This window comes from Promicromonospora sp. NPDC060271 (assembly GCF_042726755.1).
Taxonomy (GTDB): domain Bacteria; phylum Actinomycetota; class Actinomycetes; order Actinomycetales; family Cellulomonadaceae; genus Promicromonospora.
Map to the genome: position 1 here is coordinate 1 of NZ_JBHXBG010000017.1, position 50,325 is coordinate 50,325.

Below are 50,325 nucleotides of genomic sequence, written 5' to 3' on the forward strand. Positions count from 1 at the left end.
CACCCCGTTTGGGCCCCCCTGGGGCGGGGGGGGGCCCCCCCCCCCCCCATCCCCTTCTGTTTTTTGGTGGTTTTTTGGCCCGCTCAAGGCTTCAGGCGGCGCAAATAGCCAGCACTCAACGAGGCTGGTGGTCGGGTCTGGACTGTGGGCTGAACGCGTGGTTAGCATATTGAACATGCGTTCAGCCGAGGCTGGGGAAGCAAGCGGCGGAGAGGCGAGCACGAGCGACCTCACCGCGCGTGCCCGGATCCGTGACGCCGCGATCAACCGGTTCGCGGTGGAGGGTTTCGGCGCCTCGGTGCGCGCCATCGCATCCGACGCCGGCGTGAGCGCCGGCCTCGTGATGCACCACTTCGGCTCGAAGGACAAGCTGCGCGCCGAGTGCGACGCGCACCTGCTGGCCACCATCGGCAGGCTCAAGCGCGAGAACGTCGCCGAGGCCGCCGCGGGCCACAGCCTCTTCCACAAGTTCGCGGCCGTCGAGGAGAACGCGCCCATCGTCGGGTACGTCCTGCGGTCCATGCAGGACGGCAGTGCCCTCGCGCAGGAGTTCATCGGCCACATGGTCGACGACGCCGTTGGCTACACCAAGGACGGCGTAGCGGCGGGCGTGATCGTGCCCAGCCGGGACGAGGTGGCGCGGGCCCGCTACCTCACCCTCTCGTCGCTGGGTGCGCTGCTGCTCGAGGTGACGCTCAGCCCGCCGTCGGACCCGAGCGACCTCGCGGGGATCGTCCGCGGCTACTTCACGAACAGCTACCTGCCGATGCTGGAGCTGTTCACCGAGGGTTTCCTCACGTCTCGCCGCATGCTCGACGAATACCTGATGTACGTGCCCGACCCGCCGTCGGGGGAGGAGTAGCGCCTGCCACAACCCCTCTTCCGACGTCCGAGAGCGAGCGAACCATGACCGCGACCCCAGCGATAGAGATCCACGACCTACGCAAGACCTTCGGCACCGTCCAGGCCCTCGACGGCCTGAACCTGACCGTCCAGCCCGGCGAGATCCGCGGCTTCCTGGGCCCCAACGGGGCGGGCAAGTCCACCACCATCCGCGTCCTGCTGGGCCTCCTGCGCGCCGACTCCGGCTCCGCCCGCCTGTTCGGCGGGGACGTGTGGCGCGACGCCGTCGAGGTGCACGAGCGCATCACGTACGTGCCCGGCGACGTGAGCCTGTGGCCCAACCTGACCGGCGGCGAGTGCATCGACTACCTCGCCCGGCTCAGCGGCCGCCACGACAAAAAGCGGCTCGCGGCGCGCAAGGCCGAGCTGCTGGAACGCTTCGAGCTCGACCCGCGCAAGAAGTCGCGCACCTACTCCAAGGGAAACCGGCAGAAGGTCGCCCTGGTCGCGGCGTTCCTGACCGACGCGGAGCTGTACGTGCTGGACGAGCCGACGTCCGGCCTGGACCCCCTCATGGAGGCCGTGTTCACCGAGTACGTCCACGAGGCCAAGGACGCCGGCCGGTCCGTGCTGCTCAGCAGCCACATCCTGTCCGAGGTCGAGAAGGTGTGCGACACCGTCACGATCATCCGCAACGGGACCGACGTCGAGTCGGGCACGCTCGACGAGCTGCGGCACCTCACGCGCACGAGCGTGACCGCGGTGGTCGCGGGCGACCCGTCGGCGGTCGCGGGGCTGCCCGGCGTGCACGACCTGGTCACCACCGCCTCCGACGGCGGGACCCGGGCCACGTTCGACGTCGACAACGCGCAGATCGGCGCCGTCCTGTCCGCCGTCGCCGCGCTGGACGTGCACAGCCTCACCGCGACCCCGCCGTCGCTGGAGGAGCTGTTCATGCGCCACTACGGCGACGTGCTGGAGGACGCACGATGACCGCCCTCGCTGCCGCGCCGGCCGGCGTGCGCGGACCGGCCTTCGGCGCCACGCTCGCCGGCACCGGCCGCCTGCTGCGCTTCATGCTGCGCCGGGACCGGCTGCGGCTGCTCGTCTGGCCGCTCGGTGTCGCGCTGCTCTACGCGGGTGCACTCGGCGAGTACGTGATCCTCGGCGACGATCCGGAGGCGATGTCGGTCCGGGCCGCCCTCATGCGGACCCCCGCCATGATCTCGATGGCCGGGCCCGGCTACGGCGTTGACGACTACACACCGGGTGCGGCCGTGGCGAACGAGCTGATCCTGTGGCTGGTGCTCACGCTCGCCGTGATGAGCATCCTCCAGGTCGTGCGCCACACGCGTGCCGAGGAGGAGAGCAGCCGGTCGGAGCTGGTGCGGGCCGGTGCGGTGGGCAGGCACGCGTCGTCCGTCGCGGCGCTGCTGCAGGTGCTGATCGCCAACGTGCTCGTCGCCGTCGTCTCGGGCCTGGTGCTGGTGGCCTTCGACTTCGACGCGACCGAGTCGTTCACCATGACGTTCTCGATAGCGCTGGGTGCGCTCGTGTTCGGCGCGGTCGCCCTGGTGGCCGCGCAGGCCATGGAGCACGGGCGTGGGGCGACGGGAGTCTCGCTCGCCGTGCTCGGCGGGGCGTACTCGCTGCGGGCCATCGGCGACATCCAGGAGGAGCACGGGAGCTGGCTGTCCTGGCTGTCCCCGATCGGCTGGGTCCAGCAGACCCGGGTGTTCGTGGACATGCGCTGGTGGCCGCTCGGGCTGTGCGCGGCCGCGATCGTCCTCCTCATCGCACTGGCCGCCCTGCTGGGCTCGCGCCGTGACTTCGGCGCTGGGATGGTCGCCGTCCGAGCGGGCCGGTCCGACGCCGCCCCCGCACTGACCGGGCCCTTCGCCCTGGCCTGGATCCAGCAGCGGATGGCCCTGCTCTGGACCAGCCTCGGGCTCGGCCTCATGTGGTTCGCCTCGGGCGGTGTGGTCGAGGCGGTGCCCGACCTCGTCGAGTCCGTGGCCGACAACCCCGTGTACTCCGCCATCCTGGGCGAGGGCGACGACCTGATCCGGACGTTCCTCGGGGTGTTCGGCCTGTATGCCGGCTCCGGCGCGGCGGCGTTCGGAGTGGCCATGGCGCTCCGGGCCAAGGGCGAGGAGGAGAGCGGACGCGCCGAGCTCGTCCTCACCAAGCCGGTGAGCCGCGCGCGGTGGTTCGCCTCCGGCCTGGTCCTCGCACTGGTCGGTGCCGCCGTCGTGCAGGTGACCGGCGTGCTCGCGCTGTGGGCGGGCGCCGCGTCGTCGGGCGTCGACGAGCCCGGCTTCGGCGCCTACCTGGAGCTCGCCCTCGGCTACCTGCCCGGTCTCGCGGTCGTCGTCGCGTTCGCGGCGGCGCTCTACGCCTGGGTGCCGAAGGCCACCGGGCTCGCCTGGGTGCTGTTCGGCTACATGTTCGTGGTGGGCATGTTCGCCGACCTGTTCGGCCTGCCGGACTGGGCGCGGGGGATCTCGCCCTTCTGGTGGGTGGGCAACCCGATGGTCGACGGCGTCGACGCGGCTCACCTGTGGGGGCTGTGCGGTGCCGCCGCCGTGCTGTTCCTGCTGGCCTTCATCGGTTTCCGGCGGCGTGACCTGCAGAACGGCTGAGCCACCGGGCGGGGTGTGCGGCTGTCTTCCGTATGCTCCGTCCGGTAAGGTTCGAGGCGCCGTTCGGCGTCAGCAGGCAGGTTCTCACCGCCGCTCCCGGACCGTGCCCCACCGAGTCCAGTGAGGATGGGCCGATGATCTTCAAGGCCGTAGGTGACGGCCGCCCGTACCCCGAGCACGGGCGCTCGCGCACACGCGACTGGGTGGACGTGCCGCCACGCCAGGTGCGGCTCGACGAGCTCGTGACCACGAAGCGCACGCTCGACCTCGATACGCTGCTCGCCGAGGACTCCACGTTCTACGGCGACCTGTTCGCGCACGTCGTCGAGTACGAGGGCACCCTGTATCTCGAGGACGGCCTGCACCGCGCGGTGCGCGCCGCCCTGCAACAACGTCCCGTCCTGCACGCTCGCGTGCTCACCATCCGCTGACCTCAGGTAGGTTCGAAGAGTGACATCCCCCGGACTGGACCAGGCGCGAGTGGAGCGCCGTCGCCGAGAGCACGAGCGCCAGGCAGTGGTCTTCGGCGTGCTCATCGCGTTCCTGGCGGTCTGCGGCATCTTTGCGCTCGCGGTCTACTCGGGCGCCATCGCCGCGCCGTTCAACCGTCCGTTCAACACGGTGGGCGTCGCGGAGCAGGAGACCTTCCCGGTGCCGTGCCTGCCCGCTGTGGAGGGCCAGCCGGACGGCGCCCTCCCGGTCGCGTACTCGGACGTCCGGATCCGGGTGCTGAACGCCTCGGGCGAGGGCCCCGACGGCATCGGCCAGACCGGCCTCGGGGGCGCTTACGAGAACGCGCTCAGGGACCGGGGTTTCAAGGTCGACGAGGCGACCAACGCCGCCAAGAACCTCACGTACTCCGAGCTGCGGTTCGGCAAGGGCGGAATCGTCGCCGCGTACACCGTCGCGGCCCACTTCCCGGACATCCGGCTCGTCCTCGACGACCGGAAGAGCAAGGACCGTAGCGTCGACCTGCTGATCGGGTCCGAGTTCGAGCCCCCTCTGGACATCGCTGATGTCGGCATCTCGGCAGATACCCCGCTGACCAACGCCGAGGGCTGTGTACCGACGGCGGAGATCGAACCGCAGCCCAGGATCGGCGTGCGGGAGTCCACCGACGAAGAGTCGGCCACGCCTGCTCGCTGACCGAGCTCTTCGTCAGATGGTCTGTGTTCGGTGCGCCGTCAGAGCTTCAGCAGCGCCTGGACCGGGGTGTGGTCGCTCGGGTAGCGGCCGCCGCTGGTCCACGTGTTGATCGCGGCCGCACGAACCTCGACGCCGGGTGACGCGAGGATCCAGTCGATGCGCGCGCCGTCGGGGTTCGGCGTCCCGTAGTTGGGGAACGTGCCCGCGTACGGGGTGAGCTGCCGGTCGGCGGCGAGCCAGGTGTCCTGGAGGCCGCCCTCGGTGACCAGGACGTCGTACGCCGCCGAGCCCTCCGCCGCCGCGTTGCAGTCGGCGGTGAAGACGACGGGGAGGTCGATCTCCGCGATCTGGTCGCGGACGACCTGGGCGCTGCGCACGCGTGCGTTCTCCGCCTGATGGTCGAAGTGCGAGTTGATGTGCAGGAAGTCGCGGCCGGTCACGCTGTCGTGCAGCTCGGCCCAGGTGACGATCCGGGTGACGGTGTTGCCCCAGGTGGCGGAGCCGATGACCTTCGGGGTGTCGGACAGCCAGAACTGGTCCCACCACTTCACGGTCAGGCGCCGCGCGTCGTAGAAGACCGCCGAGTACTCGCCGGCCGCGCCGCCGTCGCGCCCGAAGCCCACCATCTTGTAGCCGCGCCCGAGCCCGGCCTCGACGGCGGAGAGCTGGTTGAACTCCACCTCCTGGACCCCGAGGATCGTCGGCTGCTCCAGCCGCAGGAACTCCGAGGTGAGCGGTGCGCGCTCCGGCCAGTAGTCGGGTTCGCCGGGCCGGGTCTGGCCCTCGCGGTCGTAGCGGACGTTGAAGCTCATGGCGTGCAGGAGCTCGCCCCGTGCGCGGCCGATGACCGGCCGACCCGCCCCCGAGGTCCGGGCCGAGGCCGGGCCGGCCAGCGCGGTCGAGGCGCCGAGGGCGCCCGCTGCCGCTGCGCCTGCGGCCGTCAGTATCGTGCGGCGTGAGACTCCGGCTGTGCCAGGAGTGGTGGACATGGGCTCTCCTCCAGGTCAGGGAACTGGTGCCCGCTCACCCGACCAGACGGAGGTGAGCACGTCCACAACACCGTGTGACGGGCCGGCGAAATGCCGGGCTCATCGTCCTGAGACGACGATGACGCGGGACATCTGCACGATGTCCCGCGTCATCACACTGCGGAGGATGGGGGATTCGAACCCCCGAGGGCGTTAACCCAACACGCTTTCCAAGCGTGCGCCATAGGCCACTAGGCGAATCCTCCTCGCGCTCGCCAAGGCGGCGCGCGGCCACAGGACCGAAGTCTGGCGCGGCCTGTCGAGGATACCGGACGCCGTGCTCGGACAACGAATCGGAGCACGCGACGCGGCTGTGAGGTCGCGTACAGCGGGTTCGACCTGGTTGGGCCGGGGTGTTCGGATCGGTTAGGCTGGGGGCAGACCCCTCGTACGGCATCACCTCGCCGAACTCCCCCAGGGCCGGAAGGCAGCAAGGGTAAGTGAGCTCTGGTGGGTGTGCGAGGGGTCCTTCAATGCCCGGGATTCGGCGGCTCATCCAGCATGTGGACGTAATTCGTTCCGCATCGTGGGATTTACCCCGAGGCGATTCGCCTCGACGTCGTGCAGTGCCGCACGATGTCCGTATGACCCGCACCTGGACCGCAGCAACGACGTCGCGCACCTGTCGCGACGCGATGTGTCGCGCTCACGTGCGCGGCGAGCGAATGTGCGAGCGCTGAGCGCGCCTCGCTGTACCGCGGCCCGCTGAGGGCCGTTCGAACTTCTCCGAGCTCGCCACGTTGCTGATGGCCGTGGCCCGCCGTCTCACCTCGGCCTGCGTCAGACGCAGACCCCACGCATCCTGAGCACAGGCATACCCGCGCCAGTGCGCCCCTGAGAGGACCACCCATGTCTCGCTTCACCTCTGTCCTGGCCACCGGTCTCGCCGCCGTCACCGCCCTCGCGCTGAGCGCCTGCGGTGCCGGGGGCGACGCCACGGCGGCCGCAGGCACCGCCGAGGACCCGGTACGCATCGGCGTCGTCAACTCCGGCGACGACTACTGGACCACCTTCACCGACCTGGCCGAGAAGGAGGGCATCACGGTCGAGCTGGTGAACTTCAGCGACTACCAGCTCCCCAACCAGGGCCTGACCGACGGCGACCTCGACCTCAACCAGTTCCAGCACCTGCAGTTCCTCGCGGGCTACAACACTGCCTCTGGGCAGGACCTCACGCCGATCGGCGCGACCGCCGTCTACCCGCTTGGCCTGTACTCCCAGAAGCACGACAGCGTCGAGGCCATCCCCGACGGCGGCGAGATCGCCATCCCCAACGACGACACCAACCAGGCGCGGGCGCTGCTCGTGCTCCAGGAGGCCGGGCTCGTCACCCTGCGTGACGGCGGCAGCGCGTTCTCCACGCCGGCCGACATCGTCGAGGACGAGTCGCGCGTGACCGTCACCCCGGTCGACGCCGCCCAGACGGCGCTCGCGCTGCAGGACGTCGACGCCTCGATCATCAACAACGACTTCGTGGGTGACGCCGACCTGACCGCCGAGGACGCCATCTTCTCGGACGACCCGGACTCGTCCGCGGCCGAGCCGTACATCAACGTGTGGGTGGCGCGGGCTGCCGACGCCGACAACGAGGTGTTCCAGCAGCTCGTCGAGATCTACCACTCCCCGGAGGTCGAGGAGGGCGTGCTCGAGGCCTCGGGCGGCACCGGTGTCATCAAGGACAACTCTGCGGCCGAGCTGCAGGAGATCCTGGCCGGCATCGAGGCGGACGCGTCCTGATGCCTTCCGTGACCGACGCTGCGACCAGCAGCATCGTGCGGTTCGAGGGCGCCTCCAAGGTGTTCCCGGGCCGGGGGCGAGGTGCGGAGGTGCGCGCCGTCGACGATGTCACCCTCGAGATCCGCGAGGGCGAGATCTTCGGCGTCATCGGTCAGTCGGGTGCAGGCAAGTCGACCCTGGTCCGGTTGATCAACGCGCTGGAGCGCACCACAGGGGGCGACGTCGTGGTCGACGGCGTCGCGCTCGGCGCTCTCAACGAGGCCCGGCTGCGCCCGGTGCGCGCCGGGATCGGGATGGTGTTCCAGCAGTTCAACCTGCTCGCCTCCCGGACCGTCGCGGGCAACGTCGCGTACCCGCTCGAGGTGGCCGGCTGGCCGCGTTCGCGGCGGGAGGCTCGGGTCGCCGAGCTGCTCGACTTCGTCGGCCTGGCGGAGAAGGCGGGCGTGCACCCGTCCGCCCTCTCGGGCGGGCAGAAGCAGCGCGTCGGCATCGCCCGGGCGCTGGCCACGAACCCGCGCATCCTGCTGGCGGACGAGGCGACGTCGGCCCTCGACCCCGAGACCACGCGCGACGTGCTGGACCTGCTCCAGCGCGTCAACCGGGAGCTCGGTGTCACCGTCGTCGTGATCACGCACGAGATGGACGTCGTGCGCTCGATCTGTCACCGCGTCGCCGTGATGGACCGCGGCCGGGTCGTCGAGGTGGGCGAGGCGTACCAGGTGTTCAGCGCGCCCGCGCACGACGTGACCCGGCGGTTCGTCGCCACCGCGCTGCGTGACCGGCCGTCGCCCGAGGTGCTGGAGCGGCTGCGCGCGCGGCACACCGGGCACATCGTGACGGTGGGTGTGGACGAGGTGGCCGGCTCGTCGGCGGTGCTCACGCGCACCCTGCGCGAGCACGGCGTCGACGGGACGGTCGTCTTCGGCGGCATCACCGAGGTCGCGGAGCGGCCCTACGGCTCGCTGACCGTCGAGCTCGTCGGCGACACGGCCGCGGTGGAGGCCGCCGTGGCGGCGCTGCGCGACGTGACCTGGGTGGACGACCACGGGAGGGCCGCCGCATGAGCTGGGAGACACTGACGCCGCTGCTCTGGGAGGCGGCCGGCCAGACGGCGTACATGGTGCTGATCACCTTGCTCGTGGGCGGTTTTCTCGGGCTTGCCCTCGGACTCGGGCTGTACCTGACGCGGCCGGGGAACCTGCTCGGCAACCGGGTCGTGTTCGCGGTGCTGAACCTCGCCGTCAACGTGGTGCGGCCCATCCCGTTCATCATCTTCCTGGTGGCGCTCGGGCCGCTGACCCGCGCCGTCATCGGCTCGACGATCGGCATCGAGGCGTTCACCTTCGCGATGTGCTTCATGGCGACGTTCGTCTTCGCGCGGCTCGTCGAGCAGAACCTCGTCTCGATCGACCCCGGAGTGGTCGAGGCCGCCCGGGCCATGGGCGCCTCGCCGTTCCGGATCGTGCGGACGGTCCTGGTCCCCGAAGCGCTGGCACCGCTGATCCTCGGCTACACGTTCCTGTTCGTCGGCGTGCTCGACATGTCCGCGATCGGCGGCTACCTGGGTGCCGGAGGCCTTGGCGACTTCGCGATCGTGCACGGCTACCGCCAGTACGACTGGGCGGTGACCGCCGTCGTCGTGCTGATCATCGTGGTGATCGTCCAGGCAGTGCAGTGGCTGGGGAACGGGCTGGCGCGGCGGGCGCTCAGGCGATGAGGCGCCGGCTGCTGGTCCGCGGGGTGGTAGAAGTGCACCCATGACGGATCAGCAGCCAGGCCCTGACACACCACCACCACCGGCCCGCGAGATCAGCGTCGCCTACCGCCGATGGGCGAACGTCCTCGTCTGGGCCGCGGCAGCCATCGGGCTGTTCGTGGTGGTCGCGTCCGTGACAAGTGTCGTGTTCCTTGCCCAGGCGGACGCCGACTCGTCCAAGTCGGCACTCGGCTACCTCGCCATCGTCCTCTGGGTCGGCATCTTCGCGGCCGTCCCGGTCCTGCTCGGAGTCGGTATCCCCGGCCTGGTCATGAAGCTGCGCGTGCGGCAGCAGGACCGGGCGTCGGCCGGCCGGTGACGGCCCCCGCTCGTACCTGTGGAGGGCTGTCCTCCGCGTGTCGGTGAGGCCGTCTATCGTTGCGGGGGTGAGCACCGCCCTATACCGCCGCTACAGGCCCGAGACGTTCGCCGAGGTGATCGGCCAGGACCACGTCACGGGCCCCCTCATGCAGGCCCTGCGCAGCGGGCGGGTGAACCACGCCTACCTCTTCAGCGGTCCACGAGGCTGTGGAAAGACGACGTCGGCGCGCATCCTCGCCCGCACGCTCAACTGTGCGAAGAACACGCCCGAGTCGCCGATCGACACCCCGTGCGGCGAGTGCCCCTCGTGCGTTGAGCTGGCGCGCGGCGGCAGCGGTTCGCTCGACGTGGTGGAGATCGACGCGGCGTCGCACAACGGTGTGGACGACGCGCGCGACCTGCGCGAACGCGCCACGTTCGCGCCGGCTCGCGACCGGTACAAGATCTTCATCCTCGACGAGGCGCACATGGTGACGCCGCAGGGCTTCAACGCGCTGCTGAAGATCGTCGAGGAGCCGCCGCCGCACATCAAGTTCATCTTCGCGACCACGGAGCCGGACAAGGTGATCGGCACCATCCGGTCGCGGACGCACCACTACCCGTTCCGGCTCGTGCCGCCGGACGTGCTGTCGCCGTACCTCGAGCAGCTCTGCGCCGCCGAGGGCGTCGAGGTGACCAGCGGAGTGCTCCCGCTGGTCACGCGCGCGGGCGGCGGTTCGGTACGCGACTCCCTTTCCGTGATGGACCAGCTCATCGCCGGCGCCCCGGACTCGGTCGTCGACTACGACCTCGCGGTCGGCCTGCTCGGCTTCACGCACGCGACCCTGCTGGACGACGTGGTGGACGCGCTCGCGGCACGCGACGGGGGGTCGATCTTCCGGGTGGTCGACCAGATCATCGTGACGGGGCACGAACCGCGCCGGTTCGTCGAGGACGTGCTGGAGCGGCTGCGTGACCTCATCGTCATCGGGGTCTCGGGTGACGCTGCCAGCGCTGTGCTGCGGGGTATCCCGACTGATCAGCTCGACCGCATGCGAACCCAGGCCGGTCGCCTCGGGGTCGCCGAGCTCTCCCGGGCCGCCGACCTCGTGAACGCGGCCCTCACCGAGATGACTGGCGCCACATCGCCGCGCCTGCACCTGGAGCTGCTGTGCGCTCGCCTGCTCCTGCCCGGAGCCGACGACGGGGCCGCGGGCTTCGCCGCGCGTATCGACCGGCTCGAGCGTGGCGGGATCGTCGCTTCCGGCGCCTCGGCCGCACCCGGTCCTGGGCACGGCACGGCGTCGGGGGGCGGTACGGCACCTGTCGGTGCACCGCCGCAGGAGCCGACGGCGGGCGGGCTCGCCGGGGCGGCCGCCGCGCGTGCGGTGCTCGACGCGCGCAAGAAGCGGGGGGAGCCAGGCCGGTCCGCGACCACGGAGCCCGCTCGCCCCGCACCCGAGGCTGCTCCGGTCGCTCCTGCCGCCGCACCCGAGCCCGAGCCGACGGCCGCGGACGCACCCGCACCGGCGGCGCCCGCGGAACCCGAGCCGGCCGTCCCGGCGGCGGCTCCGGTTCAGGAGGCGCCCGTACAGCAGCCACCGGCAGAGCCTGCCGCTGTCTCGGCACCAGCCGAGTCCCAGGCAGAGCCGGCTGTCACGACGGAGACGGTCCGACGGCGCTGGCCGGAGGTGCTCGGCTCGCTCGCCGCCGCGCGCGTGACGTGGTCGCTCGTCGGCCCGAACGCGCAGGTGGCCTCGCTCGAGGGCAACACGCTAAAGCTCGGCTTCGCGGCCCCCGGCCTGGCCCGCACGTTCTCGAACGCACGGCACACCAGCGCGGTGGAAGAGGCGGTCTATCAGACGCTCGGCATCCGAGTCCGGGTCGAGGCGACCCTGGACGAGGGCCCGTCCGGCGGCGGCGCGGGGTCCGGCGGCGGAACCTTCGGCGGTGGCCCGTCGACGGGTGCGTCGCCGAGCGGCGGTCCGGCGGCGGGCGGCGTCGGACCTGTGTCGGACGAGCCCGGCAGCGGGGCCCCTGCGCCCGATACCGCTCCGGCGCCCGACTGGCCCGACGTGCCGCCCCCCGGCGGGGCGTCGGCCACGGTGTCCGCCACGTCGGCCTCGGCCGAGGCGGTGGCCGTCGTGGGTGCCACCGCGGTGGGTGCGGTGGGTGGTGGTCCCTCGGGTGGGTCGGTGGCGACCGCCCAGGGGAGCGTCGCGGTCGCCGAGCGTCCCGAGCCTTCTCGGCCCCGGCCGACCGGTCCCGAGGCGGGGCGTCCAGAGCCTTCCAGGCCTGCAGCCCGCCCCCGGGCGGCGGCGAGCGCGGCCGACGAGGCCTGGCTCTCCGGGGCCAGCGCTACCGAACCGCCTGCGGACTACGACATGCCGGAGCCCGAGCCGGTCTACGAGGACCAGGTCCCGGCAGCGGCTCCAGCGCAGGCTCCGGCCCCGGCGCGAGCCCCCATGTCCGGCGCGGGTAGCGCGCGCGAGGCCCTGCGACAGGCGAACGAGCGCCGCGCGCGGGCGGCGAGCGGTGCCGCCTCCGATCCGCGCCGCGGGACCACCGCGGACGTCGGTACGAGCGCGCCGCGAACGGCGGTCGCCCCGGCCGGCGAACCTGATCTCTACGACGAGCCGTCCGCGGACGATCCGGACATCACGTCGGCGGGCATGGTCGGCGTACCGCTCGTCGTGCAGGTGCTGGGCGGAACGGTGATCGAAGAGATCGTGGAGCAGTCATGAGCGAGGGCGGCGCCGTCGGTCCGATCACGACGCTGCGGATCGTCGCGGTCGTCGTCGAACGGTCCGACGGGCGGCACCTGCTCGTCCGCAAGCGAGGCACACAGACGTTCATGCAGGTGGGCGGCAAGATCGAGCCAGGTGAAGAGCCCCTGGCCGCGCTCGTCCGGGAGGTCGAGGAGGAGGTGGGCCTACGGCTCGATCCGGCGGACATCGAAAGCCTCGGCAGGTTCGGGGCGCCGGCCGCAAACGAACCCGACCACGTCGTCGACGCCCACGTCTACCAGGTCCGCCTGCGACCAGGTACCGAGGTCGCCGTCCGGGCAGAGATCGAGGAGCTGGTGTGGATCGATCCTGCCGATCCGGTCGCGAGCTACCCGCTCGCGCCGCTCACCCGGGACCTGCTGGTCGCCGCGGGGCACTGAGCTCAGCCCTGCGCTCGCTCGGCCCGGAGCCGCGCCACGAGTGCGGCGCGTTCACGCTCCATGCGGCGTCGAGGGTCGGTGTCGTCCGCCTGCTGGGCGGGTCCGGCCACGGTCAGGAGCAGCCAGTTGAGCCGCCACTTGAAGCGGTACCCGAGGGTCAGGCCGTCGCGGTCGCGCATTCCGTTCCTCCATTGCTTGGTGTACCAATAGTTTGCACACAAACTGTTAGTCTGGTCAATATCGAGAGGAGAGACATGACCGCCGCATCACGGCCCGACGCCGTAGCCACCGACGACCTCCTGGCTCTCGACCGTCAGGTCTGCTTCGCGCTCGCCGTCGCCTCACGCAGCGTCATCGCGCTGTACCGGCCGCTGCTCGAACCGATGGGTATCACGCACCCGCAGTACCTGGTCATGCTCGCCCTGTGGGAGCGGTCGCCGCTGTCCGTCAAACAGCTCAGCGGACTGCTGCAGCTCGACCCCGGCACCCTGTCCCCCCTGCTCAAGCGGCTCGAGGCGATCGGTTACGTGACGCGCCGCCGCGATCCTCGCGACGAGCGGGCGCTCGCCGTCGAGCTCACGGAGGAGGGTCGTGCGTTGCGCGAGCAGGCGCTGCGGGTGCCGCCGGCGATCATGGCGCGGCTGGGCATGTCCGCCGAGGAGCTCCAGGCGCTGCACAGCAGCCTCACGCGGGTCATCGCGGCGGCTGCCCCGTGAGTCGCGGCCGCCTGCATCACGTCGAGCTGTGGGTCCCGTCCCTCGTCCGCGCGGAGCGGTCCTGGGGCTGGCTCCTCACGACGCTCGGCTACTCCGAGCACCAGCGGTGGGACGCCGGCCTGAGCTGGATCCTCGACGGCACCTACGTCGTCGTCGAGCAGAGCCCTGCCCTCTCGGCCGATACCCATGACCGGCTCGCTCCAGGCCTCAACCACCTCGCGTTCCACGGCGGCACGCGCGACGAGGTGGATCGGCTGGTCGAGGCAGCACCCGAACACGGCTGGGCTCTCCTGTTCCCCGACCGGCATCCGCACGCCGGCGGACCCGACCACTACGCCGCTTACCTGGAGAACGGCGACGGCTACGAGGTCGAGGTCGTCGCGGGCTGACCGTCGATGGGGCAGGCACTGTCAGTGACCCGTGGCACAGTCGGTCCATGGCCAACCTCCAGCTCGCCGAGCTCACGACGGACAATCTCTTCGCGGCCGTCCAGCTCCCACCTCAGCCACCCGACAAGGAGCCCGTCGCACCGGTCGCCTGGTCGATCGCCGAGGCGTACGTCAACCCGACCGCATGGCCGAGGGTGGTCCTCGACGGCGACGAGGTGGTCGGCTTCGTGATGGCGAACTGGAACCCGGACGAGGAGATCCCGGAGTTCCGCGCCGGGATCTGGCGACTCAACGTGGCCCGCGAGGCGCGCAAGCGTGGGGTCGGCCGGTTCGCGGTGGAGCAGGTCGCCGAGGAGGCCAGGCGTCGCGGGCTCGACCGCATCACCGTCCTGTGGGTCCCGGGTGCGGACGGGCCCGAGGAGTTCTACCTGCGGTGTGGCTTCCGCAAGACGGGGAACATCCTGTTCGACGAGGTGGTGGGCGAGCTCCTGCTCTGAGCCGGCTACCCGTCGAGCCAGTCCTGGACTCCGTCGAGCAGCCGCCGTCGCAGACCGTCCGGCGCGTGCGAGGCCTGGATCGAGGCGGCAGCGATCGTCGCGAACTCAGAGTCAGAGCAGACCTCCCGCACGATCTCGTACTGGCCCAGTACCCCGGCCCCGAACAGCAGCGGGTCGTCGCTCGCCAGGGCTACGGGGACGCCGCCGGCCAGCAGCGCGGGCACCGCGGTCAGGGCGGGCGTGACGCCGAACGGCGGGTACGACGTCGGGCAGACCTCGAGCGTCACCTGCCGCTCCGCGAGGAGCGCGACCACCGACGGGTCCTCGAGCGCCGTCAGCCCGTGCCCGATACGGGTGGCGTCCAGCAGCTCGACGCAGTCACGCACGTGCCACGCGCCCTCGTAGAACCCGGCGTGCGGTACGCGAGCCAGCCCGGCGTCGGCCACCGCCCGGTACGCCGGGACGAAGTCGCCGACGCGTCCGCGCCGCTCGTCGTTCGAGAGCCCGAAGCCGAGCACGCCGTCCGCCGCGTACTTCACCGCGAGCCCGGCGATCCGCTCCGCGTGGGCGGGGTCCGCGCCCCAGCTCGCCGCGAGGATCACGCCGACCGGCAGGTCGCGAGCGGCGTCGAGCAGTGCCTCGACCACCGCCTCCAGCGACCCGAGCCATCCCGCGTACGACGTCGGGTCGACCTGCAGCTCGGTCCAGCCGACGCCGTCGCCGGCATCCTGTTCCACGGCTTCTCGGACCACGCGCGCGATGTCGTCGGCCGAGCGGACCGCCGCGCGGGCCGTGTCGTACCGGGCCTGGAACACCTCCCAGCCGTGCACCACACCGGGCTCGATCGCCGCGGCGGGCAGCGCCGGGAGGTCGTAGCGGGCAGCCAGCTCAGCGGCGGTCGACGGCCGCATCGATCCCGTCAGGTGCAGGTGCAGGTTCGCCTTGGGCAGCGCGCGCAGGTCGCGGGGCATGCCAGGGAGTCTGGCACGGGTGACCATGCACCTGCTGCCAGGACGGTGCTGATCCTGGCAGCAGGTGCATGGTCATCTCAGGCGCTGACGTCGGCCGCCGCGGCCTTCGGTTCGATGGCGCCCTCGGCCCTCGCCGAGAGCCCGCCCGACATCGCGTACTCCTCCTCGGGTGACAGCACCAGCCGCTTGCGGCCCACCAGCGCGAACATGACGAGCCCCACCACGAAGACGACCAGGAACGTCACGACCGCCACCTGGAACGCGCTGTTCAGCACGATGCCGAGGAACGCAGCCACCGAGATCACGCCGGCCACGGCGGCGCCCCAGATGCCGGTCGGGCTCCGGTAGGGCCGGACGGCGTCGGGGAACTTACGGCGCAGCAGCACGAACGACACCATCTGCATGACGTACGAGATCACCGCGCCGAACACCGCGATGAACAGGATCACCCCCGACGCCGCCCCCGCAGCGTCCGGGCTGATCGCCGGGACCACGAGCAGTACGAGGGTGAGGATGACGAGGCCGAGCACCGCCGTCGCGACCAGCGCCACCCACGGTGTCTTGTGCTTTGCGCCGGTCAGTGAGAGGAAGGTCGGGTAGTAGCCCGCCCGCGAGAGCGAGTACAGGTTGCGCCCGGCGGCGAACAGGATGCCCTGGAGCGACGCGAGCAGCGCCACGAGCGCGAGCAGCGCCAGCACACCCGCCGCCTCCTCGGGGAGGAACGCCCGGAAACCGGCCAGCAGCGGCTCGTCGCCGTCGCCGGGTGACACGGTGATGGCGGCAGAACCCGTCACGGCGGGGTTGAGGAACAGCACCATCAGGCCGAAGGCGGCGAGCGTGACGACGCCCCAGACCGAGGCCTTGGGGATGTCACGCGCCGGGTCGTGGGCCTCCTCGGCGGCGAGCGGCAGCTCCTCGATCCCGAGGAAGAACCAGATGGCGAACGGCAGCGCGTAGAGGATCCCGATGGTGCCGAACGGCAGCAGCTCGGTACCGCCGTCGGCGGGCACTATGTCGTTCAGGCGGGAGAAGTCGACGGCTCCGGACGCGAAGGCGGCCACGGCGAAGAACGCCAGCACCACGAGCGAGACGACGGCGACCACCACGGCCAGCCGAAAGCCCACATGCGCCCCGAGCGCGTTGATCGCGACGAAGGCCACGTACAGCACGATCCACCACACCCACTGCGGCAGCGACTGCCCGGTGAAAGCCGTGAGCGCGGAGTCCGCGTACACACCGGAGAACCAGACGACGACGGCGGTGGTCACGACGTACTCGATGGTCTCGGCGAACCCGGTGACGAACCCGCCCCACGGACCCATCGCGGCGCGCGCGAACGAGTACGCGCCGCCGGTGTGCGGCATGGCCGCGGACATCTCGCCGATCGAGAAGATCATCGTGAAGTACATGACGGTCACGAGAACCATGGCGACGAGCATCGGGACCCAGCCCGTGGTGCCGAGGCCCACGTTCCAGCCCGAGAACTGGCCGGAGATCACCGCGGCGATCCCGATGCCCCACAGGCCCCAGAACCCGGCGCTGCGCCGCAGCTCCCGCTTCTCGAAGTACTGGCCGTCGGCCTGGGTGTAGGTGACGCCCGCGGTTCCGGGCGCCGCTGAGGTCGTTGCCATGCGGTCCTCCAGTGAGTTCAGTGGTCGAGCGCGGTGAGCGCGTCGGAGAAGCCGTCGATCAGGCGGTCGAGGTCCTGGTCGTCGAACACGAGGGGCGGGCGGAGCTTGAGCACGTTGCCCGGCCCGCAGACGGACGTGAGGATCCGGCGCTCGCGCAGCGCCTCGACGACGTCGAGGGCCGCCGCGACGTCGGGCGCCTTGGTCTCTGCGTCGGCGACCATGTCGACGCCGACGTAGAAGCCTGTACCGCGGACATCGCCCACCCGCGGGTGGTCCGCGGCGGCCTCGCGCAGGGCGGCGAGCATCCGCGCGCCGACACGGGCGGCGTGCTCCTGGAGCTTGTCCTCCTGGAGCACGTCGAGCACCGCCTGCGCGGCCGCCATCGACACGGGGTTGCCGCCGAAGGTGTTGAAGTACGGGATGTGGTCGCCGAACGAGGCAAGCACTTCGCCCCGCGCTACGACCGCGCTGACCGGGATGCCGGCGGCCATCGGCTTGCCGAGGGTCACGATCTCTGGCACGACGCCGTGGCGGGCGAACCCCCACATCGCGTCCCCCGTGCGGCCGAACCCCGGCTGCACCTCGTCGGCGATGAACACACCGCCGGCGCGCCGCACCACCTCGATGGCGGGCGCCAGGAAACCGGCGTCGCCCGCCGGGTCGGGGAACACGCCGTCGGACGAGAAGATGGAGTCGGCCAGGAAGGCGGCCAGTCGTACGCCACGCCGCTCCAGGTCGGCCACCTGCCGGGCCACCTGGTCGGCGAACCACTGGCCCAGGTCCTCTGCGGCGACGGGCGCCCGGTACGGGTCGGGTGCCGGGACGGTCCGCACATCGAGCGCCAGGTCCTGCCCGGAGCCCAGGGCGGGCGACAGCGAGGACGTCAGCTCGGTGTTGCCGTGATAGGCCTCGGCGCTGACGATGACACCGGTGCCGCCGGTGTGCGCGCGGGCCACACGGACGGCCAGGTCGTTGGCCTCCGAACCCGTGCACAGGTACATGACCCGGTCCACCTCGCCCGGCATCGTGGCGAGCAGCGACTCGGAGTAGTCGACTATCCGCTCGTGCACGTACCGCGTGTGCGTGTTCAGCGCCGCGGCCTGCTTGGCGATCGCGTCCACGACCCGCGGGTGACCGTGCCCCACCGAGGCCACGTTGTTGTACACGTCGAGGTAGTCGTTGCCGTCCGTGTCGAAGACGTGGGCCCCGCTGCCCCGTACCAGGTGCACGGGCTCGCGGTAGAAGAGCCGGTAGGCGGAGCCCAGCACGTCCGACCGTCGCTCCACCAGGCGTGCGGTCCGGGGCGGCAGTCCACCGGTGGAGTCACCGGGCCGGAAGGCGTTGGTGTCCATGATCGTCGACCGAGTAGCCACGGCAGTGCTCCTCACGCTCGCGTCCCGCCGCGCATCCCACCAGGAGGGATCCACGGCCGCCCGGCCGTCCGCAGGACGGTCCTTATCGTGACGGCAGCATGTATCTCCCGGCGCAGCCTCGCGATGACGGTCGGGTAACCGTTCGGCGCGATACCCGCCCGGCTTGTTTCGTGCCGGTGACTTGCGTGAATTCCCCGTTGCGCCCCTTGTCCGGCACCGGCGGGCGGAGCACCATGGCAGCGGCCGCCCGCCTCCGCTCCCAGCCTGAGGAGCAACCACATGCCCGTCACCGCCGCAGCGCAGTCCGCATCCGGTCCGCAGCCACCCACCCCGCCCCCAACGCTCGCCGCGTTCGACGCGCTGGTGCCGGGGGACCAGGCGCCCGGCTGGCTCCGCGACGGCGTGGCCGCGTCCTGGCAGTTCGGTCCGGCCCTCGGCGGCGAGGTCGCCATGCGCCTGATCACCGTCTCGGAGAACGCGACGTTCCTCGTGACCGCCGACGACGCACCGGCCGCCGTCGTGCGGGTCGCCCGCCCCGGGTACCTGGCCGGAGCCGACGCGTTCGAGTCCGAGGTCGCCTGGGTCGCGGCGCTCGCCGCCGAGGGCGTCTGCCAGGTGCCCGCCGCGCTGCGCACCCGGTCGGGCACGTTCTGCGCGGCCCTGGCCTCCGACGACGGCACCGACTGGTGGTGCGTCGCCTACGGCTACGTCACCGGGCGCATCCTGGAGGACCTGTTCAGCGACGCCGGTTCGGGCGCGAGCGGCGCGGCAGCGGACCCGACGTCGTACTACCGCGAGATCGGCGCCATCAACGCCCGGCTGCACGAGCACGCGCTCACCTGGGCTCCACCCGCCGGCTTCGCCCGCCACTCGTGGGACGTCCCGGACATGCTCGGGCCGACGGCGCGCTGGGGACGCTGGGAGGACGCCGTCGGCGACGGCGCGGAGCGGACCCTGCTGGAGGAGGCCCAGGCCGCGGCGCTCGAGGTCGTCGGCCGGGCTCCGCGTGACACCGCCGCCTGGGGGCTGGTGCATGCGGACCTGCGGCCGTCGAACATCATGATCCAGGGGGAGTCGCTGACCGTCATCGACTTCGACGACTGCGGCCACACCTGGTTCCAGTACGACTTCGCGGCCGCGCTGAGCTTCCTGGAGCACACGCCGGAGGCGCCGACCATGGCCGTGGAATGGCTCGCCGGCTACACGTCCGTGCGGCCGCTGGTGCGGGACGCCGTCGAGCTCGGGTGTGCGCTGTCCATGGTGCGCCGCCTGCAGATGCTCGGCTGGACCACCACCCACCGCGCCGACGCCCTCCCGCCGGACCTCTGGTCCGCGCAGGTGCCAGGCACGCTCGCCGTGGCCGAGTCCTACCTCCGCAACCCGACCTGGCTGTTGGACTGAGACCTGGTCCGGGTATCGTGCCCGGCATGTCTCGGATCCTGCCCCGGTCCACCCCGCTGGCCGAGGGTGTCGAGCCCGCAGCGGTGCGGCGCCTGATCGACAGCCTCGACCGTATCGAGGACGTGCACAGCGTGCTCGTGCTGCGGCACGGCCGTGTCATCGCGGAGGGCGGGTGGCACCCGCACACCACCGACCGGCCGCACGAGATGTTCTCGGTGAGCAAGAGCTTCACGTCGACGGCGGTCGGGTTCGCGGTCCACGAGGGGCTCCTCACGCTGGACGACAGCGTGCTCGACCTCCTGCCGGACGACGCTCCCGCCGACCCGAGCGAGCACCTGCGCGCCATGCGCGTACGCGACCTGCTGACCATGACCACCGGCCACAGCGCCTCGACCATGGAAGGTATCAACCGCACGATCTCCCTCCCTGGCGCCGGCTGGGCCCGCGCGATCCTCGCCGAGCCGGTGGAGCACCAGCCGGGCACGCGGTTCGTCTACAACACGGGGGCGACGTACCTGCTCTCGGCGATCCTGCACCGGCTGACGGGTGAGCGGCTGCTCGACTACCTGACGCCGCGCCTGCTGGCGCCGCTGGGTATCACGCACGCCACGTGGGAGCAGGACCCGGACGGCATCGACACGGGCGGATTCGGCCTCTCGATCACCATCGAGGAGATGGCCGCGTTCGGCCAGCTCTACCTGCAGGGCGGTGTCTGGGAGGGAAAGCAGCTCGTCCCGGCCGAGTGGGTCGCGGCGGCGACGGCGAAGCAGGTGGAGAACGGCCCGGGCGACTCCGACTGGAGCCAGGGCTACGGCTACCAGTTCTGGCAGTGCCGGCACGGCGCCTACCGGGCCGACGGCGCCTTCGGTCAGTACATCCTGGTCTGGCCGGAGAAGGACCTGGTGATCACCACGACGTCGGGTCTGTCGGACCTGTCGTTGGTGCTGGAGGCGGTATGGGACGCGTTCCTGCGCGACGATGCCTGGGTCACGCCGACGGACGCCGAGTCCCCGACGCCGGAGACGGCGGACGAGACCGGCACCCTGGAGCTCGCGCTGCGCACACCGGCGGGAGCGGAGTCGATCCCGGTCGAGGACTCGCTGCTCGGCGTGACCTACGACCTCGATCCGAACCCGCGAGGCTTCACCGCTCTGACGCTCGGCCGCGGCGCGGACGGCCGGACCGAGGTGGTCTTCACGGTCGGCGGCGTGGACCGTGTGGTGCAGTTCGGTTACGAGGAGTGGTGCCCGGGAACCAGCGCGTTCCTCGGCGAACCGGCCGACGTGGCGACCGCAGCGGCCTGGACGGACGAGCTGACGCTGCGCGGCCGGATGATCTTCCTCGGTACACCGTTCGAGCTGCGCCTGGAGCTGCGGTTCTCCGGCGAGGACGTGGCCGTGCTGCTCGACCAGAACGTCGCCTTCGGTGAACGGGGCGTACTGGACGTGTCCGGCAAGGCCCGCCGAACCTGACACCGGGGTCATCCCCAGGGCTGACGGCCGTTGGACCTCAGCCGCGCTAGTGTCCCGGCATGACACCAGACGGTGGTATCCGTGCGCAGGGCGTGCGGCGTTCGTTCGGTCCGGTGCACGCGGTGACCGACGTCGACCTGGTCGCCGCACCGGGTCGGGTCACCGCGCTCATCGGACCCAACGGGTCGGGCAAGACGACCCTTCTGCTCATGCTCGCCGGCCTCCTGACGCCCGATGCGGGGAGCATCCGCATCGCCGGTGCGGACCCGGTCGCCGAGAACTACGTGGCCCGCTCGCGGACCGGCTGGATGCCCGACGTGTTCGGCACCTGGGACTCCCTCACGGCGCGTGAGGTGCTCACGACCGTCGCGGCCGCATATCGGCTCGACGCCGCCACGGGCCGGGACCGCGCGAGCGAGCTGCTCGCGCTGGTGCACCTCTCCGAGCTCGCCGACCAGCCCGCGCACGTCCTGTCCCGCGGCCAGAAGCAGCGGCTCGGCCTGGCCCGCGCGCTGGTGCACGACCCGGACGTCCTGCTCCTCGACGAGCCCGCCTCGGGCCTGGACCCGCGCTCCCGGGTGGACCTGCGCGTGCTGCTCCGGCAGCTCGCGGCCGAGGGCAAGACGATCCTGGTCTCCTCGCACGTGCTCACCGAGCTCGACGAGATGGCCGACGACGCGGTGTTCATCTCGCGCGGCCGTACCGTCGACACCCGGTCCGTCGCCGACGGCGACCGGCCGCGGGCGTGGCGCCTGACCGCCCTGGACCCCGTGGCCCTCGCGGCCTGGCTGGACGAGAACGGTCCCGCGTACCGCAAGGAGGCCGACGGGCCCGGCGTACTCGTCGACCTGGCCGGGGATGCCGCAGCCGCCGCGCTGCTGCGGTCCGCGGTCGAGAGCGGCGTAGCGGTGGCGAGCCTCGCCCCGGCCGGCGGCGTGCTGGAACAGGCCTACCTGGCCCTCGAGGAGGAGCGACGATGAGCGTCGATGTAGAGGTCGCCGGACCCGCACCGGCCGACGGCGGAGCGCCCCGCGGGCGCGGCACCTGGTCCCTGTCCTGGCACGGCCTGCGAACCGTGACGGTGCTGGAGCTGCGGCAGCGCGTGCGCTCGACACGGTGGAAGACCGCGCTGATCGTCTGGTTCACGGTGGTCGGCCTGATCACGCTCCTGACGACCGGCGCGTTCCGGATGCTCTCGGGCGAGGCGATGACCGGTGGCGCCTCGTACGGCGGGACGGTCTACAGCATCGTCGTCGGGTTCGTGCTGTTCCTGGGCCTGCTGGTCGCGCCGACCCTGTCGTCGGGCGCGATCAACGGCGACCGGAACGCCGGCACGCTCGCGACGCTGCAGGTCACCCTGCTGTCACCCGCCGAGATAGTGCTCGGCAAGCTCGCCGCCGCCTGGATCGCGGCGCTCGCGTTCCTCGTCGCGAGCGTCCCGTTCCTCGTCTGGGCGCTGCTCGGGGGCGGCGTGCACTGGTTCGCACTGCTGACCACGGTGCTCATGCTGGCCGTTGTGCTGGGTGTCGTCTGCGCCATCGGGCTGGGCTTCTCGGCCCTAGTGAGCAAGACGTCGGGGTCGGCGGTGCTGACGTACCTGACCATCGGCGCGATCACCGTGGCGCTGCCGATCATGTTCGGCCTGCTCGTACCCGTCACCAGCACGACGGAGGAGGTCAGGGTCTGGGACGTCGAGGCAGGCTACGACTGGGAGAAGCCCACCGCACCCGAGTGCGAGTGGCGGACGCACGAGCTGCCCGTATGGCACAGCGAGCGCACCTGGTGGCTGCTGGCCCCGAACCCCTTCGTCGTCGTCGCCGACGCGCAGCCTCTCCAGGGCGACGTCGAGACGCTGGCGAACGAGGGGAACATGCTGGCGACGCTCCAGTACGGCGTCCGGTACGCGCGGACCGGCAACACGGGCCCGCAGGACTGGTGCAGCGAGTTCGTGTACGACGAGAGCGGCCGGGAGACCCGGCCCGACTCCCCGGTGGAGCCGGTCCAGGTCACCGACCAGCTCGTGTGGCCATGGGGCCTCGGGTTCGACCTGCTGCTCGGCGCGGCGGGCGTCCTCGTGGCGGTCAACCGCCTGCGTATCCCGACGGCCGAGCTGCCGCAGGGCACCCGGGTCGCCTGACCTCCCCGGTCAGGAGTGGAGGGCGTCGTACTCCGCCTCGGCGGCTACGTCGTCCTCCACGTCGAGGCGCACGTGCGCCAGTAGCCCCTGCAGCACGCGCAGGGCGGACGCCGCGCGCTCGCCCCACAGGGAGAAGTAGGAGAACTGCCACCACCACAGGGCTTCGAGCTCGTGGCCGCTGTCGAAGTGCTGCAGACCCTTGGCCAGCGCCTCGGCGACGCACGCGAGGTCGCCGGACAGCGACGCCGACCCGGTGTCCTCGCTGAGTACCGGGTCCACGACCTCGGTGTAGTCGTCGAACCCGTCGAACATCTTGGACAGGGCCTCGCGCAGCGGGTCGAGGTCGGTGTCGGGGCCGGCGTCGGGCTCGTAACGTTCCTTGGGCACCACGTCCACGATCGCGGCGAGCCGCGCCCCCGCGGCCAACAGGTCGGACGACGCGAGCACGAGCAGCGAGAGCTCCGCCCCCGGCATCCCTCCGGACGCCACCTGGGTCACCGTCGAGAGGAACGTCCGTGCCTGTGCGGACACCTGGTCCGCGACCTCGCTGAGGTCTGATCCAGGGGTTATCTCACTCATCGTGATCCCACCTACTTGTCGTTGCCGATGACGCGGCGGCCTTCGAACGCGCGACCGAGCGTCACCTCGTCCGCGTACTCCAAGTCTCCACCAACGGGGAGACCCGAGGCCAGCCGCGAGACAGTGATTCCCATGTGGGCCATCAGTCGGGAAAGATAGGTCGCCGTGGCCTCTCCCTCGACGTTCGGGTCGGTCGCGAGGATGACCTCCTTGACCGTCCCGTCCGCGAGGCGGGCCATCAGCTCGCTGATGCGCAGGTCGTCCGGGCCGACGTTCTCGATGGGATTGATGGCGCCGCCCAGCACGTGGTACCGCCCGCGGAACTCCCGGGTGCGCTCGATCGCGACCACGTCCTTCGGCTCCTCCACGACGCAGATCACCTCGTCGCTGCGCCGCGGGTCGAGACAGATGCGGCAGCGCTCGGCCTCCGCGACATTGCCGCAGAGCTCGCAGAACCGGACGCGCACCTTCACCTCGGTGAGCGCGTCGACCAGTCGCTTGACCTCCTCGTTGTCGGTCGCGAGCAGGTGGAACGCGATGCGTTGCGCGCTCTTGGGCCCGACGCCGGGAAGCCGGCCGAGCTCGTCGATCAGGTCTTGGACCGCGCCTTCGTACACAAGAGGTCACCCTACGGGTCGGCACCGACATACGGGCCGCGAGGCTGGTACGTTCCCCGCGTGACAGACCCCGAGGCGCGGACCGGGAAGTTCCTCGCGGCGCGGTGGCGCCGGCTGCTGATGCTCAACTACGAGGCGGACCCCGCCGTCCTGCGGCCGCTCGTGCCGCGTGGCGTCGAGCTGGACACGTGGGGCGGCCGGCACTTCGTCAGCGTGGTCGGGTTCCAGTTCCTCGACACCCGCCTGCTCGGCGTCCCGGTCCCGTTCCACCGGAACTTCGACGAGATCAACCTGCGGTTCTACGTGCGCCGCCGGGCGGACGACGGCTGGCGGCGCGGCGTCGTCTTCGTCAAGGAGATCGTCCCGCGCCCGGCGCTGGCCGCCGTGGCCTGCGCCGTCTACGGCGAGAAGTACGTGGCGCGGCCGATGCGGCACCGGATCGACCTCGCCCCCGACCGCGACACGCCGGACGGCGTCGTGGAGTACTCGTGGCGCGACGCCGGAGCCTGGCACCATGTCCGGGCCACCACCCAGGGCGGCGCGGAGCCGCTCGTCGAGGGCTCCCAGGAGCAGTTCATCACCGAGCACTACTGGGGCTACACCGCGCAGCGGGGCGGCGGCACCGTCGAGTACCGCGTCGAGCACCCGAGCTGGCACGTCTGGCAGGCCGCCGACCCGAGCCTCGAGTGCGACGTCGAGCAGGTGTACGGCCGCTCGTTCGTCGAGAGCCTCGCCGCCGCACCGGTCTCGGCCTTCGTCGCCGACGGCTCACCGGTCGTCGTCCGCCGTGGTACGACGATGTAGGACGAGCCGCCGTTCGCGCACAATGCACCTGTGCCCGAACTCGATCTCCTCACCATCGTCCTCCTCCTGCTCGCCGGCCTCGCCGCCGGGTGGGTCGACGCCGTAGTGGGCGGAGGCGGGCTGATCCAGCTGCCTGCGCTGCTGCTCGTCCCGGGGATCAGCCCCGTGCAGGCCCTGGCGACCAACAAGCTCGGCAGCATCATGGGCACGTCCACCAGCGCCATCACCTACTACCGGCGCGTCCAGCCCGACCTGCGGACCGCCGGACCGATGGCGCTCGCGGCGCTGGCCGGAGCGTTGGGCGGCGCGATCGGCGCGTCGTACATCCCGGAGCAGCTCTTCAAGCCGATGATCCTGATCGTGCTCGTCGGGGTGCTGACGTGGACCCTGCTCAAGCCGAACGTCGGCCAGCACGACAACCTGCGCTGGGTCGGCAACGGGCACAAGCGGATCGCCGCCGTGATCGGCCTGCTGATCGGCGCGTACGACGGGCTGCTCGGCCCCGGGACGGGCACGTTCCTGGTCATCAGCCTCGTGAGCGCCCTCGGGTACTCGTTCCTCCCGGCGTCGGCGATCGCGAAGATCGTGAACTTCGCGACCAACGCGGGCGCCCTGATCTTCTTCGTGCCGAGCGGGGCCGTGATCTGGAGCCTGGGCCTCGGGCTGGGTGTGGCCAACCTGATCGGGGCCTACATCGGCGCCCGGATGGCCGTGGCGAAGGGCTCGAAGTTCGTCCGCGTGGTGTTCGTCGTCGTGGTCGGCGCCCTGATAGCCCGCCTGGCCTGGGACGTCTTCGCCGGATAGGCCCGGCCGTCCCGCACGGTGAACATCACATCCGCCCGGGATGCCCGCCGTCGTACCATCGATTCGCAAACCCAACCACCCGGCGGGCCGTTGAAAGAGACGGAGGCCGGCAACGGAAGGCAGGCGCATGGCACTTGTCGTGCAGAAGTACGGTGGATCCTCGGTCGGGGACGCGCGCAGCGTGAAGCGCGTCGCGAAGCGGATCGCCGAGGCGAAGCGAGCGGGCAACGACGTGGTGGTCGTGGTGAGCGCCATGGGCGACACCACCGACGAGCTCCTCGACCTCGCACAGCAGATCACCCCGCTCCCGCCCAAGCGGGAGCTCGACATCCTCCTCACCGCGGGCGAGCGCATCTCCATGTCGCTCCTGGCGATGGCGATCACCAACCTGGGCGTGAAGGCCAAGTCCTACACGGGCCAGCAGGCGGGCGTGATCACCGACGCGGTGCACGGGCGGGCGCGGATCGTCGACGTCGTGCCCCACCGCATCCGCGAGACGCTGGACAGGGGGCAGGTCGCCATCGTGGCCGGCTTCCAGGGCGTCACCGAGTCCACGAACGACGTCACCACCCTCGGCCGCGGCGGCTCCGACACGACCGCCGTGGCGCTCGCGGCCGGTCTGGACGCCGACGTCTGCGAGATCTACACCGACGTGGACGGCATCTTCACCGCCGACCCGCGCATCGTGCCCGCCGCGCGCAAGATCGACCAGGTCAGCTACGAGGAGATGCTGGAGCTCGCGGCCTGCGGCGCGAAGGTGCTCGCGCTGCGCAGCGTGGAGTACGCGCGCCGGTACGGCGTGCCGGTGCACGTCCGCAGCTCGTTCAGCGCCCACGACGGCACGCTCGTGGTCGCGGCAGAGAAGAAGTCGAAGGAGAACCCCATGGAAGCCCCGATCATCTCCGGCGTGGCGCACGACCGTTCCGAGTCCAAGATCACCGTCATCGGCGTGCCGGACGTGCCGGGCATGGCCGCCCGCATCTTCGAGGTGGTGGCCGGAGCGGGCGCGAACATCGACATGATCGTGCAGAACGTGTCCGCTGCCGCGACGGGTCTCACCGACATCTCGTTCACGCTGCCCGACGCCGACGGTCCGGCCACCATGGCGGCCCTCACTGCCGTGCAGGACGAGGTGGGCTTCGACTCCCTGCAGTTCGACGACCAGATCGGCAAGCTCTCGCTCGTCGGCGCGGGCATGAAGTCGCATCCCGGCGTCTCGGCGCGGCTGTTCGGCGCGCTGCGCGACGCCGGTATCAACATCGAGATGATCTCCACCTCGGAGATCCGCATCTCGGTGGTCACCCGCGAGGACTCGCTGGACGACGCCGTGCGGGCCGTCCACACCGCGTTCGAGCTCGACGGCGTCGACGGCGAAGCGGTCGTCTACGCGGGAACGGGGCGCTGACATGGCACAGATCAACGATCACGGCGTGCACGTCGCAGTCGTCGGGGCGACCGGCCAGGTGGGTGCCGTGATGCGCCGCCTGCTGGAGGAGCGGGAGTTCCCCGTCGCCTCCGTCCGGTTCTTCGCGTCCGCGCGTTCCGCCGGCAGCACCCTGCCGTTCGCGGGGTTCGACGTCCCGGTGGAGGACCTCGCGGCGACCGCGACGGACGACCTCGCCGACATCGACATCGCCCTCTTCTCCGCCGGCGGTGGCACGTCGCGCGAGCACGCGCCGCGGTTCGCGGAGGCCGGTGCCCTCGTCGTCGACAACTCGTCGGCCTGGCGGCTCGACCCCGAGGTGCCGCTCGTCGTCTCCGAGGTGAACCCGGAGGCGGTCAGCGAGGCGGCCAAGGGCATAGTGGCCAACCCGAACTGCACCACCATGGCCGCGATGCCGGTGCTCTCGCCGCTGGCGAAGGCGGCGGGGCTGGAACGGCTGCGGGTGGCGACCTACCAGGCGGTTTCCGGATCCGGGCTCGCCGGGGTGGAGGAGCTGGCGGGGCAGGTGCGGTCCGCCGTCGGGCAGGATCTCGAGGGTCTGGTGCACGACGGCGGGTCCGTCGACCTGCCGGCCCCCAAGCAGTACGTGGCGCCCATCGCGTTCAACGTGCTCCCGCTGGCGGGCAACCTGGTCGACGACGGCTCGGGCGAGACCGACGAGGAGCAGAAGCTCCGCAACGAGTCCCGCAAGATCCTGGGCCTGCCCGACCTGGCCGTCGCGGGCACCTGCGTGCGTGTCCCGGTGTTCACAGGGCACTCGCTGTCGATCCACGCGGAGTTCGCGCGTCCGATCACCCCGAGCGAGGCCCGCGAGCTGCTGGCCGGGGCCCCCGGGGTCCAGCTCGCCGACGTCCCGACGCCGCTCGCGGCGGCCGGCGTCGACCCGTCCCTGGTGGGCCGGATCCGGCAGGACCAGTCCGTCCCGGACGGCCGCGGCCTGGTCCTGTTCGTCAGCAACGACAACCTCCGCAAGGGCGCAGCCCTGAACACCATCCAGATCGCCGAGCTGATAGCGGCCGACCTGGCCGAGCTCCAGACCCTGGACGCGGCTGACGACGCCTGACCGGCGACCGACCGCCACGAGGGGCGGGGGAGCGTGCGCACAGCGCATGTTTCCCCGCCCCTCGTTCTTCCCCCGCGAAGGGCCTTGCGCGCCGACATGGAGTATGGTTCATTAGTCAAGTAACGAACCAACGAAGGGGGTGAGCCGGTGTTCGACGGTCCCGAGCCGATCTATCTCCAGATCGCGCAGATGATCCGCGCGCAGGTGCTCGCCGGTGAGCTGAAGGAGGAGGAGCAGGTCATGTCCACCACACAGTTCGCGACGACGTTCCGCATCAACCCGGCGACCGCGCAGAAGGCGTTCGCGGGGCTGGTTGACGAAGGCGTGCTCTACAAGCGCCGGGGTCTGGGGATGTTCGTCGCGCCGGGCGCCAGGGAGCGCCTGCTCGATGACCACCGCAAGAGCTACTTCGAGGAGGTCCTCGCGCCGGCCCTGCAGCAGGCGGACCTCCTCGGGATCTCCACCGACGACGTGGTCGCCTACGTCCTCGGAGCGAACGGCCGGCGCAAGCCCACCACGGAGGAGTCATGACCACCGCACCGTTCGGCGCGCGCCTGGACGACGTCGTCGTCCACTTCGGCGCGAGCTACAGGATGCAGCAGAACGGCATCCCGATCAGGGACGACGCGAGCACCGCGCTCGACGGCGCCACACTGACCATCCGGCCAGGGGCCATCACAGGGGTGCTCGGCCGCAACGGCGCGGGCAAGACGACGATGCTCTCGCTGCTCGCGGCGTTCACCCGCCCGACGAGCGGCACCGTCGTCGTCGGGCCGGAGGGCGCTCAGGAGGACCCGTGGGAGAACCCCTGGATCACCTCGGGCACGCAGCTCGTCCGCGAGAGCGGTGACCTGATGACCGAGGAGAAGGTCGCCACGTCGCTCAAGTACTACGCCGACATGCGGCCCGAGTGGAGCGCCGAGACGGCCGGGCGCCTGCTGGACCTGTTCGAGGTCGACGTCCGCAAGAACCCGTCCGCGCTGTCGCGCGGCAAGCGGTCGGCTGTCGGCGCGACCCTCGGCCTGGCTTCGCGCGCACCACTGACGATCTTCGACGAGGTGTACCTCGGTATGGACGCGCCGACGCGGTACGCGTTCTACGACGAGCTCCTCGCCGACTACGCGGAGCACCCGCGCACCATCCTCCTCTCCAGCCACCTGGTCGAGGAGGTCGAGCGGCTGTTCGAGGACGTCGTGGTCATCGACCGTGGGCGCGTGCTCCTGGCCGAGTCCGCCGACGAGATGCGGGCGCGCGGGTTCAGCCTCACCGGTACCAAGGACGCCGTCGAGCGGATCGCCGGCGGACGCCGCGTGCTGCACCGCCAGCAGCTCGGCTCGACCGTCCAGGTCACGCTGGAGGGAGCCCTCGAGGCCGACGAGCTGACGGCGGCACGCGATGCGGGCGTCGAGGTGGGCGCCGTGCCGGTGCAGGACCTCTTCGTCCGGCTGACCGGTCAGGGGAGCGTGCAGTCATGAGCACCGGGACGACCCACCCCGTCACCGCCGCCCCGAGCCGGGAGGCACTGGTCCGCGCGGCCGACCGGCGCGGCGCCCGTCAGGCCGCCGCGGTCAGCGTGCGGGTCGTCACCGTCATCGGCAGCTGGTACTGGGTCATCTTCACGGTCGTCGCCGTCTCGGTCATCGTCGGCAGCGTGCAGTTCGGCTCGGGCCTGGACCAGGGCGTCGTCGATGCCCAGATAGGCGGCTCGTCACGGTGGTTCATGATGGTGCTCGGCACCGTCGTCCCCGCCGCGTACCTCCGGCTGCACGTCGCGGCGGGCGGCACCCGCCGGTCGCTCGTGACCGGCACCGTCCGGGGCGGCATCGTCGGCGGCGCGCTGATCGGCCTCGTCACCGCGGTGTACATGGTCGGAGAGCGCGCGCTGTTCGGGGCGCTCGACCTGACCTGGTCGCGCGAGTACGGGCTGCCGGTGGACGGCTACGCGGGCATCGCGCTGACGCTCCTCACGGAGACGCTGGTCGCAGCCACGTACTACCTGGTGGGTGCCGCGATCTCCGCCGGCTACTACCGCCTCGGCATGGTGCGGGGCACGGTCTACGTCCTCGCCACGCTCGTCCCGGCGGCGCTCGTCGACCTGGCGTCGCACACCGGCGTCACGGCCCTGATCGTCGGCCTCGACAACCTGCCGGACGGCGGACCCGGCGTGCTGCTGGGTCTCCTGGGCGGCGCGGTAGCGGTCGGGCTCGCCGCCTGGCTGCTCAGCGTCCCGCTGCGCTCCGTCCCCCTGCGGCCGACGCCATGAGGGGCCTCGACCGGGCCGCGCACCTGCGCGGTGCCGCGGCCGCGAGCCGGCGGCTCGTTCGCTCCGGCCTCGTCATCGGGATCTGGTTCTGGGCCGTCTACGCGCTGTATGCCGTCGGGATCACCGTCGGCAACGCCGCGGCAGGCAACGACCTGGAGATCAGCGCGCTCGACGCCACGCTCGGTGCGTCACGCTGGCCCATGATCACGCTCGGCGTCCTCGCGTCGTCCGCGATCCTGACGCTGCACGTGGCCGCCGGCGGCAGCCGCAGGTCCCTCTTCGCGGGGGTGGTCCGTGGCGCGGTGGTCGTCGGCGTGCTGCTCGGCACCGTCACAACGCTCGCCCTGCTGGGCGAACGCCTCCTGAGCACGTCGCTCGGGATGACCTGGCGCAGGCTCGGCGCCCTGCCCTTCGACTCGCCCGCCATGGTGCTCGGCACCGCCGTCGCCGAGTCCCTCGTGCTGATCACCTACGTCCTCGTCGGCTCGTGCATCGCGATCGGCTTCACGCACGCCAAGGCCTGGGGCGTGCTCCTGATGATCCCGCTCGCGGTACCCGCCGTCCTCGTCGACCTCGCAACCCGGACCGGCGTGGTCGGCACGATCGCCAACGTCGAGCTGCGGCCCGACCTCGACCACGCAGAGGTGCCCGCGTCCGAGGGACTGCTGACCATGCTGCTCGGCCTCGGCGGGGCGGCGCTCGCCGCCGTCCTGGCCGCCGTCCTGCTCTACGCCCTGCTGCGCACGGCACCCGTGCGTCCCCGCTGAGATCTGACCACCCTGATCCGACCAAGGAGCAGCCATGACGTCCCCAGTCGTCGAAGTCAGCCAACTCCGCAAGACCTATCCCGCCGCCAGGCGTGGCGGCACCCCCAAGACCGCCGTCGTCGACGTGTCCTTCCAGGTCGCCCGAGGTGAGATCTTCGGGATACTCGGCCCCAACGGTGCCGGCAAGACCACCACCGTCGAGTGCGTCGCCGGGCTCCGGCACGCCGACGGCGGCACGGTCCGTGTCCTGGGCCACGACCCCCAGGCCGATCCAGGGCTGATCCGCGAGCACGTCGGCGTGCAGCTCCAGGAGGCCGCGCTGCACGACAAGATCACCGTCGCCGAGGCGCTCGAAGTCTTCGGCTCGTTCTACTCCCAGCGTGCCGACTCGGCGGAGCTTCTCGACCTGCTCGACCTGACCGCGCACCGCCACCAGCAGTTCGGCAAGCTGTCCGGCGGTCAGAAGCAGCGGCTGTCCATCGCGCTCGCCCTGGTCGGCCGACCCCAGGTGGCCATACTCGACGAGCTCACCACGGGTCTCGACCCGGCGGCCCGTCGCGCCACCTGGGAGCTCGTCGAGCGCGTCCGGGACTCCGGGGTCACCGTCCTTCTGGTCACCCACTTCATGGACGAGGCCGAACGGCTCTGCGACCGGCTCGTCGTGATCGACGGCGGCCGCGTGGTCGCCGAGGGAACACCGGCGGCCCTGATCGAAGGGCTCGACGGCGACAGGGGAGTCCGGCTCCGCTTCGCCGACGACGGCGCCCGTGCTCGCGCCACCCAGCTCCTGGCCACCCTCGCCGGGCGGGACGGCGACGTCACCTCCGCCGTCGCCGTCGGTGACGAGATCGAGGTGACCGGCACCCGCAAGGTGCTGTTCGCCGTCGTCCAGGCGCTCGCGGCCGCCGACGTCGTCCCCGACGACGTCCGCACGCTCGAACGCACCCTCGAGGATGTCTTCGTCCAGGTCACCGGCCGGGAGTACCGCGCAGAGGAGAACGAGGAGGTGGCGGCATGACCGCCGTCGAGACCACGGTGCCCGCTCGGGCGGGCCGTGGCGGAACGCAGGTCCGCGGCTTCTGGACCCTGTTCCGCACCGAGCTGAAGGTGTGGCTGCGCGAACCCAGCGGCGTGTTCTTCGCGCTGATCTTCCCGAGCATGCTGCTGCTCGGCCTCGGGCTGGCCATCCCGTCCTTCCAGGAGCCGATGACCGACGCCCCGCCGCCCTGGGACGAGGCGCCCGGCATCACCTCCTACCTGCCGACGGTCATCGCGCTGGCCGTGGGGACGATCTCGCTGACGACCATGCCCGTGCAGTTCGCGACCTTCCGCGAGAAGGGCATCCTGAAGCGGCTGTCGACCACGCCCATGCCGCCGCAGAACCTGGTAGGGGCGCACATGATGATCAACGTGCTGGCGCTGATCGTCTCGGCCGGCGCCGCGGTCGTCGGCGGCATGGTGGTGCTCGGCGTGCCGTTCGCGGCCGACCCGCTGGTCGTCCTGCTCGTCCTCGTGCTCTCGACGACCGCCATGTTCTCGCTCGGGCTGCTCGTCGCGGCCCGTGCGGAGAAGGGCCAGACGGCGTCCGGCCTGGGGATGCTCATCTACTTCCCGTCCCTGATGTTCTCCGGGGTGTGGGTGCCGCTGCCGATCATGCCGGAGTGGATGCAGAACATCGGCCTCTACCTGCCGCTCGGTGCCTCGGCCCAGGGGCTGACGATCGGCTGGTTCGGCAACGAGGGCTTCCCGTTGGCGCAGGTCATGGTGCTGACCGTATGGACGCTCGTGCTCTTCCCGCTCGGCGTGAAGCTGTTTCGCTGGACGTGAGCGAGGTCTCGACAGGCTGGACCACAGGTCGAGCCTGTCGAGACCGCTGACAGCCCCTACGCTCTTGTCATGAAGCCGTTTCTGCTGCTGGCGACGCGTGGGGAAGACGTGGCCGCCGACGGTGAGTACGAGGCGTTCTGCCGCTACGGCGGCCTCGCGCCGGAGCAGCTGCACCGCGTGCGCCTGGAGCGTGACCCGCTGCCGCCCGTGGACCTCGACGACTACTCCGGCGTGCTCGTCGGCGGCGGGCCCTTCAACTCCTCGGACCCGTCGGAGAAGAAGGGGCCGGTGCAGGTCCGTGTCGAGGCGCAGCTCGCGGCGCTGCTCGACGAGCTGGTCGCCCGCGACTTCCCCTTCCTCGGTGCCTGCTACGGCGTCGGCACGCTCGGCGCGCACCAGGGCGCCGTGATCGACGGGACGTACTCGGAGCCGGTGGGGCCGGTCGTCGTGGAGCTGACGCCGGACGCGGCGGCGGACCCGCTGCTGGCGGGCATGCCGCAGAGCTTCTCCGCCTACGTCGGCCACAAGGAGGCGGTGCGCAAGCTGCCGGACCACGCGGTGCTGCTCGCCTCGTCGGCAGGCTGCCCGGTGCAGATGTTCCGGATCAAGCAGAACCTCTACGCGACGCAGTTCCACCCGGAGCTGGACGGCACGGGCATGGCCCAGCGGATCGCCGTCTACCGCGACTACGGCTACTTCCCGCGGGACGAGGCGGAGCTCGTTCGCGCGCGGGCGGTCGCCGTGACCGTCACCGAGCCGATGCGCATCCTGCGCGCCTTCGTCGAGCGTTACGCCCGTTAGCCGGCGTGGCCAGGCCGGCCGGGCGCGACTGTGACCGACCGCATCCTGGAACCAGGTGGACAGCGGGTAGGGGTGCGGCTACCGTTTTCGCTGTGGACATCCGTTGGTATTGGCGCTTTACGTCGGCTCCTGGTGGGGCTCGGCGGGCGCACGCCTGACCAACTTTCCACCCGGAGCCAGGGCCTGGGACGCCGATCGCGTCCAGGCCCTTCGTCTTTGCCAGACGGGCCGCTCCGGACCAGGAGTCGGTGGCGGGCCGTCCGGTTCCTTCGAACCAGACCCGCCTACCAGGAGCCCCGATCCCGATGAGCATCACGCCTGCGGAACCCGGCACCGAGACCTCCGAGCTCGGTACCCGCACATCCGACCTGCGCATTCGCGCTCTTGACCCGCTTCCCGCGCCGAACAGCCTGCTGGAGTCGATGCCGCTCGGCACCGCCCGCAGCGACCTCGTCACGACGTCCCGCCGCGAGGTGCGTGACGTCCTGACCGGCGACGACGACCGGCTGCTGACGATCGTCGGCCCGTGCTCGGTGCACGACCCGGTCGCCGCGCTCGACTACGCGGCCCGGCTCGCCACGCTCCGGCGCGAGCTGTCCGACGACCTGGTCGTCGTCATGCGGGTGTACTTCGAGAAGCCGCGCACCACGGTCGGGTGGAAGGGCCTCATCAACGACCCGCACCTGGACGGTTCGCACGACGTGCGGCACGGCCTGAGCCTCGCCCGCGAGGTACTGCTCGGCGTGCTCGACGCCGGCGTCCCGGCCGGGGCCGAGTTCCTCGAGCCGACCAGCCCTCAGTACATCGCCGACGCCGTCACCTGGGGCGCCATCGGTGCCCGTAACGTCGAGTCGCAGGTGCACCGGCAGCTCGCCTCGGGCCTCTCGATGCCTGTCGGGTTCAAGAACGCGACGGACGGCGACGTGCAGATCGCCGTGGACGGCTGCATCACCGCCGCGAGCGAGCACACCTTCTTCGGGGCCGACGGCCAGGGCCGTGCTGCCGCCGTCGAGACCACCGGTAACCCGGACTGCCACGTGATCCTGCGCGGCGGGCGTTCGGGCCCCAACTACGGAGCCGAGGACGTGGCCGCCGCCCTGCGCGTGGCACGTGGCTCGGGGCTGGGCGGCGCCGTCGAGAACGGCGTGGTCGTGGACGCCAGCCACGCCAACTCGGGCAAGGACCACGTGCGCCAGGCCGGCGTCGTGCACGAGATCGCCAACCGCATCGCCGACGGCGAGCGGGGCATCACCGGCCTCATGATGGAGAGCTTCATCGTGGCCGGCGCGCAGAAGCCCGCCCCGCTGTCCGAGCTCGTCTACGGCCAGTCGGTCACGGACAAGTGCATGGACTGGGACACCACGGAGGACCTCCTCCGTGAGCTGGCGAAGGCCGTCCGCGAGCGTCGGGGCTGAGCCTGGCGGTCTTCCGCTGGTCGGGCGTGCTGGGGGTCTCGGCACGCCCGACCAGCGGGCTCAGCGCTTGGCCGGCGCGAACCGGCCCACCAGCAGGTCCAGCCGGTGGTCGTGCGCCCCGGCGGGCAGGCGGCCGCTGCGTTCGAGCATGGCGAGGCCGTGCAGGCCGGCCCAGAAGGTCTCGGTGAGGATGCCGGGATCGTCGTCCCCGGCCAGCGGCCGGACCGCCTGAAGCAGCTCGTCGAAGCCGTCGCGGAGATACGCCGGCCCGTCAGGGGCGGCGAACGTCAGGTCCACGGCATGCGTGAACATCGCGTCGTAGAGCGCCGGCCGCTTCTGGGCGAAGTCGGTGTAGGCCGCCGCCACCGCGGCAAGGGCCTCGCGGGTTCCTCGGGCCGCTGTCCGGGCGGCCCGGAGCTCGACCGCCAGCTCCTCGAAGCCCTGGACGGCGACCGCCGTCATGATGGCGCCCTTGCCCTTGAAGTGGCTGTACAGAACCGGCTGGCTGTACTCGATCTCGGCGGCGAGCCGCCGAGTGGTGACCGCCTCCCAGCCTTCGGCCTCGGCCAGCTCTCGGGCGGCGGTGACGATCAGCCGTTCACGCTGCGCCCGCTCGCGCTCGCGGCGCGTCTCAATCGTCATGGCGAGATTCTAGCGCTGCTAGGCAATCTGCTCTCGCTCTGCTAGCGTTGCTACATCACCTATCAGCGCTAGCAAGGAGTGTCATGACCATCGTCGCCTACAGCCTGGCTGTGGTTCTGAACCTGTTCATCCTCTTCATCGGGGCGCGGTTCCTGCTCCAGCCCTACTCTGCCGCCGCCGGCTACGGCGTCCCCGCGACCCAGGACCGGGCCTACCTCGAGATCAAGGGGCTCCGCGACGCCACCTTCGGCATCGTGGGTCTCGTGCTGCTCGCCTTCGCGGGTCCGCTGGCCGGGGCGTGGTTCATGCTCGCCGTGGCGATAGCCCCGCTCGGCGACACGCTGATCGTGCTCCGCCACGGCGGGAGCAAGGCCGTCGCGTTCGGGATCCACTTCGCCACGGCCGTCGTCGTGCTCGTGAGCGCCGGGCTGTTGTTCGCGGTCTAGCCGCAGCGGTCCTCAGCCGACGAAGCCCTCCAGCTCGGCCGTCGACACCTTCTGCCGGGACCTGATCAGTTCCTCCACGCGCCCCATCTGCTCCCACACGTTCACCGCCATGCCGGCCGCCACCTGCCCGTCGACGCGCCAGAACGCCACGAACTCCCGTGCGCCCATGTCACCGGAGATCACTACGTCGTCGTAGCCGGCCTCGACGTCCACCCAGCCGGTGTACTCCATGCCGACGTCGTACTGGTCGCTGTAGAAGTAGGGCAGCCTGTCGTACTGGTCGGAAGCCCCGAGCATGGCTCGGCCCGCGTGCGCGCCGGTCCTCTGGGCGGTGGCCCAGTGCTCCACCCGGAGCGGGCGTCCGTAGTGGGGCGACGGGACGCTGGCGACGTCACCTCCGGCGAAAACGTCGGGGTGTGAGGTCGCCAGCGTTCCGTCCACGACGACGCCTCCGCCCTGCGCCGCCGACCGGAGATCCAGGCCCGCGACCTCCGCGAGTCCGACGTTCGGCGTGGCACCCACGCCGATCACGACGACATCGGCTCCCACATGCGTTCCGTCCGACAGGTCGACGCCGGTGACGCGGCCGTCGGCACCCTGGATCCGCATGACGGAGGCGTTGCGGAGCAGGTGCACCTCGTGCTCGGTGTGCACCCCGGCGTAGAAGTCGCTCATCTCGGGCCCGAGCACCCGTCCGAGGGGGTGGGACCCGCGACCGACCACAGTGACGTCCAGGCCGAGGGATCGCGCCGATGCGGCCACCTCGAGCCCGATCCATCCGTCGCCGATCACCACGAGGCGGCCGATACCTTCCAGTGATGCCTCGAGCAGCGTGCTGGAGATGCGATCCGAGTCGTCGATGGTGCGGAGATAGTGCACCCCGGCGAGATCCGCGCCGGGCAGGCCGAGCGCCCGCGGCGTGGACCCTGGGGCGAGGAGCGCCTTCGCGAAGGCGAGCGTGCTGCCGTCGGACAGGGTCAGGGTGTGACCGACTGCATCCAGCCCGACCACCGTCTCGTTGGCCTGGATGGTGACGTCGTGCTCGGTGTACCAGGCCTCGTCCAGCGGGAAGACGACGTCCCGCTCCGACTCGCCGCGGAGGTAGTCCTTGCTCAGCGGCGGGCGCTCGTACGGGTGGTGGGGTTCGGCCGTGACGACCACCAGGTCGCCGTCGTAACCACCGGTGCGGAGCGCTTCAGCGGCGCGGGCTGTGGTCAGCCCGCCGCCGACGAGGACGTACGGATCCATCGAGTGCCTCCCGTGCTGGGTTGGTCCCAAGTCTTGCACCGGTGCGCTGGGCAGGCACGAGCGCCCGGCGGCGGCCGGTTCAGCGGACATGTGCCCAGGCGAGGTCCGCCCGAGGCCGTCGACCCGGGGACCTTCGCCGTCTCCGCGGGCGGAAGGCAATGGTCCCGCCGTGCCCCGGCGCGGAGTGTTCGATGCTGTACCGGCCGCGTGGAACGTGGCCGTCGCGCGCACCCGTCATACCCGCTGCTGGAGTCCAGGCCGGGGGCGTCTCCCGGAGGGGTTCGGGTGGTTCGGGCGCGACGAAGTCGTAGCTGTGCCCGGTGGGTGCGACGGTCTTGACGGCTTGGCGGCCGTTGCTCTCGGTCGTGGACTGCGTCCACCCTGGCGCCTGCTTGGCGTGGTTACAGCGCACGCACAGCCCTTGCCCGTTGTCGAGGCTGGTCGGTCCACCTTCGGAGTGCGGAGTGACGTGGTCGATGTGCCGAAGCCGGGCGTCGCACCACGGGGTGGCACAGAGGCCCTGCTCCCGGGCACGCAGCAGATCGGCCAGGCCCTGGGGGTGGAACCTCGCCCTCGACGTCGAGGCCACCAGCCGCCCGCCGGGCGCGACGTAGATCGTGCGCAGCCACGCCGCGTCGGCGTCGATGCCGTGCGCGACCAGGTTCCTCGCCACCGGCCCAGGGACGACACCCGCGCCCGCGGGCATGCCCTCGATGACAACGCCCGGGCGGTCGCCGTCGGCGAGCAGGGTCTGGTCGGAGACCAGGAGGTTGATCGTGACCGGGACGTCGTCGGCACGGCCCGGCTCGCGGCCGGTGAGGCGCTCGACCAACGTGTCGGCCATGAGCTGTCCGGTGCCGCGCTCGTCGCCCGCGGCCCTGACTGCCTCCGCGTGCTTCTTGAGCTGGGCGTAGGCCTGCACACCCTGCTGCATCGGCACCAGGGCGGTCAGGTACACCATCAGGTCCGGCGCCGGCCGCACCGAGACGCACCGCTGCGCGACGGCCTTCGCCCTGCGCTTCACGCACGCCTGCACGTCCAGCTCTGCGGCGAGCTCCTTCACCCGCGCGATCAGCCGTCGGGTGCCGGTTCGCGCCAGCGTCGGCAGGTTCGCCGGCCCGCAGACCTGCTCGTCGATCTGGGCGCGGTGCTCCGCCGTCAGGTGCGAGGTCTCCCGGACCAGGAGCGTCGCCCGCCACTGCGACAGGATGCCGATGCGGAGGGCGTGGAACGTGTGCGGCATGCCGGTCAGCCACACGCGGGCGGTGCTCAGGAACGCCGAGCCTGCGTGTGGGCTCTGCTGCATCGCCGCCCCTACCTGGTTCGGCACGGCGCGGCCTCGCCGGTCGGCACGTGTCCCTCGTTCGGCCTCGGCCGCCTTCGTCGACTCTCCAGCGCCACGGCCAGCCGTGCCTGAGCGGCGGTCGCGGTGTTCTTGAGGGCCTCGAGCTCGCCGAGCAGGTCGACCCAGCCCGCCGTGTCGGATGCGCCTGGAAGGATCATGCCCGCCAGGCGCTCACGCATCGCCCGGACGTCCGGCGGTCGGAGCGCGGCGCCGTCCACGCCGAACGACGACGACGCAGGTGGGCCGTCGGGCGTTCGGGGTGTGGGATCACTTGTGCGCGTCATGGGATCAAGATATCCGACAAGTGTTCGATATGCGTGTCGAGCGGCGGCCATCTGCTGACGGCAGAACCCGGTGTCAGGTTCTGGCCGACGCCCTCGCCGGATAACGGAAAAAGACCCTCTGACTCAGCATTTCTGCTGGTCAGAGGGTCTCTCACATGGTCGGGGTGACAGGATTTGAACCTGCGACCTCTTCGTCCCGAACGAAGCGCGCTACCAAGCTGCGCCACACCCCGATTGAGTCCACCGCACGACAGGCACGAAGCCTTTCCGCGGGAGCCTGCTCAGAATAGCCGACGCAGGGCCCGGAACGGAAACCGAATCCGAAGTGGGTCCGATCACGCCCGTTCCGGGCCGCTGCGGAAGCGCTAGACCAGCTCGACGACGAGCTCTACCTCGACCGGCGAGTCCAGCGGAAGCACTGCGACGCCCACGGCGGAGCGGGCGTGCACACCGGCGTCGCCGAAGATCTCGCCGAGCACCGAGCTGGCGCCGTTGATGACCGCGGGCTGACCGGTGAACGACGGGTCGCTCGCGACGAACCCGACGACCTTCACGATCCGTGCGATCGCGTCGAGCGAGCCCGTGACCGACCGGACCGCGGCGAGCGCGTTGAGCGCACAGGTGCGCGCGTAGGCCGCGGCGTCGTCCGCGGAGACCAGACCATCGCCCTCGCCGACCTTGCCCGTCGCGGGCAGGCTGCCCTCGACGAAGGGCAGCTGGCCGGACGTGTAGATGTAGTTGCCGGTCCGCACCGCCGGGACGTACGCAGCCACCGGAGCCGCTACCTCGGGGAGCGTGATGCCCAGCTCGGCGAGGCGCTTCTCAAAGCTCATGCGTCACCGCCGGGCCGCTTCAGGTAGGCGACGAGACCGGTGCCGTCAGGTCCGGGGACCACCTGCACGAGCTCCCAGCCGTCCGAGCCCCACTGGTCGAGGATCGCCTTGGTGTTGTGAATGAGGAGGGGGATCGTCGCGTACTCCCACTTCGTTGCCATGGCGACGATGCTAGCCCGCGAACGGCAGCGGCGATTCCCTACGAGACCTGCACACGGGCGAGTCCGGTTTGGGCGCGCCTTGTCAGGGACACCCCGTAACCTGGGCCCATGGCCATGGCGAACCCTCGCGAGCCGCGCCGGATCACCCGAACCATCCCCGCCGCGCAGCTCATCGGACTTCTTCTCGCATTCGTGCTCACCGCAAGCGCTGGTGGCGTGATCGCGGCCGGGCTCGTCATCCCGCTGGCGTCCGGCGTGAACACCGCCGTCGACACCGGCGTGCAGGTGTTCGAGGAGGTGCCCGCCGAGCTGGTCCCGGGGCCGCTGTCGGAGCAGTCCCAGATCTACGCGAGCGACGGCAAGACGAAGCTGGCGACGTTCTACGTGCAGAATCGCATCGTCGTGCCGCTCGACAAGGTGTCGGAGCACATGAAGAACGCCGTGATCGCGATTGAGGATGAGCGCTTCTACACGCACGGCGGCGTGGACCCCGAGGGCATCTCGCGCGCTGCGCTGCAGAACTTCGGTGGCGGTGACACCCAGGGCGCGTCGACCCTCACCCAGCAGTACGTGAAGAACGTCCTGATCGAGGAAGCCGACCGGTCGGGCGACCCCTTCGGCATCCTGGAGGCTCGCGAGGACTCGCTGACACGAAAGCTTCGCGAGGCGAAGCTGGCGATCGCACTCGAGAAGGAGATGTCCAAGGACGAGATCCTGCAGGGCTACCTCAACATCGCGCAGTTCGGCACAAAGGTCTACGGCGTCGAGACGGCCTCGCGGCACTACTTCAACAAGTCCGCGAAGGACCTGTCCATCGTCGAGGCAGCCACGATCGCCGGGATCACCAAGGCGCCCGGCCAGTTCGACCCGGTGGCCAACCCGGAGGATGCGATGGTCCGTCGTGACCTCGTGATCGGCAAGATGTGGCAGCTCGGCTACATCACCACGGAGGAACGCGACGAAGCGCTGGCGACAAAGCTGTCGGACACGCTCGATGTCCAGCGCATCGACGTCGGCTGCGACGCAGCAGGGGGCGCCGCGTTCTTCTGCGACTACGTGATCAAGGAGATCATGGCCAGCCCGGAGTTCGGGAAGACCAGGCGCGACCGGTATGACCTCCTGTACCGCGGTGGTCTCAGGATCAAGACGACGATGGACGTCAAGATGCAGAGGGCCGCTCAGAAGACCATTGTCGAGGCGGTCCCGGGGGACAACGCCAGCCAGCTCGAGGCTGCCATCACGTCGGTCGAGCCAGGCACCGGGCAGATCAAGTCGATGGCGCAGAACATCCCGTACAGTGCGAGAGCGGACACGCCGGGCACGACCGCGCAGAACTACTCGGCCGACTACCTGCACGGGAACTCGCGGGGGTTCCAAGTGGGCTCCAACTTCAAGCCGTTCGTCCTCGCCGAGTGGCTGCGCAGCGGGAAGACCCTGCAGGACCGTGTGAATGCGAACAATTTCTCGGCCAACGAGACAAGTTTCCAGGCCTCGGGTTGCGTCCATGCATTCACGAACCAGCCCTGGCCTGTGTCGAACGTCGACGGGGCTGCCAGCGGGAACGTGAGCGTGCTCCAGGGCACCTTCCAATCACTGAACACGGTCTACGCCCGGATGTCGCAGCAGCTCGACCTCTGCAACGTGCAGAAGACGGCATGGGACGCCGGATTCCGGCCGACGACGTCCGGTTTGACGCACGAGGGCGTGGGTAAATTCCGGACGATCGACAACCCCGAGCAGCGTGACATCGACGTGCTCGCGTCGATGACGCTCGGGACGCAGGCCTCGACACCGATCAACCAGGCATCGGCGTACGCCACGTTCGCTTCCGGCGGTATCTACTGCGACCCGGTCGCGATCCTCGAGGTCAAGGACACCGACGGCAAGAAACTGAAGGTGCCCTCCGCAGACTGCAAGCGGACGCTCGAGCCCAATGTCGCCAATACCGTCGCCTATGCGATGACAAAGGTCTTCCAGACGAGCCCGTGGGGCACGGCGTGGAAGTTGAGCCCTGGCCTTGCGGACGGGCGCCCCGTCGCGGGCAAGACCGGCACGACGAACTCCGCCATGCAGAGCTGGTTCACCGGGTACACGCCAAACCTCTCCACCTCGGTCTGGGTGGGTGAGGCCAGCGGCAATGTCCCGCACATGAGCGTGTTCCTGCCGGCGCAGACCTGGTACGACAGTTCCCCCGAGGCCGACGCGCTGTACGGTGGCACGGTCGCCGCGCCGACGTGGCGTCGCTACATGGACCAAGCGGTCGCTGAATTGCCCGTCAAGAACTTCCCCACGCCCGACCCCAAGCTCGTCGGCAAGGCTCCGGCTCCGCCGAAGCGGGAGAGCAACGACAACGAGCAGGGTGACTCGAACGGCGGCTCCGGCGACGAGGGCGGCTCGGAGGGCGGCGGCTCGGGAGACACCGGTGGCGGCGGTGACGCCGGTGACGGGGGCGGCCCTGGCAACGGGAACGGCAACGGGGACGACTGATCTCTATGGGAACGCTGGGTAACGTCGGCAAGGCGCTCGGGATCGTCGGGGGCGTCGTGGTCGCCGGGATCGCGTATGCGCACGTGGAGACGAAGCTCTTCCGCGTGCGCCGGGTGACCGTGCCCCTGCTGCCCCCGGGCCAACGGCCGATCCGGGTACTGCACGTCTCCGACCTGCACCTGACGCCGAGCCAGCGGACCAAGCAGGCCTGGGTCCGCTCGCTGGCCGCGCTCGAGCCTGACCTGGTGATCAACACCGGTGACAACTTCGGGCACACGCAGGCGCTGGCCCCGCTGCTCGACGTCTTCGGCCAGCTCATGGACGTGCCCGGTGCGTTCGTGATGGGCTCGAACGACTACCACGCGCCGTCGTTCAAGAATCCGGCGCGGTACCTGCTGCCCGATGCTCGCGTCCAGGGCGCGGAGAAGGTCCCGCTGCCCACGGAGTCGCTCACCAAGGCGTTCACCGAGGCCGGCTGGGTGGACCTGAACAACAGCCGAGGCCTGGTGGAGCTGCGCGACGGTCGCACCGTCGGGCTGGTCGGCATGGACGACCCGCACCTCGACCGCGACGTCATGCCGGAGCCGGGCCGCGTGCCCGGTGAGGAGGACGCGGTGCTGCGCCTCGGCGTCGTGCACGCGCCGTACAAGCGCGTGCTGAACCAGCTCAAGGCCGACGGCGTCGACGCGATCATCGCCGGTCACACGCACGGCGGGCAGCTCTGCCTGCCGTTCTACGGCGCGCTCGTGACGAACTGCGACCTCGACCGTACGCGGGCGTCCGGCCTGCACGGCTGGCCCGGCCCGCGGCCTGACCGCGAGGGCGGTGAGAGCTCGACGTGGCTGCACGTCTCCGCGGGCGCGGGCACCTCGCCCTACGCGCAGGTCCGGTTCGCCTGCCGCCCGGAGGCGACACTTATCGCTTTGGTGGCGCGGTTCTCGTGAGCCGCACCACCAAAGTGATCACTTCTGTTCGTCCGTCGGACGAGATCAGGGCCTGAAACGCTCAACGGCCTTTTATTCCCGGAGAGCGTTGCAGTGAGAAATAGTTAGCGCACACGGCCGCACCCACCACCATATCTGTGGTGCAAAATGTTGCGAGCCGATTCGATCCCGTAGATTCCGTCTTGCTTGATGCCTTCGTCACCTTGAGCGCGCCAGAGCGCGTCCTCCGTACGCCATCCGAATTTACCATCTGTTGTGAGATTTTCGCCGTAACACCGGTTGAGGGACTTTTGCAGGTGTTCGGCGCTGAGGCTGTAGCTGGAGCCAGTGTGGCCATTCCACATCGCGCAGTTGAGCGAACCGGATATCGAGTCCGTTACCGGGGCCCAGACAGAACCACCGTTTCTCGACGGTGTTGTAATCGCCTCCACTGTGCTGCAAATGGAAACAGCTGAGGCACTCGGAGCGGAGACCACCTGCATCACCTGGAAACCGCTGAAGAGTATCGCCAGCGCTGTGAGCATGCTGATTCGTTGAAGCCAGTTAGTAGACTCGAAATAGGTGCCGGATTGTGCGAATCTCTGCATGATAGGCATTTCCTGTTCCGCGAATGGTAGTGTTTGCGTGAAGGGCTGGAAATTGTTCCGCGAATTACGGGTGGTTTCCAACTTCTGTTAGGCTGCCGAGGTTCGTGCATTAATTCAAGGCCTTGGCACTAGTTTTCGCATTTTGTGAAACTTTCGCGCGATGACTTGCTTCGCGCACGGATCTGCGGCCAGCGCTCAATGCAAAGGAGTGGCCACTAGGTTTCCGCGCGGACTACCTCTGGGCTCTTGGACCGCAGGATCCTGAGGGGGACAGCCGGGTCGAACGTCATCGAGCTGGGCCTTCTGGGTTCATTGGCGGTGATGCGCCCGCGTGGGTGTCCGTCCCAACATGCAGCCAGGGATGGTGATCGCGGTGATGCGACGCCATCAGCGCACGGTCAGGTGCATGCCACTCACTCCAGCAACTTGCCCCCGGTCTCGCTTGCGCCCTCCAGCCGGTCATCACGGCGTTGACCACGTCCTGCGGTACGGACTAACCCAGTGTGTTCAACAAGGTAAGCCCAAGATGCCGAGCGCCGAGTGTTCCAGACCGGCAGGGCTGGCGCGATCTATGTTAGGCGATGCTCGGGTGCAGGGCCTCTGTGTGTCGTGTGAGCTGTGATTGCCATTATGGCGGCCTCTGCAGCGACGATCGTCTCCGCATGCCTGCGAACCTCCTCGCCGAGATCGGTCAGAATGAAAACGCCATGCGCGCGTGTGAAGAGCGCAGCACCGACACGAGCTTCGATCGCGCCGACGTGAGTGCTGATGGTGCTCAGCGCGCGATGCGTCGCGGCCGCAGCTGCGGTGGTGGTGCCGTGCTCACACAGGGCGAGGAATGAGTGAATCCGAGGTTCGGTCAGCACGCCGCCTCCAGGCGAGGTTCGGTCCGCACGCAGCCTCCAGGCAATGGCCTCGCAATGAATCCGCAAGGGCTGTTCGACAAGACTCCGAGGCTTGCGCAGTCCACCCGACTCTCGCAAGGCCGTGCGTGGGTGAAATCTTGCCGAAGGGCTTGCGCTGGAACGGCTGAGAGCGGAGGTCAGTCCTTGATACATCGATGGCGGTTATTTCACGGCTCGTGAAGTTAGCCAGGAGGTTGCAGGGAATCCTTCCGTCGGTGGCTGGGGATGCGTAGTGTCACGGCGACCCGTGTCGTCTCTCCCAGGTGGTGCTGCCGTGCGCGTTCCAGGAACATCGACGATCCGACCCCGTCCACGGGCGACGGTTCAAGCGGGCCGCCTGGGCGCTACTGCGGCAGGACTGGCACTGGCCGGCGCACTTGTGTGTGCCGGTCTAGTACCGGCCCAAGCTGGTGATGAACAAGATCCCTTGGACGTGGCGCCAAAGGTCACCGCACAGTCGGAGCAAGGCCGCCCGTCTGCCGTGCCCGAGCGAGACCGCGCCGAGGTGCTTCCGGAGAACTGGAAGACGTCGGGCGATGTCGCGTGGGCAACCGTGGGAGATGCGAACGGCTTCCACGTCCTCACGGCAACGGCCGAGTCGGGCTATTCGTGGGGTGTCACGGCCACGTTGGTCGAGGCAGGTTACGAGGCAGACGAATGGATCGGCAACGCGTGCGTGACATCATCCGGTCGGTACGCGGTAGTCGTGTACGCGCCACGGATGTTTGTCAACAAGCCCGATCTGTTTGACCGAGGCGCCTTGAGCGCCGTGGTCGATCTCAAGTCCGGTGCGGTGACCAAGCTCTCGGTGACGGCATCCCTTGCCTACTTCAACCCCGGTTGTGGTGCGGCCGACCTGGCGGTGATCAGTGCGGCACGTGCAGACGATGATCAGGGTGACACCCGACTGGTCACGGTGAATGCGGCCAGCGGACGACTGGGCAGAGCTGTTGAGCTCCGGGGCCAGGTGACATCGGCAGTCCCCGTGTCGAGTGTGGAGTACGTCGCGGCGACCGGCCGGTTGATCTCCAGAATCGAGGCGGACGGACAGATCGTTCCGGTGGCTAAGGCCGATTCGGTGCCGTCTTCCCTGGCTCTGGACGCCGACGGCGGCGTCGTCTACCTGGACACGGTCACCTCCGACCCGGACATGGGCGCCAGTCCCTCCGGTCCGGCCGGGGCCGACGCTGCGCGGGAGGAAGACGAGGTTGCGACGCTTCGTCTAGACCGCAGTCAGTGGGGTGCGACGCCGGACAAGCGCAACCTTCAAATACCAACCCAGCTTGCTCGGGGCGACGCGAGCGAGTTCGGGCTGGTTTCGGCTCCGGGTGGCAAGGTAGCGATCATTGGTGAGGCGGACGTCAGCGAAAGGCTCCCGTCCGGGCTGACGCACCTCCCGGCTCTTCAACCTAGTACCCAGACCAGAGTCTCCACGAACGGGGAAGCTGTCGTCGACGGGGTGGGCTGGGACAGCGACGTCAAGGTCGCGGACCCAACCGTGCCACGCTCGGCTCGACTGATGCTGCACGTCCCGGAGGCCTCGTCGTCCATCGAACTCGGCGTCAGCCTCGCGACTGGACACGACCTGGCCAGCGATGCTGCAGCGGATGCTGGCACTCAGAACCTCTCGCCGGCACTGGAGGGAATCGCTGTTACCGCCATGGTTTCTACGGACCTGGCCGACGGCGAGAGCGAGCGGGCGTGCGGCGTGACGCGCGGTGATCCGCAACTGCAGGCGATGCAACCGCGCCCACGGCAGGTGGAGTGGGCTGTTGACCAGCTGGTGCAGGGAACGTTGGACAGGGCGTACTACCCCGAAGGCCGGGATGGGTGGCGGATTCGCGCCGGGTCATTCGGTGCTTCGCCGGGCGCCGTGTTCCCGCTGCCTGAGCTCGCCGGGCCGCGCACCGTGGCGGACATCCCGCCGCAGATCATTCTCGGCATCGCCATGAGCGAGTCGAACATGCAGCAGGCCACGAGATCTTCGGTACCGGGCGTGACCGGGAACCCGCTGATTGGGAACTACTGGGGCGTCACCGACGGCTGGGACATCGATTTCACCGAGGCGGACTGCGGCTACGGCATCATGCAGGTCACCGACGGCATGGAAGTCAATGAGCGCCCCCAAGAAGACCAGAACAAGATCGCCGTGGACTATGTTTTCAATATTCAGGCGGGGGTGCAGATCCTCGTGGAGAAGTGGAACCAGACGTACAACGCGGGGGCCCGGCTGCACGATGGTGACGCCACCAGGGTGGAGGACTGGTTTTACGCCCTCTGGGCGTACAACAGCGGCTGGTACCCGCGGTCGGATGCGGACATCAACAACGGAGCCTGGGGGGTAGGCTGGCATAACAACCCAGCAAACCCCAAATATCCGCCATATCGTCTTCCATTCTTGAACAACAACCACTTTGACGATGGCAGAACTCCCAATCTTTGGCCGTATCCGGAGCGGACGCTGGGGTTTGCGGCATGGTCGAGCGAGCTCATCGACGGAGTCGGCACGACCGCTATTGGATTCCGGCCGGCCAGGTGGACCTTGAACGAGCATCGAGAGACCATCAAGCCGTGGATCGAGCTCTTCTGCGACGAGAGCAATCGATGCGACAAGGACAGGGTCGGAGATGTGTACACGGGACCTGACGCGCCTGAGGTCCCGGGGCCGTGCTATAGCCAGTCTCAGACAGCCGGGTACGATTTTCGATGCTGGTATCACGAGCCGGCTTCCTGGAAGGAATACTGCTCCCCAGGGACCGGTACCGCGTCTCCCACGTGTGGTGAAGGCTTTAGCCGCTTTCCGCGTCAGTGGACCGGCGACGAGGATCCCTATCAGGACGGTGTCCAGCAAAACCCTCACAGCGTGTTCTATGACGAGGAGGAGAACCAGCGCTCGTATGCGCCCAACTGTTCAATCGCAGCCTCGTCCACGACGAACAGTGCTCCGCCGAACTCATGGATCGTGGATGACGTGCCACACGGCATCCCTTCGGTGAAGAAATGCGCCCGCTCGTCCAGCGGCGGGACCTTCACTTGGCGACTCGCCCAAGCAGCCAATGGAACCTTCCCGCCTAAGAGAGACATCCACCAGGTCGGCGCCGGATGGCAGGGACACTTCTTCTTCAGCCATACCCGAACCGGTGAGGCGGGCGGGACCGGAGATCAGCTTCGCGCTGCAGGGACCTGGAGACTCGGTCGGTCTCACAACGGCTGGATGCGCATAGCAGTCCATCTACCCGACCACGGAGCCCACACTCAGCAAGCCCGCTACAACATTGATCTCAACGGAGACGGCACCGCGGACCGGCACCGGTACATCAACCAGCGGCGCATGGCTAACAACTGGGTGTCTCTCGGTTCGTATCGTGTCGATGGAGTCCCTAGCGTCACGCTCAGCAACATCACGGAGGACGGCGAGGGCACGCAGGACGTGGCTTGGGATGCGGTCGCCTTCCAGCCACTCGACCAGGAGCCGGTTAAGGTCGCGGTGCTGGGCGACTCCTTCAGTTCGGGTGAGGGAACAGGATTCGCAGCCGAGTCGGGGGCTGCGGGGTACTACGCCGAGACGAATGTCGGTGGTGACCTGGAAGGGACCAATGAGAGCGACTGGCAGAATTCCTGCCGCCGGAGCCCGGACGCGTGGGCACGCAAGTTGACCGTTCCCGGCACCTCGGGCACGGTCGGCTCATTGGTCGACAGATGGAGTTCGGAGGTCGAGTTCGGGTTCGTTGCTTGTTCGGGCGCGCAGACCAAGGATCTGCTGAATGTTCCGTGGGGTGATGGAGTCGGTTCGCAGTACGGAGAAGTCCGACAAGCTCGCGCCGGGGTGCTGGACGATGAGACCGATCTTGTTCTCCTGACGATCGGCGGGAACGACGGCGACTTGTTCAGCGCCATCGTCACGGACTGCATCCAGTTCCCCGCATGTCAGACCCGGCCGCCGCTCGACACTGCCTATGACCAGGTCGACGATAATACTCTCCCGGCAATCGAGAATGTTATGGGTGTGATTCAGAGGAGAGCACCAAACGCCAAGATTGTGGTTGGAACGTACCCTGAGCTATTTAGCTATGATCCAGATGTCATCGAGCTGTGCTGGGTAGAACCCGGCGAGGCCTCCCACATTCTGGCTCTTCAGGCGTACTTCAGCGGTCAGCTTGAGACTCTGCTCACCAGGCTCTACCACGATGGGCTGGACGTTTCGATGGCCTATGCGGAACTAGAGTTCCGGGGGCACGACACCTGTGTCCTTGACGCGGGCGGTGACAACTGGATCAATCCGCCACTTCTGACCGCTACCGATGCTCAGGGATCGGGGGATAGCCAAGATATGGTAAGCCGCGCATCCATCCATCCGAACGATCGGGGCACAGATGCTTACGCGAGAGCATTTAATCGAGGGCTGCGGGAGGTATGGCCGCAGATTCCACTTGCGGAACGCCACTGATCTGCGAGCGGGAACCGGGACTGGGCAATGCACCGACGTCGCACGCTAGTTGTCGTGGTGGGGGCTGGCTGCCTCCTGATCGTGGTGGGCGTGGCTTGGGCGTTGATATCTGAGGCCTTGGGCGACGCGCTCAGGGGGTCGGCGACAGATCCAGACGAGCGTCAGAGTTCTGCGCTGTCCAGGTACCAGACAGACCTGAAGACGGCTGGTGCAGACGGATCTTTCACCGAGGCGGAGGTGACTGCCAGCGTCGGAGAGTACTGGCAGGGCTCCGTGACAGCTGAAGAGCTGAGGATCGTTGTGCACGTCCCGGGTGAGTCGACCTCACCGCAGTGCTTCGAGCTTCGAGCAACTGTCACACCGGGTGGCGTCGATGTGACCCGATCTTCTCTCGATGACGGTTGCAT

Annotated in this window: 50 protein-coding genes, 2 tRNA genes and 1 other RNA gene; 36 read left to right on the forward strand and 17 right to left on the reverse strand. The window is 69.8% G+C overall.

Annotation, left to right across the window (positions count from 1 at the left end; genetic code table 11):
- Positions 1-175 precede the first annotated feature (175 nt).
- From ACFWE2_RS04560 to ACFWE2_RS04580, 5 genes are all read left to right on the forward strand, one after another.
- Positions 176-862, forward strand: coding sequence for a TetR family transcriptional regulator (locus tag ACFWE2_RS04560; RefSeq protein WP_377223030.1), 687 nt, complete (start codon positions 176-178; stop codon positions 860-862).
- A gap of 44 nt (positions 863-906) precedes the next feature.
- Positions 907-1,836 (forward strand): ATP-binding cassette domain-containing protein, encoded by a 930-nt coding sequence (locus ACFWE2_RS04565; protein WP_377223031.1) that lies wholly within the window; start codon positions 907-909, stop codon positions 1,834-1,836.
- Positions 1,833-3,485, forward strand: coding sequence for an ABC transporter permease (locus tag ACFWE2_RS04570; protein ID WP_377223032.1), 1,653 nt, complete (start codon positions 1,833-1,835; stop codon positions 3,483-3,485). The genes ACFWE2_RS04565 and ACFWE2_RS04570 overlap by 4 nt, the downstream gene beginning before the upstream one ends.
- A gap of 134 nt (positions 3,486-3,619) precedes the next feature.
- Positions 3,620-3,916 (forward strand): type II toxin-antitoxin system VapB family antitoxin, encoded by a 297-nt coding sequence (locus tag ACFWE2_RS04575; protein ID WP_108493446.1) that lies wholly within the window; start codon positions 3,620-3,622, stop codon positions 3,914-3,916.
- A 19-nt stretch (positions 3,917-3,935) separates the two neighbouring features.
- The gene (locus ACFWE2_RS04580; protein WP_377223033.1) at positions 3,936-4,631 is read left to right on the forward strand and encodes a LytR C-terminal domain-containing protein; all 696 of its coding nucleotides are present in this window, start codon (positions 3,936-3,938) and stop codon (positions 4,629-4,631) included.
- A gap of 38 nt (positions 4,632-4,669) precedes the next feature.
- Here the strand turns inward: ACFWE2_RS04580 and ACFWE2_RS04585 are convergent, their stop codons facing one another.
- Both ACFWE2_RS04585 and ACFWE2_RS04590 read right to left on the reverse strand, forming a co-directional pair.
- Positions 4,670-5,620 (reverse strand): endonuclease/exonuclease/phosphatase family protein, encoded by a 951-nt coding sequence (locus ACFWE2_RS04585; protein ID WP_377223034.1) that lies wholly within the window; start codon positions 5,618-5,620, stop codon positions 4,670-4,672.
- Positions 5,621-5,780: 160 nt separating this feature from the next.
- Positions 5,781-5,865, reverse strand: a tRNA-Ser gene (locus ACFWE2_RS04590).
- Positions 5,866-6,036: 171 nt separating this feature from the next.
- On the opposite strand from ACFWE2_RS04590, the gene ffs reads away from it, so the two are divergent.
- The 7 genes from ffs (at position 6,037) to ACFWE2_RS04625 (ending at position 12,618) form a co-directional block, all read left to right on the forward strand.
- Positions 6,037-6,133: signal recognition particle sRNA small type (ffs, locus tag ACFWE2_RS04595), an RNA gene on the forward strand.
- Between the two features lie 375 nt (positions 6,134-6,508).
- Positions 6,509-7,396, forward strand: a complete 888-nt coding sequence (locus ACFWE2_RS04600; RefSeq protein ID WP_377223035.1) for a MetQ/NlpA family ABC transporter substrate-binding protein — start codon at positions 6,509-6,511, stop codon at positions 7,394-7,396.
- Complete coding sequence (locus ACFWE2_RS04605) at positions 7,396-8,460, forward strand: methionine ABC transporter ATP-binding protein (RefSeq protein ID WP_377223036.1); 1,065 nt, start codon at positions 7,396-7,398, stop codon at positions 8,458-8,460. The genes ACFWE2_RS04600 and ACFWE2_RS04605 overlap by 1 nt, the downstream gene beginning before the upstream one ends.
- The gene (locus ACFWE2_RS04610) at positions 8,457-9,113 is read left to right on the forward strand and encodes a methionine ABC transporter permease (RefSeq protein WP_377223037.1); all 657 of its coding nucleotides are present in this window, start codon (positions 8,457-8,459) and stop codon (positions 9,111-9,113) included. Before ACFWE2_RS04605 ends, ACFWE2_RS04610 begins: the two co-directional genes overlap by 4 nt.
- Positions 9,114-9,153: 40 nt before the next feature.
- A complete protein-coding gene (locus tag ACFWE2_RS04615) occupies positions 9,154-9,471 on the forward strand; it encodes a hypothetical protein (RefSeq protein ID WP_377223038.1) in 318 nt (105 codons plus the stop codon).
- A gap of 67 nt (positions 9,472-9,538) precedes the next feature.
- Positions 9,539-12,196 carry a DNA polymerase III subunit gamma and tau gene (locus tag ACFWE2_RS04620; RefSeq protein WP_377223039.1) on the forward strand — a complete coding sequence of 886 codons (2,658 nt, stop codon included), beginning with the start codon at positions 9,539-9,541 and terminating at the stop codon, positions 12,194-12,196.
- Positions 12,193-12,618: an NUDIX domain-containing protein gene (locus ACFWE2_RS04625; RefSeq protein ID WP_377223040.1), complete on the forward strand. Its 426-nt coding sequence runs from the start codon at positions 12,193-12,195 to the stop codon at positions 12,616-12,618. The genes ACFWE2_RS04620 and ACFWE2_RS04625 overlap by 4 nt, the downstream gene beginning before the upstream one ends.
- Positions 12,619-12,620: 2 nt before the next feature.
- On the opposite strand, the gene ACFWE2_RS04630 is transcribed toward ACFWE2_RS04625, so the two are convergent.
- Entirely contained in the window at positions 12,621-12,797 is a 177-nt protein-coding gene (locus ACFWE2_RS04630; RefSeq protein WP_377223041.1) for a hypothetical protein, read from the reverse strand.
- A gap of 75 nt (positions 12,798-12,872) precedes the next feature.
- Between ACFWE2_RS04630 and ACFWE2_RS04635 the strand changes: the two genes are divergently transcribed.
- Genes ACFWE2_RS04635 through ACFWE2_RS04645 form a run of 3 tightly spaced genes read left to right on the forward strand, consistent with a single transcriptional unit; the run spans position 12,873 to position 14,220 of the window.
- Positions 12,873-13,334 carry a MarR family winged helix-turn-helix transcriptional regulator gene (locus ACFWE2_RS04635; protein ID WP_377223042.1) on the forward strand — a complete coding sequence of 154 codons (462 nt, stop codon included), beginning with the start codon at positions 12,873-12,875 and terminating at the stop codon, positions 13,332-13,334.
- Positions 13,331-13,723 carry a VOC family protein gene (locus ACFWE2_RS04640; protein WP_377223043.1) on the forward strand — a complete coding sequence of 131 codons (393 nt, stop codon included), beginning with the start codon at positions 13,331-13,333 and terminating at the stop codon, positions 13,721-13,723. Before ACFWE2_RS04635 ends, ACFWE2_RS04640 begins: the two co-directional genes overlap by 4 nt.
- A 47-nt stretch (positions 13,724-13,770) precedes the next feature.
- The gene (locus ACFWE2_RS04645) at positions 13,771-14,220 is read left to right on the forward strand and encodes a GNAT family N-acetyltransferase (RefSeq protein ID WP_377223044.1); all 450 of its coding nucleotides are present in this window, start codon (positions 13,771-13,773) and stop codon (positions 14,218-14,220) included.
- A gap of 5 nt (positions 14,221-14,225) precedes the next feature.
- Here the strand turns inward: ACFWE2_RS04645 and add are convergent, their stop codons facing one another.
- From add to ACFWE2_RS04660, 3 genes are all read right to left on the reverse strand, one after another.
- Complete coding sequence (gene add / locus ACFWE2_RS04650) at positions 14,226-15,191, reverse strand: adenosine deaminase (RefSeq protein WP_377223045.1); 966 nt, start codon at positions 15,189-15,191, stop codon at positions 14,226-14,228.
- Between the two features lie 77 nt (positions 15,192-15,268).
- Entirely contained in the window at positions 15,269-16,822 is a 1,554-nt protein-coding gene (locus tag ACFWE2_RS04655; protein WP_377223046.1) for an amino acid permease, read from the reverse strand.
- 17 nt (positions 16,823-16,839) lie between these two features.
- Positions 16,840-18,195, reverse strand: coding sequence for an aspartate aminotransferase family protein (locus ACFWE2_RS04660; protein ID WP_377223047.1), 1,356 nt, complete (start codon positions 18,193-18,195; stop codon positions 16,840-16,842).
- A gap of 279 nt (positions 18,196-18,474) precedes the next feature.
- On the opposite strand from ACFWE2_RS04660, the gene ACFWE2_RS04665 reads away from it, so the two are divergent.
- Genes ACFWE2_RS04665 through ACFWE2_RS04680 form a run of 4 tightly spaced genes read left to right on the forward strand, consistent with a single transcriptional unit; the run spans position 18,475 to position 23,205 of the window.
- The gene (locus ACFWE2_RS04665) at positions 18,475-19,596 is read left to right on the forward strand and encodes a phosphotransferase enzyme family protein (RefSeq protein ID WP_377223048.1); all 1,122 of its coding nucleotides are present in this window, start codon (positions 18,475-18,477) and stop codon (positions 19,594-19,596) included.
- Positions 19,597-19,622: 26 nt separating this feature from the next.
- Entirely contained in the window at positions 19,623-21,068 is a 1,446-nt protein-coding gene (locus ACFWE2_RS04670; protein WP_377223049.1) for a serine hydrolase domain-containing protein, read from the forward strand.
- A gap of 59 nt (positions 21,069-21,127) precedes the next feature.
- The gene (locus tag ACFWE2_RS04675) at positions 21,128-22,048 is read left to right on the forward strand and encodes an ABC transporter ATP-binding protein (RefSeq protein WP_377223050.1); all 921 of its coding nucleotides are present in this window, start codon (positions 21,128-21,130) and stop codon (positions 22,046-22,048) included.
- Positions 22,045-23,205: an ABC transporter permease gene (locus tag ACFWE2_RS04680; RefSeq protein WP_377223051.1), complete on the forward strand. Its 1,161-nt coding sequence runs from the start codon at positions 22,045-22,047 to the stop codon at positions 23,203-23,205. Before ACFWE2_RS04675 ends, ACFWE2_RS04680 begins: the two co-directional genes overlap by 4 nt.
- Positions 23,206-23,214: 9 nt before the next feature.
- On the opposite strand, the gene ACFWE2_RS04685 is transcribed toward ACFWE2_RS04680, so the two are convergent.
- Both ACFWE2_RS04685 and recR read right to left on the reverse strand, forming a co-directional pair.
- Positions 23,215-23,784, reverse strand: coding sequence for a DUF5063 domain-containing protein (locus ACFWE2_RS04685; RefSeq protein ID WP_116677111.1), 570 nt, complete (start codon positions 23,782-23,784; stop codon positions 23,215-23,217).
- An 11-nt stretch (positions 23,785-23,795) separates the two neighbouring features.
- Positions 23,796-24,401, reverse strand: a complete 606-nt coding sequence (recR, locus tag ACFWE2_RS04690) for a recombination mediator RecR (protein ID WP_377223052.1) — start codon at positions 24,399-24,401, stop codon at positions 23,796-23,798.
- Between the two features lie 60 nt (positions 24,402-24,461).
- Between recR and ACFWE2_RS04695 the strand changes: the two genes are divergently transcribed.
- From ACFWE2_RS04695 to ACFWE2_RS04750, 12 genes are all read left to right on the forward strand, one after another.
- A complete protein-coding gene (locus ACFWE2_RS04695) occupies positions 24,462-25,205 on the forward strand; it encodes a YqjF family protein (protein ID WP_377223053.1) in 744 nt (247 codons plus the stop codon).
- Positions 25,206-25,235: 30 nt separating this feature from the next.
- On the forward strand, positions 25,236-26,009 hold the full coding sequence (locus tag ACFWE2_RS04700) for a TSUP family transporter (RefSeq protein ID WP_377223054.1): 774 nt from the start codon (positions 25,236-25,238) through the stop codon (positions 26,007-26,009).
- Between the two features lie 127 nt (positions 26,010-26,136).
- Positions 26,137-27,414, forward strand: coding sequence for an aspartate kinase (locus tag ACFWE2_RS04705; protein WP_377223055.1), 1,278 nt, complete (start codon positions 26,137-26,139; stop codon positions 27,412-27,414).
- 1 nt (position 27,415) lies between these two features.
- The gene (locus ACFWE2_RS04710) at positions 27,416-28,516 is read left to right on the forward strand and encodes an aspartate-semialdehyde dehydrogenase (protein ID WP_377223056.1); all 1,101 of its coding nucleotides are present in this window, start codon (positions 27,416-27,418) and stop codon (positions 28,514-28,516) included.
- Positions 28,517-28,663: 147 nt separating this feature from the next.
- On the forward strand, positions 28,664-29,047 hold the full coding sequence (locus ACFWE2_RS04715) for a GntR family transcriptional regulator (RefSeq protein WP_377223057.1): 384 nt from the start codon (positions 28,664-28,666) through the stop codon (positions 29,045-29,047).
- On the forward strand, positions 29,044-29,991 hold the full coding sequence (locus ACFWE2_RS04720) for an ATP-binding cassette domain-containing protein (RefSeq protein ID WP_377223058.1): 948 nt from the start codon (positions 29,044-29,046) through the stop codon (positions 29,989-29,991). Before ACFWE2_RS04715 ends, ACFWE2_RS04720 begins: the two co-directional genes overlap by 4 nt.
- Entirely contained in the window at positions 29,988-30,779 is a 792-nt protein-coding gene (locus ACFWE2_RS04725; RefSeq protein WP_377223059.1) for a hypothetical protein, read from the forward strand. Before ACFWE2_RS04720 ends, ACFWE2_RS04725 begins: the two co-directional genes overlap by 4 nt.
- Positions 30,776-31,546: a hypothetical protein gene (locus ACFWE2_RS04730; RefSeq protein WP_377223060.1), complete on the forward strand. Its 771-nt coding sequence runs from the start codon at positions 30,776-30,778 to the stop codon at positions 31,544-31,546. The genes ACFWE2_RS04725 and ACFWE2_RS04730 overlap by 4 nt, the downstream gene beginning before the upstream one ends.
- A gap of 34 nt (positions 31,547-31,580) precedes the next feature.
- Complete coding sequence (locus ACFWE2_RS04735; RefSeq protein WP_377223061.1) at positions 31,581-32,564, forward strand: ABC transporter ATP-binding protein; 984 nt, start codon at positions 31,581-31,583, stop codon at positions 32,562-32,564.
- Positions 32,561-33,373, forward strand: coding sequence for an ABC transporter permease (locus tag ACFWE2_RS04740; protein WP_377223062.1), 813 nt, complete (start codon positions 32,561-32,563; stop codon positions 33,371-33,373). Before ACFWE2_RS04735 ends, ACFWE2_RS04740 begins: the two co-directional genes overlap by 4 nt.
- A gap of 69 nt (positions 33,374-33,442) precedes the next feature.
- Complete coding sequence (locus ACFWE2_RS04745) at positions 33,443-34,174, forward strand: glutamine amidotransferase (RefSeq protein WP_377223063.1); 732 nt, start codon at positions 33,443-33,445, stop codon at positions 34,172-34,174.
- 305 nt (positions 34,175-34,479) lie between these two features.
- Positions 34,480-35,589 (forward strand): 3-deoxy-7-phosphoheptulonate synthase, encoded by a 1,110-nt coding sequence (locus ACFWE2_RS04750; RefSeq protein WP_377223064.1) that lies wholly within the window; start codon positions 34,480-34,482, stop codon positions 35,587-35,589.
- Positions 35,590-35,649: 60 nt separating this feature from the next.
- Here the strand turns inward: ACFWE2_RS04750 and ACFWE2_RS04755 are convergent, their stop codons facing one another.
- Complete coding sequence (locus ACFWE2_RS04755; RefSeq protein ID WP_377223065.1) at positions 35,650-36,231, reverse strand: TetR/AcrR family transcriptional regulator; 582 nt, start codon at positions 36,229-36,231, stop codon at positions 35,650-35,652.
- Positions 36,232-36,314: 83 nt separating this feature from the next.
- Here ACFWE2_RS04755 and ACFWE2_RS04760 point away from each other — a divergent pair, with 83 nt between their 5' ends.
- Positions 36,315-36,677, forward strand: coding sequence for a DUF4267 domain-containing protein (locus tag ACFWE2_RS04760; RefSeq protein ID WP_377223066.1), 363 nt, complete (start codon positions 36,315-36,317; stop codon positions 36,675-36,677).
- A 12-nt stretch (positions 36,678-36,689) separates the two neighbouring features.
- Here the strand turns inward: ACFWE2_RS04760 and ACFWE2_RS04765 are convergent, their stop codons facing one another.
- The 6 genes from ACFWE2_RS04765 to ACFWE2_RS04790 all read right to left on the reverse strand — a co-directional run bounded on the left by ACFWE2_RS04765 (position 36,690) and on the right by ACFWE2_RS04790 (position 40,548).
- Positions 36,690-37,925 (reverse strand): NAD(P)/FAD-dependent oxidoreductase, encoded by a 1,236-nt coding sequence (locus tag ACFWE2_RS04765; RefSeq protein WP_377223067.1) that lies wholly within the window; start codon positions 37,923-37,925, stop codon positions 36,690-36,692.
- A 79-nt stretch (positions 37,926-38,004) separates the two neighbouring features.
- Positions 38,005-39,231, reverse strand: a complete 1,227-nt coding sequence (locus tag ACFWE2_RS04770; protein ID WP_377223068.1) for an HNH endonuclease — start codon at positions 39,229-39,231, stop codon at positions 38,005-38,007.
- 8 nt (positions 39,232-39,239) lie between these two features.
- Complete coding sequence (locus tag ACFWE2_RS04775) at positions 39,240-39,554, reverse strand: hypothetical protein (protein WP_377223069.1); 315 nt, start codon at positions 39,552-39,554, stop codon at positions 39,240-39,242.
- A 156-nt stretch (positions 39,555-39,710) separates the two neighbouring features.
- Positions 39,711-39,787: transfer RNA gene (locus ACFWE2_RS04780), tRNA-Pro, on the reverse strand.
- A gap of 132 nt (positions 39,788-39,919) precedes the next feature.
- Entirely contained in the window at positions 39,920-40,387 is a 468-nt protein-coding gene (locus tag ACFWE2_RS04785; RefSeq protein WP_377223070.1) for a RidA family protein, read from the reverse strand.
- The gene (locus ACFWE2_RS04790) at positions 40,384-40,548 is read right to left on the reverse strand and encodes a DUF4177 domain-containing protein (RefSeq protein WP_116677091.1); all 165 of its coding nucleotides are present in this window, start codon (positions 40,546-40,548) and stop codon (positions 40,384-40,386) included. Before ACFWE2_RS04790 ends, ACFWE2_RS04785 begins: the two co-directional genes overlap by 4 nt.
- Positions 40,549-40,656: 108 nt before the next feature.
- Here ACFWE2_RS04790 and ACFWE2_RS04795 point away from each other — a divergent pair, with 108 nt between their 5' ends.
- Complete coding sequence (locus ACFWE2_RS04795) at positions 40,657-43,035, forward strand: transglycosylase domain-containing protein (RefSeq protein WP_377223071.1); 2,379 nt, start codon at positions 40,657-40,659, stop codon at positions 43,033-43,035.
- Positions 43,036-43,040: 5 nt separating this feature from the next.
- Positions 43,041-43,979: a metallophosphoesterase gene (locus ACFWE2_RS04800; protein ID WP_377223072.1), complete on the forward strand. Its 939-nt coding sequence runs from the start codon at positions 43,041-43,043 to the stop codon at positions 43,977-43,979.
- 104 nt (positions 43,980-44,083) lie between these two features.
- Here ACFWE2_RS04800 and ACFWE2_RS04805 read toward each other — a convergent pair whose 3' ends face one another.
- Together ACFWE2_RS04805 and ACFWE2_RS04810 are read right to left on the reverse strand one after the other, a co-directional pair.
- A complete protein-coding gene (locus ACFWE2_RS04805) occupies positions 44,084-44,647 on the reverse strand; it encodes a peptidoglycan-binding domain-containing protein (protein ID WP_377223073.1) in 564 nt (187 codons plus the stop codon).
- A 488-nt stretch (positions 44,648-45,135) separates the two neighbouring features.
- Positions 45,136-45,624, reverse strand: coding sequence for a LysR family transcriptional regulator (locus ACFWE2_RS04810; protein WP_377223074.1), 489 nt, complete (start codon positions 45,622-45,624; stop codon positions 45,136-45,138).
- A gap of 280 nt (positions 45,625-45,904) precedes the next feature.
- Here ACFWE2_RS04810 and ACFWE2_RS04815 point away from each other — a divergent pair, with 280 nt between their 5' ends.
- On the forward strand, positions 45,905-49,918 hold the full coding sequence (locus ACFWE2_RS04815) for an SGNH/GDSL hydrolase family protein (protein ID WP_377223075.1): 4,014 nt from the start codon (positions 45,905-45,907) through the stop codon (positions 49,916-49,918).
- 54 nt (positions 49,919-49,972) lie between these two features.
- Positions 49,973-50,325, forward strand: a 353-nt coding sequence (locus ACFWE2_RS04820; protein WP_377223076.1) for a hypothetical protein, incomplete at its 3' end; no start/stop codon positions are given.

Bases quoted from the DNA above. Each gene is read 5' to 3' on its own strand.
- ACFWE2_RS04560 (WP_377223030.1), top strand. From the start codon at position 176: ATGCGTTCAGCCGAGGCTGGGGAAGCAAGCGGCGGAGAGGCGAGCACG.
- ACFWE2_RS04565 (WP_377223031.1), top strand. From the start codon at position 907: ATGACCGCGACCCCAGCGATAGAGATCCACGACCTACGCAAGACCTTC.
- ACFWE2_RS04570 (WP_377223032.1), top strand. From the start codon at position 1,833: ATGACCGCCCTCGCTGCCGCGCCGGCCGGCGTGCGCGGACCGGCCTTC.
- ACFWE2_RS04575 (WP_108493446.1), top strand. From the start codon at position 3,620: ATGATCTTCAAGGCCGTAGGTGACGGCCGCCCGTACCCCGAGCACGGG.
- ACFWE2_RS04585 (WP_377223034.1), bottom strand. From the start codon at position 5,620: ATGTCCACCACTCCTGGCACAGCCGGAGTCTCACGCCGCACGATACTG.
- ACFWE2_RS04600 (WP_377223035.1), top strand. From the start codon at position 6,509: ATGTCTCGCTTCACCTCTGTCCTGGCCACCGGTCTCGCCGCCGTCACC.
- ACFWE2_RS04605 (WP_377223036.1), top strand. From the start codon at position 7,396: ATGCCTTCCGTGACCGACGCTGCGACCAGCAGCATCGTGCGGTTCGAG.
- ACFWE2_RS04610 (WP_377223037.1), top strand. From the start codon at position 8,457: ATGAGCTGGGAGACACTGACGCCGCTGCTCTGGGAGGCGGCCGGCCAG.
- ACFWE2_RS04615 (WP_377223038.1), top strand. From the start codon at position 9,154: ATGACGGATCAGCAGCCAGGCCCTGACACACCACCACCACCGGCCCGC.
- ACFWE2_RS04625 (WP_377223040.1), top strand. From the start codon at position 12,193: ATGAGCGAGGGCGGCGCCGTCGGTCCGATCACGACGCTGCGGATCGTC.
- ACFWE2_RS04630 (WP_377223041.1), bottom strand. From the start codon at position 12,797: ATGCGCGACCGCGACGGCCTGACCCTCGGGTACCGCTTCAAGTGGCGG.
- ACFWE2_RS04635 (WP_377223042.1), top strand. From the start codon at position 12,873: ATGACCGCCGCATCACGGCCCGACGCCGTAGCCACCGACGACCTCCTG.
- ACFWE2_RS04645 (WP_377223044.1), top strand. From the start codon at position 13,771: ATGGCCAACCTCCAGCTCGCCGAGCTCACGACGGACAATCTCTTCGCG.
- add (WP_377223045.1), bottom strand. From the start codon at position 15,191: ATGCCCCGCGACCTGCGCGCGCTGCCCAAGGCGAACCTGCACCTGCAC.
- ACFWE2_RS04655 (WP_377223046.1), bottom strand. From the start codon at position 16,822: ATGGCAACGACCTCAGCGGCGCCCGGAACCGCGGGCGTCACCTACACC.
- ACFWE2_RS04665 (WP_377223048.1), top strand. From the start codon at position 18,475: ATGCCCGTCACCGCCGCAGCGCAGTCCGCATCCGGTCCGCAGCCACCC.
- ACFWE2_RS04670 (WP_377223049.1), top strand. From the start codon at position 19,623: ATGTCTCGGATCCTGCCCCGGTCCACCCCGCTGGCCGAGGGTGTCGAG.
- ACFWE2_RS04675 (WP_377223050.1), top strand. From the start codon at position 21,128: ATGACACCAGACGGTGGTATCCGTGCGCAGGGCGTGCGGCGTTCGTTC.
- ACFWE2_RS04680 (WP_377223051.1), top strand. From the start codon at position 22,045: ATGAGCGTCGATGTAGAGGTCGCCGGACCCGCACCGGCCGACGGCGGA.
- ACFWE2_RS04685 (WP_116677111.1), bottom strand. From the start codon at position 23,784: ATGAGTGAGATAACCCCTGGATCAGACCTCAGCGAGGTCGCGGACCAG.
- ACFWE2_RS04705 (WP_377223055.1), top strand. From the start codon at position 26,137: ATGGCACTTGTCGTGCAGAAGTACGGTGGATCCTCGGTCGGGGACGCG.
- ACFWE2_RS04710 (WP_377223056.1), top strand. From the start codon at position 27,416: ATGGCACAGATCAACGATCACGGCGTGCACGTCGCAGTCGTCGGGGCG.
- ACFWE2_RS04720 (WP_377223058.1), top strand. From the start codon at position 29,044: ATGACCACCGCACCGTTCGGCGCGCGCCTGGACGACGTCGTCGTCCAC.
- ACFWE2_RS04725 (WP_377223059.1), top strand. From the start codon at position 29,988: ATGAGCACCGGGACGACCCACCCCGTCACCGCCGCCCCGAGCCGGGAG.
- ACFWE2_RS04730 (WP_377223060.1), top strand. From the start codon at position 30,776: ATGAGGGGCCTCGACCGGGCCGCGCACCTGCGCGGTGCCGCGGCCGCG.
- ACFWE2_RS04735 (WP_377223061.1), top strand. From the start codon at position 31,581: ATGACGTCCCCAGTCGTCGAAGTCAGCCAACTCCGCAAGACCTATCCC.
- ACFWE2_RS04740 (WP_377223062.1), top strand. From the start codon at position 32,561: ATGACCGCCGTCGAGACCACGGTGCCCGCTCGGGCGGGCCGTGGCGGA.
- ACFWE2_RS04745 (WP_377223063.1), top strand. From the start codon at position 33,443: ATGAAGCCGTTTCTGCTGCTGGCGACGCGTGGGGAAGACGTGGCCGCC.
- ACFWE2_RS04750 (WP_377223064.1), top strand. From the start codon at position 34,480: ATGAGCATCACGCCTGCGGAACCCGGCACCGAGACCTCCGAGCTCGGT.
- ACFWE2_RS04755 (WP_377223065.1), bottom strand. From the start codon at position 36,231: ATGACGATTGAGACGCGCCGCGAGCGCGAGCGGGCGCAGCGTGAACGG.
- ACFWE2_RS04760 (WP_377223066.1), top strand. From the start codon at position 36,315: ATGACCATCGTCGCCTACAGCCTGGCTGTGGTTCTGAACCTGTTCATC.
- ACFWE2_RS04765 (WP_377223067.1), bottom strand. From the start codon at position 37,925: ATGGATCCGTACGTCCTCGTCGGCGGCGGGCTGACCACAGCCCGCGCC.
- ACFWE2_RS04770 (WP_377223068.1), bottom strand. From the start codon at position 39,231: ATGCAGCAGAGCCCACACGCAGGCTCGGCGTTCCTGAGCACCGCCCGC.
- ACFWE2_RS04775 (WP_377223069.1), bottom strand. From the start codon at position 39,554: ATGACGCGCACAAGTGATCCCACACCCCGAACGCCCGACGGCCCACCT.
- ACFWE2_RS04785 (WP_377223070.1), bottom strand. From the start codon at position 40,387: ATGAGCTTTGAGAAGCGCCTCGCCGAGCTGGGCATCACGCTCCCCGAG.
- ACFWE2_RS04790 (WP_116677091.1), bottom strand. From the start codon at position 40,548: ATGGCAACGAAGTGGGAGTACGCGACGATCCCCCTCCTCATTCACAAC.
- ACFWE2_RS04795 (WP_377223071.1), top strand. From the start codon at position 40,657: ATGGCCATGGCGAACCCTCGCGAGCCGCGCCGGATCACCCGAACCATC.
- ACFWE2_RS04800 (WP_377223072.1), top strand. From the start codon at position 43,041: ATGGGAACGCTGGGTAACGTCGGCAAGGCGCTCGGGATCGTCGGGGGC.
- ACFWE2_RS04810 (WP_377223074.1), bottom strand. From the start codon at position 45,624: ATGTATCAAGGACTGACCTCCGCTCTCAGCCGTTCCAGCGCAAGCCCT.